Below are 42,186 nucleotides of genomic sequence, written 5' to 3' on the forward strand. Positions count from 1 at the left end.
TTTGGCGTAACCCCTATAGGTGTGTGGCTCTTCTCGTTCGGCCTTTGGGTCGCTGTCTCCCCCCCCCCCCCCACTCCCCAACCCCCCCCCCCCCCCCCAGCGCCGCCGGCGCCGCCACCCGGGCCGGCGGCTGGCGCAGCGACGCCGCCAGCCACGGCCAGCAGGCCGCCAGGGCGACGCAGGCCGCCGCCGCGGCGGCGCTGGCGCGGCGCCGCCGCGGGCGCACCGGCGCCTCGACGGCGGGCGCCGCCGCGGCGCCGGGCGCCGGTTGGTCGCGCCACAGCGCGGCGACCCAGTACAGCAGCAGCGAAACGACGCCGAAGAAGATCCAGCCGTAGACCAGGTGGTCGACCCCGGCCGCCAGGCGCATGTCGCTCCAGTGGCCGAGCATCACGATCAGGTAGGCGCGCACGCCGTTGGCCAGGATCGGCAGCAGCAGCGCGACGGCGATGAAGGCCAGGCGCCGGCCCGCGCCGCGGTAGTTCAGGTGGGCGTACAGCGTGCCCAGCACAACCGAGGCGATCACGTAGCGCAGCCCGCTGCACGCCTCGACCACCGACCAGTTGCCGCTGGGGATGCTGAAATTGTTGTTTTCGCGAAACACCGGCACGCCCGTCAGTTGCAGCGCGCCGACGGTGAAGCGGGCCGTGAAGTCGATCAGCGGCGGAATGAAGACTTCGCCGAACGGTACCGCCAGCAGCAGGTAGGCCAGCGGGAAGGCGATGCAGCCGCTGGCGCGGCGTCCGAGCACGGCCAGCACGGTGGCCGGCAGCATCGCCGTGGCCGCGTATTGGCAGACGACGCTGACGTTGGCGAGGTCGGCCAGCAGCCAGGCCGCGCCCAGCAGCGGCAGCAGGGCCAGGCCGGCGGCGCTGGGGCGCTGCGGCGCGGCGGCCAACGCGCCGCGTTGGCGCCAGACCAGCCAGGCGCTGATGGGCAGCACGGCGAAGCCGTGCGCGAAGGTTTGCGAGCGCGACCACAGCAGCAGCATCGACCAGAAGCTGTCGTGGTAGAGCGCGACGATGGCCGGCAGCGCCAGCGCCAGCGTCAACGCGGGCGGGGGCGCCGGCCGGGCCGGGCGGATCGGCGTGACGGCGCCGGCCGGCGCGGCGCGCAAGGCGGCCGGCCCGGCGCTCATGGCAGCGCCCCGGCCGGCGCGCGCGCCGCGGGTTCCAGGCCGAGCAGGGCGCCCAGCCGGCCCAGGCTGGCGTCCCAGTCGTAGTCGCGCAGGATGCGCCGGCGCGCCGCCATGCCGACCGGGTCGGGCGCCTGCGGCGGGCCGGCGCCGGGACGGCCCAGCAGGCGCGCCGCCTGGCTGATGAATTCGGCCTCGTCGCGCGCCAGCTCCAGTTCCTGGCCGGGGGTGGCGTCGATGCCCTCCAGCGCCTGCGGCGAGGCCAGCACGGTTTTTTCCATGGACATCGCCTCGAGCACCTTGTTTTGCACGCCGCGGGCGATGCGCAGCGGCGCCACCGCCAGGCGCGCGTGCGCCAGGTAGGGGCGGATATCGGGCACCGCGCCGGTGACGCTGACGCCGGGCGGGCGCCGACGATGTAGAAGCGCAGGTCGGGATATTGCTGCCGCAGCGAGGGCCAGACCCGCCAGACGAACCATTGCACCGCCTCGGCGTTGGGCCAGTAGTCCATCGCGCCGGTAAACACCAGCGCGGCGGCGCCGGCGGGGTAGGGGTTGGGGTAGGCCCGCAGCGGCGAGAAGTAGCCGGCGTCGACGCCGTTGCGGACCGCGCTGACGCGTTCGGCGGCCTGCGGCGCGCGGCGCCGGAACAGCGCCGCCTCGGCCTCGGAGACGAAGGTGGCGGCGTCGAAGCGCGCGGCGACGTCGCCCTCGTAGTCGAGCAGGCAGCGCGCCTCGCGCCGGTACAACTGCGACAGCGGCCAGTCCTTGGCGTCGGCGTACTGGCGCCATTTTTCCGAGTCGACGTCGACGAAATCGATCAGGCGCAGCAGCGCCGGCGCCGCCGCGTGCGGCGCCAGGTACTGCGCCATCGGCCCGGAGAAGGCCAGCGCGCGTCCGACCGCGCCGCCGCCGAGCAGGCGGTCGACCCAGTGCTGCAGGCGGGCGTTGCGGTAGTAGTGCAGGCTCATGGCCTGGCCGTACAGCAGGCCCTTGAGGCCGCGCAGGCGCGCCGCCAATGGATGGTGTTCGATGAAGCAGGTGCTGGCGCACAGCTCCCCGAGCGCGCCGGCGTGTTCGAGGTCGGCCGGGTCGTCGACGAAGCAGCCGAGGTGGACGCGGCAATGGCGCGCCAGGTATTCCAGCATGTGGAAGGAGCGGATCTTGTCGCCCTTGTTGGGCGGATACGGGATGCGGTGGGCCAGGAACAGCAGCTCGTCCATGGCCTAGCCCAGGTAGCGCACGATGTGCGGACCGATTCCGTTGGCCAGCGCCAGCGGCAGGCGGCGCCAGGCGCGGATGAAGCGCTGGTACTTGGGGTTCAGCGGATTGTTCTGCGGCAGCGCGCTGGCGCGCACCAGCTGGTATTCGTAGTGCAGCGGCTGGGCCGCGAAGCCCCAGTTCCTCTTGAAGTCGTAGGCGCCGGTGCCGACCTTGCTGCGGCCGAAGTCGAACAGCGTGTAGCCGCGCAGGCAGGCGCGGCGCATCACCTCCCAGTACATGAAGTCGTTGCCGGCGACGCTGCGGGCGGTTGCGGTGCCGCCGCCGTAGTAGGGCAGCACCTCGTCGCGGAAGTAGAACACCAGCACGCTGCTGATGGTTTCGGCGCGCCGGTAGACGCTGATGATCTCGCAGTCGCGTCCGAAGACCTGGCGCAGCAGCGCGAAGTAGCGTTTGGCGAACACCGGCGTGCCGAGCCGGTGCACGCTGCCCGCGTAGACGTCGAAGAAGTGGTGGACGTCGTAGTCGACGGCGCTGTGCAGGCCGGCGGCGATGCCTTTGCGCACCATCGCGCGCTGCTTGCGCGGGATGTCGAGCATGTTGTGCTCGGGCTGGGCGTGCAGGCGTTTGCGAAACGTCACGTACAGGTCCGACTGCAGCCAGTCGGGGTGGCGCGCCGGCCCCAGGTGGCGGTATTCGAGGTAGTCGACGCGCAGGCTGGCGGCCAGCGCGCGCGCGGCCTGGTCGAGCGCGGCGGCGGCGGCCTCGTCTTGCGCGGCGACGCCGCCGTAGACGCAAAACGGCAGCGCGCACAGCGAATTGCCGAACAGCATGCTGTTGATCTGCGCCAGCGGCAGCACGGCGCGGATTTCCCCGTCCGCTTCGGCGTAGAGGAACCAGGTGCGGTGGCCGAAGGCGCGTTCGATCACGGTTTGCCAGCCGGCGCGGTGGAAAAAGGTGGCGTCCGGGCAGCGCTGCACGAAGGCGTCCCAGCGCGCCGCGCCGGCCGGTTCGAGGGTGGCGACGGTGATGGCCGACGGCGCCGCCAGGTGGCACTCGAAGATCATGGCGTCCCCAGGAAAATGCGGTCGATGCGGTCCCAGCGGAAGTCGCGCGTCAGCGCGCCCACGCGCTGTTCCATGCGCCGCAGGTTGAGGTAGTGCCGAAAGCGCGTTTTGACGCCGAGTCCCGGCGGGCGCGGCTGGTCCGGGTCGAGCTCCCAGGGGTGGAAATAAAAGATGCCGGCCTGGCCGTCGCGGCCGTTGATGCGCCGCAGGCACCAGCGCGACAGCGCGTAGGGCAGCAGGCGGAAGTAGCCGCCGCCGCCGGCCGGCAGGTTGCGCCGCCACAGCCGCACGGTGCTGATGGGCAGCTCGAGCAGGCCGCCGGCGCCGTTCGGATAGCAGGCGAAGCGCGGCGCGTCCGGCATGCCGTAGTGGTCGTGGCGGATCGGGTAGATGCTCGAACTGTAGCGGTAGCCGGCGCGCTGCAGCGTGTCGAGCGCCCACAGGTTGGCGGCGCCGATGGAAAAACTGGGCGCGCGGTAGCCCAGCACGGCTTGCCCGCCGATTTGTTCCAGGATGCCCTTGCTGGCGCCGACGTCGGCGGCGAATTCGGCGCGGCTCTGGGCGCTGGCGCGCTGGTGCGCATAGCCGTGGCTGGCCAGTTCGTGGCCGTGCGCCAGGATGCGCCGCACCATTGCCGGGTAGCGCTCGGCGATCCAGCCCAGCGTGAAGAAGGTGGCGTGCACGCCGGCCGGTTCGAGCAGCGCCAGAATGCGCTCGACGTTGCCCTCGACCCGGCCGGGGATGCCGGGCCAGTCCTGCGGCCGGATGTGGGCGGCGAAGGCCGACACCTGGAAGTAGTCTTCGACGTCGATGGTCATGGCGTTGCGCAGCGCGGGGGTCGGCATCGCTCACTCCTGCTCGGCCAGGACCGGCTCGGCGCGCGGCGCCGGCGCCGCCAGCCACTGGCCGACGGTGGCGGCGATGCGTTCGGCGGCGTGGCCGTCCCAATAACGCGGCACGCGCCCGCGCTTGCCGCCGCCGGCCAGGATGGCCTCGCACAGCGCCAGGATCACCGCCGGCTCGTGGCCGGCGATGGTGTTGCTGCCTTCGCTGACGGTGATCGGGCGCTCGGTGTTGGCGCGCAGCGTCAGGCAGGGCACGCCCAGCGCCGTGGTCTCCTCCTGGATGCCGCCGGAGTCGGTCAGCACCAGACGGGCGTCGCGCATCAGGCCGAGCATTTCCAGGTAGCCCAGCGGCGGCAGCAGCACCACGCGGGCCGGGTCGAGCATGTCTTTCAGACCGAACTGGTCGAGCCGGGCGCGGGTGCGCGGGTGCAGCGGGAACAGCACCGGGACGCGGGCGCCGAGCGTCGAGGCGGTGTGCAGCAGGCCGCTCAGGCGGCTGCGCTGGTCGACGTTGGCGGGCCGGTGCAGCGTCAGCACCGCGTGGGCGCCGGCGTTGGGCTGGCAGCGGTAGCGCCGCAGCGTCTCCGCCAGCGGCACCGCGTGCGGCAACTGGCGCTGCAGCGTGTCGATCATGACGTTGCCGGCGAAGTGGATGCGCTCGGCGGCGATGCCTTCGCGCAGCAGGTTGTCGCGCGCCCCGGCCTCGCTGGTAAACAGCAGCTCGGAGAGTTGGTCGGTCAGCAGCCGGTTGATTTCCTCCGGCATGCTGCGGTCGAAACTGCGCAGCCCGGCCTCGACGTGCAGCACCGGCACGCCCCTTTTCGCCGCCACCAGCGCGCACGCCAGCGTCGAGTTGACGTCGCCGACCACCAGTACGGCACTGGGACGGTCGCGCTCGAGCACCGGCTCGAAACGGCGCATCACCTCGGCGGTCTGGGCCGCGTGGCTGCCCGAGCCGACGTCCAGGTTCAGGTCCGGCGCGGCCATGCCGAGCGCGGCGAAGTGCTGTTCGTTGAGGGCGTTGTCGTAGTGCTGGCCGGTATGAACCAGCGTCAGCCGCGGCGCCGGCTGCAACTCGCGCAGCGCGGCCAGGATGGGCGCCATCTTCATCAGGTTGGGACGGGCGGCGATGACGCAGACGATGTGCGGCGGGATCGGGGTACGGTGGCTCATGGCGGTTTCCTACAGCAAGAAGTTGAGGCTGGCGTTGATGGCGTTTTCACGGTAGTCGCCGCCGCGGTTGCTGGCGTGGCGCACCCGGCGCAGTTCGAGCGTGCCGCTGACCTTGCGCTGCAGCTGGCGGCTCAGGCCGACGCTCAGGGCAGCGTTGCTGTCCTTGCGCCCGACGTTGAGCGAGGTGACGGTGGCGTAGGCGGCGCTGACGTTGACGTTGCTGCGCGCCGACAGGCGCCAGTTCCAGCCGGCGTTGGCGGCGACCTGGCGGGTGCGCTCCTCGAGCGCGAAGTCGATCGCCGGCAGCAGCGCGCTGTCGATGCCGCCGCTGCTCTGGGCGCTGCGGCGGGTTGCCGTCAGGCCCAGCACCAGCGTGCTTTTCGCCGTCGCCGAGGCCATCGCCAGCGCGGCCCGGCGCTGCAGGAAGTAGCGCTGGCTAAAGTAGTTGACGGCGCCCGCGTCCGGGCCGAGCAATTGCGAGAAGCGCACGAAACTGTCGACGCGCTGCTGGCGCAGCTGCGGGTCGGGGATGGCGCCGCGCCACAACTGGTTGAGCATGCTCGCGGTGGCGCTGTCGGACAGGCGCAGCCATTCGCTCGGCGTGCTGCTGATGTCCTCGTGGTAGCCGAGCGACCAGCTGGTGTGGCGGCTGCGGTGGTTCAGGTCGAGCGCGTAGGTGTTGCCGAAAAAACGCTTGCCACCGCTGAGCGCGACGCTGCTGCGCGCCGACGGATACCAGCTGGCGCCGAGCAGCCAGAAGCCGCCGCTGGACGCGGCGCCGCCGGCCGGGCGGTAGCCGGCGTCCTCGTGGCCGGCGCTGGCGAACAGGCCGACGCGGCTGCTCAGATGGTAGCGCAGCGACAGCGTCGCCTTGTCCATGCGCACCGTCTCGCGCTGGCGCGCGCTCGTTTCGCGGCGGTCGAGGTGGGCTTCCCAGCCCAGGCCGCCGGCGCCGGTGTCGCCGACCAGGTCGAGCAGCAGTTCGTCGGTCGCGACGGTGAGCAGCTCGCTGCCGTTGCCGACCCGTTCGTGGGCGTAACGCAGCTCGGCGCTGCCGACGCCGCGCACCTGGTGGCGCAGATAGGGGCTGACGCGGCCGGCCCGCACCGTGCTCTGGTTGGTGTCGGCGGCGACGTTGTTGAGCGGCTGCGGGCCGAAGGCCGACAGCCTGTTTTGGCCGACGCTGGCGCGCAGGTCGAGAAATAGCCAGTCCTCCAGCAGCTCGGCGTTGGCGTCGCCCTGCAACTGGTGCTCGGTGCGGTCGCCGCGGCGCGTGTAGAACAATTGTTGCAGGCGGTAGGCCAGGTCCACGCGCAGGCGCTGGCTGCGGCCGCGCACCACCACGGACGGCGAAATTTCGGTGATGAAGTCGTCCTTGGCCTGGGGCGCCGGCGCCAGCAGGACGTTGTCGGTGTAGCCCTCGCTCAGGCGCAGCGCCGGCACCACGCTCCAGTCGGCGGCGCCGGCGCGCGGCGGCGCCGCCAGCGCGACGGCCAGCGCGACGGCCAGCGCGGTCGGGGCGGCGGCGCTCGGGCGCCGCGGTGGCGGCCGCCGCTGGCTAGTCGTAATAGCCATAGTAGTCGCCGCCGGGAAAGGCGCGGGTTTTGTTGTAGATCAGGTTGACGTGGGCGCAGCCCTCGATTTGCCGCAGCGCCTCCTTGACCGCGTGCTGGGTGGTGGTTTCGGCCTCGACCACCAGCACCACCTGGCCCATCTGCGCCGCCAGCACGTTGGCCTCGCTGGTGATGAGCAGCGGCGGCGAGTCGAAGATGACGATGCGGTCGGCGTAGCGGCTGGCGATGTCGGCCAGCAGCGCGCTCATGGTGCGGCTGGCCAGCAATTCGGTGGCGTGCTTGTTGCTGCGCCCGGCCGGCAGGATACTCAGCGTGGCGACGTTGGTTTTCATGATGACGTCGGACAGTTCCAGCTTGTCGCTCAGCAGGAGGTCCATCAGGCCGGGCTGCGCGCCCAGGCCCAGTACCTTGAGCACCGACGGGCGCGCCACGTCGGCGTCGACCAGCAGCACCGTGATGTCCATCTCCATGGCGATGCTCATGGCCAGGTTGACGGCGCAGTAGGTCTTGCCCTCGCCGGGCAGGGCGCTGGTGACGACGATCAGGTTGCCGTGCTTGATCGGGCCGACGCTGCCGCCGCCGCGCACGTTGCGCAGCAGCGGCCGCTTGATGATGCGGAAATCCTCGGCCACCGAGGTGCGCCCGCCATCGTGGGTGACCATGCCGAGTTGTTGCAGCCGCGCCAGGTTGATCTCGCAGTACTTGGCCGGCGCCGCCGCACCCGGCTCGGCGGCGCCGCGCAGGGCGGACTCCAGCGCCGGGTCCAAGGCCGCGCCAGCGGCCGGTCCGGCCATGGCGGCGGGCGTGTCCTGGCCGTACGCCGCGCGCGCCTCGGCCACCTGGGGCGCGGCCGCCGCCGCGTTGGCGACCGGGACACAGGTCGCCGGGACCGGCCCGGCGGCGGCGTCGAGCGTGTCGGCCGGCGCGTGCTCGGGCCGGGCGCCGGGGGCGGACTGTTCGTATTTGCTCACCATGTCACCTCATGCGATGGTTGCGCGCGCCGGCGGCGCCGCGGTGCTGCCAACGACGCCGCCGCGGCGGCCGGCGCCTAGAATTTGAGCAGCAGTGTCGACATGACCCCGCCGTACAGCACGAACAGCACGACCACGCAGGCGCCGAAGCCGTATTTGTCGCGCGTGCGCTTGACCTTTTCGGCATCGGTCCAGTTCATTGACACCGTGCCCAGCACCGGCAAGCCGGTGGCCTCGCGCAACTGGCCCGGGCTCAGGAAGGTCGGACGGATCTGGCTGACCAGCAGGGCGGCGGCGCCGCCGGCCACCAGCGCGCCGGCCAGCACCACGCTCAACAACAAGGGCCGGTTCGGGCCGATCGGCCGGAACGGCACCGTCGGCGGGTCGATGATTTTGAAGGTCATCATCTCGGTCGTCGAGCTGAGATCGCCCGACAGCTTGGCGACCTCGCGCCGGCCCAGCAGCTTGTCGTAGTTGTCCTTGTTGATCAGATAGTCGCGGTTCAACTGGGCCAGTTGCGATTCGACCTCCGGCACGGCGGTGCTTTGCGCCAACAGGCGCTCGTAGCGCGTCGTGTATTCGTGCACCCGCGCCTTGTAGGACGCGACGCGGGCGTCGGCCTCGGTCAGCGCCACCTTTAACTGTTGCAGCATTGGGCTGTAATTCTTGCCGGGATCGGCGCCGGCCGAGCGCGTCTTGGCCTCGTCGAGCTTGCGCGCCTGCAATTGGGCGATCAGGCGCTTGGTGGAGATGATGTCGGGATGCGCCTCGGTGTACTGCATGCGCAGCGCGTCGAGGTTTTTGTTGAGCGCCGCGATGCGCCCGTCGATTTCCGGATTGTCGATCACCGCCACGCTCGTTTCCAGGTCGAGCACCGGTTCGTCGCCGGAAATCTGGCTGTGGATGGCGTTGCGCCCCTGTTCGGCCTCGACCAATTCAAGCTTGGCGTTATTCAGGCTGTCCGACGCCATTAATAACTGGCTGCCGTAATCGATGCCCTGGCGCGGCAGCAGCAGGGTGTTTTTCAATTTGAAATCCTTGACCAGGTTCTCTGCGGCGACCAGCTTTTGTTCATAATTGCGGATTTGCTCGTCGAGGAATTTGACCGCCTTTTGCGAATCGCCCTGTTTGCCCTTGAAACTGCCTTCGACGAAGATCGTCAATAGCGACTGGACCACGTCGCGCACCAGTTTCGGGTTCTTGTTGTTATAGGTGATGGTGTAAATGTCGTAGGTATTGGTGCCGCCGATTTTGATACGGCTCATGAGCTCGTCGAGCTGCTGCTCGTGGTCGCGCGTGGTCTTGGCGTCGAGGTCGAGGTCGACCATGCGCATGACCCGCTCGACGTTCGGCCGGCTGAGCAGGGTGCGGCTCATGATCGACACCTGCTGCTCGACGTTGGGGACGCTGGTCATGCCCTGCAGCAGGGGCTTGAGGATGCTCTGGGTGTCGACGAAGACGCGCGCCGTGGTCTGGTAGTCGTCCGGCATGCTGGCCACCTTGATCCAGCCGAACACGGCGACCAGCCAGGCGGCGATGACGGCGTGCCAGCGGTATTTCCATATCCCTTTTAAGCTGGCTATTAACTGCTCGATCAATTCCTCCATGCTGCAGTCTCCCGAGGGTATTCAGTTTCCAAGGCCTGGTAAGCGCGCGCCTGGCCGATTCGGCGGCCAGCGCGGCCGGCGCCGGATTGCGCCTGGAACGTGAATGGTCAAATGGCAGAATAATCGGCTTGCGCGCACCGGCCGAATTGGCCGGTTGTGAACAAAGTATATGGCCGGCCCCGGGTGAATCCCGTCGAACCTGTGGCCTTGTTGATGCATGTCAAGAGCGGCGGGGAGCATCTTCTGAATCATATAAAAACCGGCGTTTGTGTCGTTCGTATCAAAACAAACCGCGCCGGCGCGGCATAAGGTGGCCGTTGGCGAGCGAATAAAAAAGGCAGCGCCGACGGGCCGGTGCTTATCGACGCGCCGAGGTTCGATCCATTATCGGAAAAGGGGCATCCATGAAACTGCAACGGCGTGAGTTCGCAAAAAACCTGGTCGGCGCGGCACTCGCGCTCGGGCTGCTCGATGGCTGCGCCACGCGCGCGCCCACGGCGGCGCCGGAGGAGCCGCCGCCGAGCGGCGACTATCTGATCGGGCCGGGCGACTCGGTGAATATCATCGTCTGGCGCAACCCCGAGGTGTCGCTGACGGTGGCGGTGCGCCCGGACGGCAAAATCACCACGCCGCTGGTGGAGGACTTGCAGGCCAGCGGCAGGACCTCGAGCGAATTGGCGCGCGACATCGAAAAGGCGCTGGGGAAATTCATCCAGCAGCCGGTGGTCACCGTCATCGTCACCGGTTTCGTCGGCCCTTACTCGGAGCAGATCCGCGTCATCGGCGAGGCCGCCAAGCCGCAGGCGCTGTCGTACCGCCTCGGGATGTCGCTGATGGACGTGCTGATCGCGGTCGGCGGCATCACCGAATTCGCCGCCGGCAACAAGGCCAGCATCATCCGCGTCAAGGACGGCAAGCAGCAAACGCTGCCGGTGCGCTTGGCCGACTTGCTCAAGAACGGCGATATTTCGGCGAACGTGTCGATGCGCCCGGGCGACGTGCTCTTGATCCCGGAAAGCTTCTTTTAGGCGGCGCGTGAGGGGCGTCCCACACGGCGTTTCAAGCGTACCCGGCTGTTTAACCTTGCCGTCGAGAAGGTTTTTCGCTGATATTCGGCGCCGGCGGCGCCGTGCCGGCGTTTGTGTGGGAAACACCTGGGCCGGCGCAACTTTGACGCTTTCCACTGCGACAATCCCCCCGTCCGCGCGGATAACTATTTTCAAAATCTGGGAACTTTCCACGCTTTTCCGATGTCACATGGCTTTGGGTTCAGCTCGCCTTTCCTTTCCGGGGCGGCTTGCCGCCACACCATGTGAGGAGAAAAGATGCGCCACCAGGACCAACCCATCATCTCTTTCGAGACTGCCGCCGCCCTGAGCGATCTGGTGGTCGGCGAAGGGAACGTCGATCCCGCTTTCGAGCACAACCTGGACCAGCAACGTTTCAATATTCGCATGGCCAATTCGCGTGGCAGGCGCGAGGCCGCCAGCCTGCTGATCAAGAAAATGTACGGCTGGCGCGGTTATGCGGTGGATCCGGGCGCCAGCCACGCGCTCAACAAGATCACCCTGTTTGCCGAGACCGAAGGCGCGACCGTGGGTACCATGACGCTGTGCCTGGACGATGACACCGGTTTGCCGGCCGACGAGAACTTCCGCGACAAGCTCGACGGGCTGCGCGAGCAGGGCCGGCGCCTGTGCGAGCCGTCGCGGTTGGCCATCGACAAGGGCGTCACCAAGCGCGTGTTCGCCGCCCTGATCCATATTTCCTACATCTACGCCCACAATATCCACGGCTACAGCGACTATGTGATCGAAGTCAATCCGCGCCACGTGGTGTTTTACAAACGCATGCTCGGCTTCCAGGACTTCGGCGGCGAACGCCAGTGCACGCGGGTGGGCGCGCCGGCCGTGCTGCTGCGGCTTGACTTGGCGTACATGGGCGAGCAGATCCGCAAGTATGGCGGCTTGATGGAGTTGCACGGCGGCGAGCGCTCGTTCTATCCGTATTTCTTTCCGACCTGGGACGAGCCGGGCATTACCGAGCGCCTCAAGGATGGCCGTAACTGAGCGGGCCCCACAGGGCCGCCGGCGCGCGCCTGGGGCTCACTTGGGGCGGGCCAGGTCGCGAATGAAATTGCCCGGGATCGCGTAGGTGATGCCGCTGGGCGCCGTAATGGCCGCCTCCTTGAGTCCCTTGACGTAGACCATGTTGATGACGCCGTACACCAGCCCGGTCTGTGGATCGTAGAGCGGGCTGCCGCTGCTGCCGGGATAGGCGGTGCCGTCGAGCTGGAACACCGAGTACAGCGGCCGTTGCAGCCGCTCCACTTGCTTGGCGTCGAGCTTGGCGGCGCTCAGGGACGGCATGATGACCGGCGTGATCGAAGACACGGTGGCGCGGTGCGTGACGTGGTGCAAGCCGAGGATCATGCCGAGTGGGAAACCGGTGAAGGCCATCGCGCGGCCTTCGCGCACCTCGCTGGAGTCGCCCAGTTGCAGCGCCGGCAGCGCGGCCCCGGTGAAGCGCAACTGCGCCAGGTCGTGGTCGCGGTCGACGATGTCGACGCTGGCGGCGCGGAACTGCGCCGTCTCGCCGCGGCCGACCAGGATGCCGAGCGCCTCCTTCTTTTCGCTGTCGAGCATTTTTTGGATGACATGGGCCGAGGTCAGTACCGTCAAGCCGTCGCCGACCACGAAGCCGGTGCCGATGAACACCAGCGCCGGGCTGCGGGTCTTTTGGAAGCTGCCGATGCCGACGATCGACGGCTTGATGCTTTCTATCACCCGCGTCAATGGTTCCGCCGCCGGTTGGGCGGCGGCGTTGGCCAGGGCCAGCGCCAGGCAGGACAAAGTGTGGACGAATTTCACGGTGCGGCTCCCTTTTTCAATGGCGCGCTGCCGGCCGGCAGCGCGATGGCGCAAAACAGCACCAGGAAAAACAGCAGACTCACGCGCGGCACGTCGAGCAGGCTGTCGAATACGCCGACCACCAGGAAACCGGCCAGCGCCGCCAGGTGGTAGGCCGCTTGCGCGCCGCCGCGCCAGGCCTGCGGCGCCAGCCGAGCCAGCGCGCAGGCCAGCAGCGACAGCATGGACAGCAAGCCCAGCCAACCGAGCTCGAAGTACAGGTTCAGCGCGAAGTTCTTGACGTGCCAGGGCAGGTGGTGGCGGTCGCTGCTGAAGAACCAGTAGTTGTTGGCGTCGGTAAACGAGCCGTTGTTGATCAGTTCGGCGTGGCCGGCCTCGTCGCGCAGGCTCAGGTTGTCGATATCGAGGGCGCCGTGCGGCCCGTCGGCGGCGATCTCGATTTGCAAGGGCGCACCGCGGGACCAGCCGGCGTGGCCCAGCGCGGCGGAGTCGAACGCCACCTGGTAGTGGTGCCAGTCGGCGTCGCCCGGACGCAGCCGCAGCGGCGCCGCGACGCAATTTTGCGGGTACAGCAACTGGCGTTCGCAGACGGCCACGCGCAGCTGCGGCATGGCCCCGGCGCGCCGTACGTCGAGCGCCAGCCGGTAGCGGGTGTGCGGTTGCAAGGCAACCCGCTGCAGCAGGCGCAGCACCTCGCCGTAGCCGAGTGGATACTGCGGCGCGGCCAGGCGGACGTAGCGGTTGCCGGTTTCGTCGACGTAGTTGGCGGTGGCCGGCAATTCGCGCTGGGGGTTGCGCCAGAAGTAGGTGAGCGGGAAGCGGCCCAGGCCCATGCCGAACAGTTGGGTTGGGATGCCGTCGTCCATCATCGCCAGCACCCCGTTCCAGTGGCGCAACCGGTGGCGCAGGTCGCCGGCGCTGGTGGCGAAGCGCTCGCCGGCGTAGTAGCTGGCGCCCACCGGTATCGCCAGCAATAGCAGCACGGCGGCGGCGATGCCGGCGGTGACGCCGGCGCGGTCGGCGCGCCACAGCGGCCGGCGCACGCTGGTGTTGACCACGATGAGCAGCAGCGCCAGCGCGGCCACCAGCGCGCCCGGCGCCAGCGCGGCGGCGCCGGCCCAGTGCCAGCCGACCCACAGCGCGCTGTAACCGAGGCAGGTGAAGCCGATCAGCGCGGCGCTGGCGGCGCCGGCCGGCGGCGCCAGCGCGACGCCGCGGCGCGGACGCAGGCGCAGGTAGGCGGCGCCGAAGACCAGCGCCGACAACAGGAACATCAGGTAGGGCGGACTGAACAGGCCGCCGGCGGGCAGGGCGGCTGCGCCCAGCAGGCCGGCCAGCAGCGGCGCGGCGGCGCTGGCGCAGACGAAGGCGGCCGGCAGCAGCCGGCGCGGCAGCGGCAGCGTGGCCAGTAGCATGGCCGCCGCCAGCACGGCGAAGGCGGCGGCCAGGCCGCGGTAGCCGGCGCCGGCGAACATGCGCGCCAGCGCAAGTGCGCACAGCAGGGCCAGCGCGGCGCCGAGCGCGCCGCGGCGCCAGTCGAGCACGCGGCGGCGCAACGGCCGCGCCAGAGGGAACAGCGCCAGCAGCAAGGCCGAGCAGGACAGTCCGGCGAACAGGCCGCGCGAAAAGGTGGTCAGGCCGGCGTAGGCGCCCAGTGCCAGCAGGGCCAGCGCGGCCGCGGTTTTCGGCCGCGGCTGGGGCGTCAGCAGCCAGCCGGCGACAAACGGCAGGCTCAGCGCAAGGTAGCCGTCGAGCGCGGCGCCACCGGTGTGCATGCCTGAGAAGGGCGCGCTGGTGCGGTAGTCGCTGGAAAAATTCAGCAGGCCGGGGAAGAGCGCGCGCTCCCACAGGGCGGCGCCGGCCACTGCGGCCAGGCCGGCCAGCATGCCGGGCAGGAGGTGGCTGCGCAGATGGGCCAGGTTGGGGCCGGCCGCGCGCAGCAGCAGCGGCAGCAGCAGCACGGCCCAGAACCAGGCCTTGCCGGCGCGCAAACCGTTGTACGGGCTCAGGTAACTGGTGAAGGCGTTGCCGTCCAGCGCGGGCAGCGGCAGCATGCCTTTGGCGGCGCCGATCAGGTGGGCCAGCGTGACGGCGCCGATACAGATGGCGGCGAAGCCGGGCAGGCGGGCTTGCGGCGGCGTGTCGGCGAGGCGCCAGTAACCGAAAGCGGCCGTCAGCAACAGCAGCAGGTCGATTTCCTCAAAGTAAATCCAACCGGTCCACGGCGCCAGGTCGAGCGCCGGCAACAGCGCCGGCAGCGCGCCCAACCACCAATGTTGGCGCCAGCACAGCAGCGCCAGGTAGAGTAGCAAAATCGGCGCCAGCCAGGTCCGTTCGAACGGATAGAAGCGGAGTGCGTAGCAAAAGGCCGCGGCGCACGCCAGCGCGAGCGATTTGCTGGCGATGGCGGCTGGACTGGTCACGGCGGCGCAGCGGTGGCTGGGGGCTTGAAGGGAGGGGGGCGGCGGCCCGCCTACAGCTGCGCCAGCAGCGCCTGGGCGTCGGCGCGGCCCGGGAAGTCTTTGTTTGCCGCCAATATTTGCTCGAGTTGGCTGCGCGCGGCCTTTTTGTCGCCGGATTTCATCAAGGCCACGCCGAGGTGGTAACCGATGTCGGGCGCCTTGGGCGCCAGGGCGCTGGCTTTTTGCAGCAGCGGCAGCGCGCGCGCGGCGCTGCCCTGTTCGATTAATATCCAGCCCAGCGTGTCGAGCACGGCCGGGTTGCTGGCTTGCTGCTGGTAAGCCAGTTCGGCGGTGGCCAGCGCGCGTTTGTCCTTGTCTTGCTGGTAGGCCCAGGCCAGGTCGTTCAGCGCGACGATGTTCTTCGGGTCCAGCCGCAGCATTTTTTCGTACTGAACGATGGCGCCTTTGTAGTCTTTGCGCGCCAGCCGGGCCCCGGCCAGGTAGAGCCGGGTCGACAGGTCGGCCGGGTTGTCGCGCAGCCAAGTGTCGATGCGGGCCTGGGCCTGCTCGGGCTTGTCGGCAAGCAGCAGCGCGCGGTGGATCTGGACCAGCAGCGGGCCGATCTTGTCCATGCCGTAGGCGCGCTCATACAGCTTCAGCGCGGCCTGGGGCTGCTGTTGCGCCATGAGCACGTCGCCTTCGAGCTTGAAGCCGGCCGCCAGCGTCGGGCGGCGCTGTTGCACGCCGCGCGCCAGCTGGAGCGCCTCGGCGTGGCTGCCCTTGTCCAGCAGCAGCGCCGCTTCGGTGACTTCGGCCTCGAGCATGCCGGGTTGCAGGCTGAGCGCGCGGCGCACCGACAGCAGTGCGGCGGGCTGGTCGTTGAGGGCCATCTGCAGCGTCGCGACGCGCAGTTGCAGCTCCGCCGAGCCAGGTTGCAAACGCGCCAGCCTGGCATAGCTATCCAGCGCCGCCGCCTGGTCGCCGCCGCTGTATTCGACCTGCGCGCGCAGCGCCAGGATGTCGGGGTTGTCGGGATGGCCGGTTTGCAACGCGCGCACCAGCGTCAGGGCTTTCTTGGTGTCGCCGTTGCGCAGGTAGAGATTACTCAGTTGCATGGCCGGTTGTAGCGCGTCGGGATTGTCCTTGTGCGAGCGCTCCAGCCAGCGCAGCGCCTCGGCCGGCTGCTGGCGCGCCAGCGCCAGCTTCGACAGCGCCGCCATCAGCGCCGGGCTGCCCGGGTCCTTGGCCAGCGCCGCCTCGAAACGCAGGCGCGCCGCGTCCGGCTTGTTATCGGCCAGGTCGAGCTGCGCCAGGTTTTCCATTGCCGGCGGATAGGCCGGATCGGCGCGCAGCGCTTGCTCGAAGGCGACCCGCGCCGCCGCCAGGTCGCGCTTGGCCAGGTAGACGCCGCCCTTCAGGTTGTGCACCAGCGGGTTGGCGCCCTGTTGCTGCACCATGGCCTCGGCCGCCGCCAGCGCCTTGTCGTACTCCTTGTCGCGCAACAAGGTCATCACCAGCATGACGCCGGCCTGCGATTGCTTGCCGTCGAGCGCGGCGGCGCGCTCCAGCTCGGCGATAGCGCGCCCGTTCTCGCCCAGCCCCAGCCGGCTGACGCCCAGCGCGCTGGCCTTCTCGAAATACACGGCGGCCTGGGCGAAGCGGCGCGCGCGCATGTGCGCCTCGCCGAGCAGGGCCAGCAGCTCGGTGTCGCTGCCATGGACCGGCAACAGCGGCTCGAGTATGTCGACGGCGCGGTCCTGCTTGCCGGTGCGCACGGCGATGGTGGCGAGCAATTTGGACGCGTACAAGTGGTTCGGGTTGGCCTCGAGGAAGCGCCGCAGATGCTGCTCGGCTTGCTGGGCCGAGCCCAGCGCCATTTGCACCGCGCCCATCAGCAGCACGCTGGGCATGTGCTCGGGCGCGGCGCGCAGCACCTGCTGCAACCCCTCGAGCGCGGCCTGGTTTTTGCCTTCGCGGAAATCGAGCAGGGTCTGCGCGTGCAACACGATCAAGCTGCCCGGCGCACTCTTGCGGGCAGCCTCGATTTCCTGCTTGGCCTCGACGAATTTGCCGGACTGGATATGCAGGTTGGCGATGTCGACATGGGCGAAGGTGTTGTCGGGCCGCAAGCTCAGAATGTGCCGGTAGGCCGCCAGCGCGGCCTCGGTCTTGCCTTGCAGGCGCAGCAAGTCGCCGTTCAGGCGCAGCGCGTCGAGGTCGGCGGCTTGCTTCGCCAGCGCCCGCCCGACCAGCGCGGCGGCCTTGTCGAGTTCGCCGGCGGCCTGGGCGATCCGGGCCAGTCCCAGCAACGCGTCCGGGCGCTCGGCATGCTGTCTTAGTAACAAACCGAACAACAGGCGAGCCTGTTCGACGTCGCCGCCGGCCAGGTAGGCGTTGGCGCGCAGCGCGATTACCTCGGGCTGCTCGGGCGCGCCGGCGTCGAGGCGGATCTCGGCCAGCACCTTCTCGTTCTGGCCCATCATCAGCATGGCCTTGCCCAGCGCCGGCATGATCTGCACGGGCGTCGCGCCCAGCGCCAGCGCGCGCCGCAATTCCTTTTCGGCCGAGAGCGGGTCGCCGGCCTCGATGTAGACCTCGCCGAGCAACTGGCGCGCCGCCGTGTCGTTCGGCCGCGCCTGCAGTGCGTTCTTGAGCTGGATGACGGCGGCCTTCAACTGGCCGTTCTGGCGGTACTGCCGGGCCTCGGCGATGAAGCCGTCGGCGCCAGGCGCGCGCTGGCAGGCGGTCAAGCCGGCGAGCATCAGCGCGGCGCACAGGGCGGCGCGGCGCGGCAGCGTCGCCAGGGCAGGGGTGGTACGGGCCATGATGCTCTCCAAGTCGGTGGGCCGCCGTGACGCGGTACTCGCAAGGGTAGGAACAATGCGCCCTGCGCTCGTTGATTGCGCTCAACGAGTGGCGCTTTGCGTGCGCATTCGTCGCCGCCTTGTTGTTTCTCAATAAAGCCTGTTGAGCGCCCCGTAAAATCGGCTCGGACGGACCCTGCCGTCCTTCCCGCCGCGCCGCGTCATCGGCGTCGGCGCCGTTCCGATTTAACGACCGTTGGGTGGATACTATGGATGTGCTTGCTGTGGTGGGACTCGGTTATGTCGGCTTGTCGCTCGCCGTTGCTTTCGGAACGCGCCAGCGCACCATCGGATTCGACTTGTCGGAACGCAAAGTGGCGAGTTATCGCCGCGGCGTCGACCCGACCGGCGAGTTGAGCGACGAGCAGATGCGCGCCGCCACCGGCCTTAGCGTCGGCTGCGACCCGGCCGCGCTGATGCAGGCCGATATTATCATCGTCGCCGTGCCGACGCCGGTCGACAGCGCCCACCAGCCCGACTTCTCGGCGCTGACGGGCGCCAGCGAAACGGTGGGGCGCCATATGAAGCGCGGCGTCATCGTGGTGTTCGAATCGACCGTGTACCCCGGCGCCACCGAGGAAATCTGCATTCCGATCATGGAGAAGTTTTCCGGCATGCGCTGGAAGGAGGATTTCCACGTCGGTTTTTCGCCCGAGCGCATCAACCCCGGCGACAAGGAGCACACGCTGGCGAGCATTCCCAAGGTGGTCTCGGGCGACGACGCCGCGACGCTGGAGAAGGTTGCCGCACTGTACGAGGGCGTGGTCGAAGCCGGCGTACACCGCGCCGCCAGCATCCGCGTCGCCGAGGCGGCGAAGGTGATTGAAAACACCCAGCGCGACCTGAACATCGCGCTGATGAACGAACTGGCGTTGATTTTCGACCGTATCGGCATCGACACGCTCGACGTGCTCGAGGCGGCCGGCACCAAATGGAACTTCATGCCGTTCCGGCCCGGCCTGGTCGGCGGCCACTGTATCGGCGTCGATCCGTATTACCTGACCCACAAGGCGGAAATGCTCGGCTACCACCCGCAGGTGATCCTGGCAGGGCGCCGCATCAACGACGGCATGGCCAAGTTCGTCGCCGAAAAAACCGTCAAGGAAATGGTGCGCGCCGGCTTCAAGCTGAAGGGCTCGTGCGTCAACGTGCTGGGCCTGACGTTCAAGGAAAACTGTCCGGACCTGCGCAACTCGAAGGTGGTCGACATGATCCATGAATTGCAATCGTACGGCTTGCACGTGCATGTGCACGATCCGGTGGCCGACCCGCGCGAAGCGCTGGAGGAGTACGGCATCACGCTTGAGAGCTGGGACCAGCTGCCGCGCGCCGAGTCGCTGATCAGCGCGGTGTCGCACCGCCAGTTGACGGCGCGCCCGCTCGGCGACTACCTTGCCAAGGTCAGCGCCAGCGGCTGCTTCATCGACGTCAAGTCGCACTTCGATTTTCAGGCGCTGCGCGGCTCCGGCCTGAACGTGTGGAGGCTGTAATGGGCGCCGAACTGAGCGCGGACGCGCGCACCCCCTACCAGGTCGTCCGCGCCCATTTGCAACAGCGCTCCTACCACTGGCTGATCACCGGCGTGGCGGGCTTCATCGGCTCGAACCTGCTCGAGCACCTGCTTGGGCTGGGGCAGCGGGTCACCGGCCTGGACAATTTCCTCACCGGCTACCGGCACAACCTGGAGCAGGTGCGCGAGGCGGTCGGCGAAGACGCCTGGAGCCAGTTCCGCTTCATCGAAGCCGACATCCGCAGCCAGGGCAGTTGCCTGCAGGCTTGCCAGGGCGTCGATTACGTGCTGCACCAGGCCGCGCTCGGCTCGGTGTCGCGCTCGATCGCCGAGCCGCTGCTGTGCCACGACATCAACGTCAGTGGCTTTGTGGCGATGCTGGCGGCGGCGCGCGACGCCGGCGTCAAGCGCTTCGTCTACGCCGCCTCGAGCGCCACCTACGGCGACCACGCCGGGCTGCCAAAGGTCGAAGGGCGCATCGGCAAGCCGTTGTCGCCGTACGCGCTGACCAAGTACGCCAACGAGCTGTACGCCGACGTGTTTGCGCGCTGCTACAATCTGGAGGCGATCGGTTTGCGCTACTTTAACGTGTTCGGACCGCGCCAGGACCCGCAGGGCGCCTACGCCGCCGTGATCCCGCAGTGGGCCGCCGCGCTGATCGGCGACGGCCGCGTCGTCATCAACGGCGACGGCGAAACCAGCCGGGACTTCTGCTACGTCGCCAACGCCGTGCAGGCGAACCTGCTGGCCGCGCTGAGCAGGGACCCGGCCGCCGTCAACCAGGTCTACAACGTCGCGCTGAACGCCCGCACCAGCCTCAACGACTTGTACCAGATGATGCGCGCGCTGTTGCTCGGGCGCTTTCCGCACCTGCAAGAACACGCCGCGGACCATGCCGAGTTTCGCGCCGGCGACGTGCGCCATTCCCAGGCGGACATTGCGAAAGCGGTGCGCCTGCTGGGGTTTTCGCCGACGCACGACCTCGAGCGCGGTTTGCACGAGGCGATGGACTGGTATGTCGGGCGCCTCGCGGCGGGACCCGGTTCGGTATCGCCGGTTCGCTCGTAGCGGCAATATCGGGGTTTGAGGTGCAATGGAACGGCTATGCATAGTTGTACACAACCGTTTTAATGGGAAAACCCGCTTATCCGAAGTGAGCTTGCAGCGGGGCGAAGGCGACGTCCGTTTGGCCTGGTCACTGCCTAGTTCACCGTTTTGTTTCACCTCACATAAGGCCGCCGACCCTTCGGGCTATCCTGCAAGGGGGGGCTCAAACGAAATTCTCGGGCCGGCCCTTGTGTGTGACGGTGCGCGACAGCCCGCGGAAGTCGACCGTGTGCAAGGTCACCGGGCGGCGCCATACCTTGCCGACGTATTCCATAACCCGCTCGGCCTGGCTTAATTCAAGCCCGCGGCCGTCGCGCTGGTGGTCGTGCCGCAGCACCAGGCTGCCGTCGTCCTGCAACTGGGTGGCGGCGATGCAGGGCGCGCCGTAGTTGTATTTCCCACCCAGTATCGCTTCGCGGATCGCATGGATGTCGCGGTTGACGATGCGCGTTTCGCCGTCCTTGCGGCTTTCGTAGACGAACAGGTCGAGTTGTTCGACCATTTCCTCGTCCAGGTAGTTGCGGATAAAGCCGAAGTCGTCCTCCTCGCGGCAGATTTTCCGCGCCGCCGCCACGCCGTCGCGCTCAATGATGCGTTCCCAAAGTGAAAATCCGAGGTGGTAGGGGTTGACCGACAGCGCCAATTGGCGCTCGCCGGCATACGGGCGCACCACGTCCGAATGCGACTTGATCGCCGACAGATAGAGATCGTGCGGCAAAAAATCCGCTTCGCGCAGCAGCCGCGCGTGCCAGTACGAGGCCCAGCCCTCGTTCATGATCTGGCAGGCGTAGACCGGATAGAAGTAGAAGGCTTCCTCGCGCACGGCCAGGAAGATATCGCGCTCCCAGTCGTCGAGTTCGGGCGCGTACTGTGAAATGAACCACAGCAAGTCGTATTCCGGCTGCGGCGGGATGGCCGGACGTTGCGTTAGCGCGGGCGGCGCGCCCGCCGTTTTTTCACCCGGCAGGTTTTGGTAGCGCTGGCGGAACGGTCCCGGCAGCACCTCCGGCTTGGCTTGCGCGACGCTCGGATAGGGCGTGCGGTGCAGCGCGGCGTTGACGTCGATGTGCGGTTCGAGCGCCAGCGCCGCGTCCAGCACCGCCTCGACGCGTTCCTGGCCGTGGCGCGACAGGGCCATTTCAATGCGGTGCGCCCTGGCCGCGCTCTGTTCCAGGATCTGGCCGCCGGCCATCGCCATGAAGCGGTTGAACAACTGGTTGTTCTTGGCAAAGTCGGCGTGGCCCAGCACGTGCGCGGTGACGAGGGTGTTCTCGGCCAGCGAGTTACTGTCGACCATGTAGGCGTGGCAGGGGTCGCCGGGGAACATGACCTCGAAGATGCGCGAGTTGCCCATCTGCTGGTGCACCAGTTGGTGGATGTAGCGCACGCCGAACGACCAGTGCCGCATCCTGACGGGCAGGCCGTAGACGGCGATCTCGGTCATGAAGCTGGTGGGCACCATTTCAAAGTCGACAGGATAGAAATCCAGGCCCAGTTCCAGGGCCAGCGCTTCGATGCGGGCGCCGTACTCGGCCAGTTTGCCAGGGTCGTGTGTCATGGCTTGCCGTCCTCCGGTTCAATTTGGTGCACGAAAAACTTGCGGATGGCGCGCCAGACGTCGTCGCTGTTGGCCAGCACGCTGCTATAGATTGGCAAGCCGCGGTGGCTCAGTTCGTTGCACAGGCGCCGCATTTCCGTTTCCAGCGAGCGCGGCATGCCCGGCACCGTTTCGACGTAGCCGGTGTAATTGAGCACCCCGGCCAGTTCGGCCAGCGCGGCGCCGGCGGCGGCGCGGTCCTCGGTGAAGTTTTCGCCGTCGGACGCGTAGAACATATAAGCGTTGTACTGGCCGCCGTCGTATTTTCCGCGCATTAACTCGCGGGTCAGGCGGAAGGCGCTTGAGGCGATGGTGCCGCCGATGCCCGTGACCTGGAAAAACTCGTTCTCGGAAAACTCCCACGCCCGCGTGGTGTGCGCGATGAAGCGGGTCTCGACCTTCGCGTAGCTGCGCCGGATGCCTTGCAAGGCAAAGAAAAAGAAGGACTTGGCGAGCTTGCGCTCGGCTTGCGTCATGCTGGCCGAGACGTCGACGACGAAGAACACCACCGCGTTCGAGCTAGGTTTGGGTCGCATCACCAATTGGCGGAAGCGCAGGTCCTCGTTGGTAAAGGCGACCGGATTGTCCTGCATCGCCCGCCGTTTGATGGCTTCCTTGACGGTGCGGCGCCGGTCCAGACGCGAGCGCGCGCCGCGCTTGTCCCAGCCCTCGCGCACCAGTTCGTGCTCGTCGATGACGGTGTTGTGCTTCGGCTTGAGCAGCGGCAGCTTGAGTTCGTCCCACAACCAGTCCATGATGTCGTCGATCGAAAACTCCAGCAGCAGCCGCACTTCGCCGTCCTGATTGCCGCCGCCGTCCTCGTCCTGGCCCGGTTCGCTGCCCGGGTGCGCCTGGGCCGGGCGCAGCACGTCGCCGGGCTGGCCCTCGCCCTGGCCGGCGCCGCTCGCGCTGCGCGTGTCGGCCAGGCGGAAACGGGCGTGCTCTAGCAGGCGCACCGGCACCTGCACGGTGCGGTCCTGCGGCCCCGTAATCAGGTCGGGGCCGGCGATCAGGTCCGGCAGGTGCGCCTGCACCGCCTCGCGCACCTTCTGGTTGTGCCGCAGCCAGTCGCGCGCGCCGCGGGAAAACAGGTCGTACCATGTGTGTTGCGTGCTACCTCCGGTCTGGCTCACTGTGCGCCTCTTCATCTGTTGGGAACGTCGAAAAAGCTACTGCGCTCGCCGCGTCTTTTTTCAAGGTCCCCGTGATCATTCCTGCGCCAACAAAGTGGTGACGTAGTTGAGCGCCTCGCGGGCGCTGTGGCTGTCGTAGCCGTATTCATCGACCAGCCGTTGCTCGACGGCCGAAATCTTGGCCTTGACCTCCTCGTCGGGGCGCTTGGCCGAACTGACCAGCCGCAGCACGTCGCGCCTTTGCTCGAACAAATACTGCTGCACCGCGTCGTTGAGCTGGATGTGGCTGCCCAGCCCGAATTTTTCGCCCCGTTTATAGGCCCCCATCGCCTTGCGCACCACCTCTTGCCGGAACGACTGCTTGCCGGAGTCGGAAATGTGTATTTTTTCCTCCACGGCGCGTAGAAAACGCTCGTCGGGCCGCCTTTCCTCGCTGGTGATCGGGTCCTTGATTTGGCGGTTGTCGAGCATGGCCTCCACCTCGTCCAGATACTTGTTCAGTAAATCTTGTGCTTCCTGCTCGAAGGACACGAACAAGGCCTTATGGACGTCTTCCTTGACCCAGCGGTTGTAGAAGTCCTTGCGCGTGAGCACCAGATAGTCGACCCATTTGCGCTTGCGTTTGGGTTCGATGCGGGCATCGCTTTCAATGCCGTCCTTCAACGCGAGCAACACGTCCATCGTGCTCAAGCTCCTCTGGTTCGATGCGATGATGGCGTTCGACAGCGCGTTGATGACGAAGCGCGGCGAAACGCCGGCCAAGCCCTCGTCGGGCGCCTTGTCCTTGTCCTTGACCCGCCGGGCCTCGGCCCGGTTGACACCATCGACCTCCTCATTAGCATAGATCCTGACTTTTTTAACGAGTTCCGCCTCTTTTTCCTCGCCTTCCTGCATGCGGCTGAGGATGGCGAACACGGCCGCCGCGTGCAGCACGTGCGGGTCGAGGTGGACGTCGCGGAAGGCCGGCGCCGCCGACAAGATCAGCTTGTGATAAATGCGCGCCTCTTCCCGGTAGTTGAGGGTGTACGGCACTTGCACGATGACCATGCGGTCCAGCAAGGCCTCGTTCTCGCTTTCCTGAAGGAACTTTCGGAACTCGGCCAGATTGGTGTGCGCCAGTATCGTTTCGTCCAGGAAAATCAACGGAAAGCGCGAGACCTTGACGTTCTTTTCCTGCGTCAGGGTCAGCAGCAGATACAGGAACTCGCGCTTGACCTTGAGGATCTCGATCATTTCCAGCATGCCGCGGCTGGCCGCGTATACCGCGCCGGACCAGGACCAGGCGCGCGGGTCGCCCTCGTCGCCGTATTCGGCGACCTTGGACAGGTCGACCGAGCCGACCAGGTCGGCGAGGTCGGCCGTGGTCGGGTCGTGCGGCGCGTAGGTGCCGATGCCGCTGCGGCCGGCCTCGGAAATGTAAATGCGTTCGACCGGCATTTGCAGGAAGTCGCCGCTGTACTGTTGTTCCAGGCGGGCGCGGCAGTGCGGACAGACCTCGCCGATGATTTCGACGCCGTAGGTGTCGCGAAAGCCGGCGCGCATCGTGTGCGGCACCAGGTGCAGCGGCGATTCATGCACCGGGCAGCCGGCGATGCCGTACAGCGCGCCGTCCTCGGTGTAACTGTATTCCTCCAGGCCGCGCTTGAGCAGGATCACCAGCGTCGACTTGCCGCCGGACGGCGGACCGAGCAGCAACAGCAGACGCCGTCCGACCTCGGAACCGGCCGCGGCCGCCTTGAAGTAGGCGGCGACGCGGTCGATCGCGTCCTCCACGCCGAACAGTTCGTCGGCGAACAGGCGGCAACGGAAATGCCCGTCATCATCCTCGTAGCCGCTCCAGCGGATCATGTCCCAGATGTATTGGTGCGAACTGCGCGCCAATTGGCACGGCGCAGCCGGCAGCACCTGCTCGATGAATTGCGAGAAGCTGCCGGACCAGTGGCCGACCCGGTGTTCCTGCGTGAATGCAACCAGGCGGTCCAGAAAGTGTACGCGCGGATCGACTTCGGCGCCTGGAATTTCATCTCGGTTAATCGTCACATTTGCTCCCGACATCAATTAGCGTATCAAGGTGGCCGGTCTCCCGGTGTGCTTAAAGTATATGGCGCTCGATGCCGCCTAGCGCATGATGTCCGTCAATGAGACGGGCGGAACCAGCCTTGCCAGGGGGCTCATTTTGTGCTGAGTCCGGCATTTTTTGCGGCCTCGACCGCAGCGCCGGGAACGTATTTTCCGCGCTGAAACGGTAGGTCCCGGCCAGCCCGAGCAGGCTGGTTCGATCCACGTCAATGCGACCGTCCAAGGAAGCTGCACAGTGGCCGGGTGGGCCGCCCTGTTCGGCTCAAGCGTGAAAAATGGGGTATATTCGGCTGTACCTGTTGTATGTCTACTATCGAGCGGATTGCATCATCGACCCGGCTGCCGACCTGGCAAGCCGGGCTTGCCTATACTAAAAGGGAAGCCATGAAGACAACTATATCCAGACCGCGCCGACTCGCCATGTGTTTGTACATCGCCTCCTTGCTGTCACCGCCGGCGGCGCGCGCCGACGAGACCTGCAATTCGCCCTATATGACGAATCTGATCAAGGGCCAGGAAGACTATATGCATGTCTGGACCCTGGGTGTGGCGGGCATGGGCGACGGCGCCGACAAACTGGTGACGATCGACGTCAATCCGCGTTCGAGGAAATACGGCAAGGTAATCGCCTCGGTGGCGGTCGGCGGCCGCGGCGAGGCGCATCACATGGGCTTTACCGACGACAGGAAATATTTATGGGCCGGGCGCCTGGAGGACAGCAAGATCTTCGTGTTTGACATCGGAACCGACCCGTCCAGGCCGCGGCTGGTCAACACCATCGCGGATGTGGCACAAAAAACCGGTTTCGTCGGGCCGCACACCTTTTATGCCTTGCCGGGGCGCATGCTATTGGGCTTCTTGTCCGGCAAGGATCATGGCGGCGTGACGGGCATGGCGGTCTACAACAACAAGGGCGATTACGTGGCGCGCTATCCGATGCCGGTGGGCAAGTCCGCGGCCGGCACCGGCGACGGCTACGGCTACGACTTGGCGGTCAATCCACAGAAGAACGCGCTGCTGAGTTCCAGTTTTACCGGGCTGACGAACTACATGGCCGATCTGGGGAAACTGATCAAGGATGCCGCCGCGATGAAGCAGTTCGGCAACACGATGGTGTTGTGGGATTTGAAGGCCATGACGCCGAGAAGAGTGCTGGAGGTTCCCGGCGCGCCGCTGGAAGTGCGCTGGTCGTTGCGCGAAGGGGAGAATTGGGCCATCACCGCCACCGCGCTGACTTCCAAGCTGTGGTTGGTGAACCAGGACGCCGCCGGGGCCTGGCAAGCCGCGGACGTGGGCAACATTGGCGATCCGGCGCAGATTCCGTTGCCGGTCGATATATCCATCGCCGCTGACGGCAAGCGTCTGTGGGTCAATACCTTTATGGACGGCAAAACCCGCTTGTTTGACTTGAGCAATCCGCGCGCGCCTGTGCAGATTTATGAAAAGATCACGGGCAAGCACGTCAACATGGTCAGCCAAAGCTGGGACGGCAAACGCGTCTACATTTCGACCAGCCTGCTCGCCAACTGGGATTTGGGCAACGACGACCAGTTTGTAAAGCTGTATAACTGGGACGGTAATGAACTCAAGGAACAGTGGAAAATTGACTTCTACAAAGAAAAACTTGGCCGGCCGCACCATATGAAGCTTAACGCGGAAGCCAACCGTGGCGGGGTGCCGAATATGGTTGCGGCGCGCTAAGGCCGTGCCGGTGCTGTGGAAACGCTGCGCCGGCCTGTTGTGCTGCTGGGTGGCCGCGGCGGCCGGGGCGGCGCCGGCAAGTTCGCCGCCGCAACTGTTCACCGCCCCGGCCGCCGGCAGTTATGCGCTGCAGTCGATACAGCCGGCACCCAACGGCCGGGTGCTCGACAGCGCCGGCGGCGCCGCCGATTTCGCGCGCTTCAGCAAGGGGCGCGTGACCTTACTCAGCTTTATCTACACGTATTGCAGCGACCCGCTCGGTTGCCCGCTCGCCTACGCCATCATGCACGATTTGCGCCAGCGCCTGCTGGCGCAACCGGCGTTGGCGCGGCGCGTGCGCTTCGTCAGTCTCTCTTTTGATCCTGTCAACGACACCCCCGAGGCCATGCGGCGTTACGCCGGGCGCCTGGCCGACGTCGGCAATACCTTGCAGTGGCACTTCCTGACGACGCAGTCGGTGCAGCATTTGAAACCACTGGTCGACGGCCTCGGCCAGAGCGTGCAAGTGCAGCTCGACAGCCGGGGCCGGCCGGGGCGCCTGTTCAGCCACATGCTGAAGGTGTTCTTGCTGGACGCCCGCGGCGAGGTGCGTGAAATCTACTCGACCGCGTTCTTGCAGCCCGATGTGATGTTCAACGACATCGAAACTCTACTCATGGAGCAGGATCGCGCCGGACGGAAGCGCTTGGCGGCGGCGCGCCGCTGGCAAACAAAACAGTAATGGTTACAGGCGGCACCTTCAACGTCAACGTCAACGTCAAGCGATCCGCGGTAGCCTAGCTCGACGCGGCCGCATCGGCGCCGCCATTGCCGGTCGCCTCCGGTTCGCCGCCGCCAGAGGCGCAGGGTGGCAAACCGTGCAACAGCCAGTAATGGCGGAAGGCCTCACGTATGTTTTCGCGCAAGTCCTTGTTGTCCCACGGCTTGGTGTAGAAGCGGTAGATGGCGCCGCAGTTGATGGCTTCCTTGATCGATTCGAGGTCGGCGTAGCCGGAAAGAATGATTCGGAAAGTGTCAGGATACATCTCCTTGACCCGGTCGAGGAACACCGTGCCGTTCATATTCGGCATGCGCTGGTCGCACAGGATCACTTGCACCGGGTGCAAGGCCAGCAGTTCGAAGCCCTCGGCGGCCGAGTTCGCCGCCAGGATCTCGTAGCCGTCCTGGCGCAGCAGCCGCCGCAGCGCGGTCAGCACGTGGCTCTCGTCGTCGACCAGCAGGATGGTGCGGCGCGGCCACAGTGGCTCGGTCCGCGCCGTGGCCAGCAGCGTATCTTTGGACAACAGCGCCTCGAGTTGCGCCACCGGCAGCGGCGGGCTGAAATAGTATCCCTGGATCTGGTCGCAGCGATGGCGCCGCAGGTAGGCCAGTTGCGCCTCCGTCTCGACGCCCTCGGCGATCACGCCCAGCTTCAGGCTGTGCGCCATGCCGATAATAGCCAGCGTAATGGCGGCGTCGTCGGGGTTGGTGGTAACGTCGCGGATGAAGGCGATATCGATCTTCAGCTTGTCGATGGGGAAGCGGCGCAGATACGCCAGACTGGAGTAACCGGTGCCGAAATCATCGATGGAGAGCTGCACCCCGCGCCGTTTCAGGTTTTGCAACGTGGCGATGGTGCGCTCGGTGTTCTCCATCATGGTGCTTTCCGTCAGCTCCAGCTCGAGCAGGTCGGCCGGCACGCCGTGGTCGGTCAAGGCGCGCAGCACGTCGTCCTCCAGGTCGCCTTCGCAGAACTGGCGCCCGGAGACGTTGACGGAAATTTGCATCGGTCCGACCGCCGAGCGCAGCCACAGGCCGATCTGCCGGCAGGCCTCGGCGATGACCCAGCTGCCGACCCGCGCGATCAGGCCGGTTTCTTCCAGCGCCGGAATGAAGGCCAGCGGCGACACCAGGCCGTGGCCGGGTCGTTGCCAGCGCAGCAGGGCTTCGACGCCGGAGGTGCGGCCGCTGTCGAGTTGCACCTTGGGCTGGTAGAACAGCACGAATTCCTGGTTGTCGATGGCTTTGCGCAGAGCCTGCTCCAGGTCGTTGCGCTCCAGCACCTCGCGGTTCATCTGGGTGGTGAAAAACCGGTAGGTGTCGCGCCCGGCCAGCTTCGCCCGCGCCATGGCGGTGTCGGCGTATTTCATCAGCGTTTCCGGCGAATTGCTGTCGTCCGGACTGAGGGCGATGCCGACGCTGGCGCTCAACGCCACCTCCTGCCCGTTGAGCATAAAGGGTTGCCGCAGCATGTCGCGGATCTCGCCGGCCAACTGGGAAGCGCCCTGGCGGTCTTCGCGCAAGGTCAGGATCACGCCGAACTCGTCGCCGCCCAGGCGCCCGACGCTGTCGCACAGCCGCACGCATTCGGCCAGGCGGGTGCTGAACTGGCCGAGCAACTCGTCGCCGGCGGCGTGGCCCAGCGTTTCGTTGACGTTCTTAAAATGGTCTAGGTCGATCAACAACACCGCCACCTCGGCGCCGCTGCCCGCCACCTGGCCCAGGGTGCGCTTGAGCGTCGCATAGAACAGCATGCGGTTGGGCAAGCCGGTCAGGATGTCGTAGTGGGCCAGGCGGTGCAGGCGCTGTTCCGCCTCTTTGCGCGCGCCAATGTCGCGCACCACGCAGACAATAATCCAGTCGTCGTCGACCAGTTGGGCGTGGTGGCGCACCTCGACCTGGACCAGCGTGCCGTTCTTGCGGCGCATAGACGTTTCCACCAGGTCGTTGACGCTGTCGCCGGCGATGACGGTGTCATACAGGCGGCTCATCTCCTGCGGCGCCACGCCGCGCAGTTGTGCCGGCCCCATCTGCAGCAATTCCGCGCGGGAATAGTCGAGCATATTGCAGGCGGTCGCGTTGACTTCAATAAACAGCATCGTGCCGCGCCGCACCAGCATGATGGCGTCGGTGGTGGCGTCCATGGCGGTGCGAAAGGTTTGCAGGTCGGCGGTGCGGGTGCGCACCTCGCGCTCGAGGATCGCGCTGTGGTTTTGCTGGAAGTCGCTCAAGGCCTTCAGGCGCAACAAGTTGCGCACCCGCAGGCACAGCTCCGTGCGGTCGATCGGCTTGCACAAGACCTCCTCGACGCCGGCGTCCAGCCCGGCAAGGCGCGAGCCGTGGTCGATCAGCGCGGTGACGATGATGATGGGAATGTGCCGCGTGGCCGGGTTGGCCTTGAGTGCGTTGGCGACCTGGTAACCGTCCATGCCCGGCATCATCACGTCGAGCAGGATCAGGTCCGGCGGGGCCAGTGCGACCGCCGCCAGCGCCGCCGCGCCGCTGGAGACGCAGCTGGTGCGATACGACTCGGCCTGTAGCTGCGCTTCGAGCAGCAGGCAATTGACCGCTTCGTCGTCGACGATGAGGATGCTGGCGGGCGCTGCGTCGGGGAAGGTCATATCGCCCTACCGACGAACGGCCAAAGGCCCGGCAAGCCGTGGGCATGTGGGTGCTGGTCGGGACAAGCGGCGCTCGGCATAAACTTTTCCCTTATTAAAACCAACTTCTACACGCCGCATGGCCGGGAACGTGCCGGATTCGCCAGCTTGCGCCAACTCGCACAAAAATAGTATCAGGGCGTGTAGGAATACTCAATAAGTTTGCGTCTCCGCAAAGCATTGTTGCAAAAAGTAATAACTGGATGGCCGCCGCCTGATCGACCGCCGGCCTAGCCAGCCGCTTGAACCGGGTTTGCGGCCAGCCAGGCATGGGCTTGCTCCATCGCAAGCGCGTATTCCCGCTCTACGCCGAGCAGCAACAGCGGCAACTGGTCGCCGCGTTGTTCCAGCATCGCCACCTCCAGCGCCAGCGCAGCGTTGACGAAGCGCTTGGTGCCCAAGGTGCCGATGGAGCCACGCAAGCCGTGGAAATAGCGCGCGGCCTGCTCGTAGCGGCCCTCGCGCACCGCCGCGGTGGCCAGCGCCATCGGCTCGGCGGCGCCGGCCACAGCGTCGCGGACGATCTTCGTCACCACCGCCAGCGCCTTCTGGTCGCCGCCCATGTACTTGACCAGGGTATCGACCGTAAAAATCGTCGCCTCTTCCTGACTGGCTTGCGTAACGGACATTGCAACTCCTTGTATACGTTAAATCTCCATTGACCGGCGCGGAAGCCGGACCCGCCGCGCCGGTCTACTCTCGCCGCCCATTGCGTGCGCACTATGCCGATAGCAAGGGAGCTGGGCGATACCGCGACAGGCGGGGCGCCACTAGAGATGGCCATGCGGCAAGCCATCATGCACATCATACCGCTTTATACGGCAACTCTTTAGCACACTCTCATTGGCTGTGCCGGGCGCCGAACATTCGGCAACGAGCTTACGCCGCAGGCCTGCATGTTTACCACGTTGAAATCCGGCAAATGCAAGCCATTTGCATTATAATTCAACAAATGCAACTATATTGCATTGGCATTCCGCCTCCGTTTTTTATGGGACTCCACCATGCTCCACACCAAATTGCCTGTCACCGTACTGTCCGGTTTTCTCGGCGCAGGGAAGACCACCTTGCTCAACCACGTCTTGCGCAACCGCGAGGGCAAGCGGGTTGCCGTCATCGTCAACGATATGAGCGAGGTGAATATCGACGCTGCGCTGGTGCGCGACAGCGCCCACGCCGCCGGCGCCGCGCTTTCGCGCACCGAGGAGCGGCTGGTGGAAATGTCGAATGGCTGCATTTGCTGCACCTTGCGCGACGATCTGCTGCTGGAGGTGCGGCGCCTGGCGGCCGAACAGCGTTTCGACTACCTGTTGATCGAGTCGACCGGCGTCGGCGAACCGATGCCGGTGGCGGCCACCTTCGACTTCGAGGACGAGCACGGCGACAGCCTGAACGACGTCGCCCGCATCGATACGATGGTAACCGTGGTCGACGCCGCCAATCTGCTGGCCGATTTCGGCAGCGAGGATACACTGGCCGAGCGCGGCGAGACCGCCGGCGAGGAGGACGAGCGCCAATTGGCCAATTTGCTCACCGATCAGATCGAGTTTGCCAACGTCATCGTGGTCAACAAGACCGACCTGGTCGACGCCGCCGAACTGCGCCGCGTGCTCGGCGTGGTCAAGGCGCTCAACCCGCTGGCGCGTATAGTCGAGACGCAAAACGCGAACGTGCCGCTGGACGCCATCTTGAATACCGGCCTGTTCGACCTGGAGCGGGCGGCGGCGATGCCGGGCTGGGCCCAGGAGCTGGCCGGCAACCATGTGCCGGAAACGGCGGCCTACGGCATCGACAGCTTTGTGTTTCGCGCCACCGAACCCTTCCACGCCCAGCGCCTGCACGACTTCCTGATGACGCCGATCCCCGGCCTGGTGCGCAGCAAGGGCTATTTCTGGCTGGCCAGCAGACCCGACTGGGTGGCCAGCCTGTCCGGCGCCGGCAAGCTGATGAATATCGAGCCGGTCGGCATGTGGTGGGCGGCCGTGCCGGAAAAGCGCTGGCCCAAGGACGCCGAATCGCTGGCGGAGTTGCGCGCCAGTTGGCGCGAGCCGTATGGCGACCGGTATCAGGAAATCGTGTTTATCGGCCGCGACCTGGACCGCGCGGCGATCGAGGATGGCTTGCGCGAATGCCAGTTGAGCATTGTCGAAACGCGCAAGGGCATCAAGGCCTGGCGCCGCTTGCCCGATCCATTCCCGCAATGGCAACGCAGCGACGAGCGCGAGCTTGTCAATTAACAATCGGAGCGCGCATGAGCGAACTGGTACCCGTCACTATCATCACCGGTTTTCTCGGCAGCGGGAAAACCACCTTATTGAAGCGGATTTTGCAGGGCGACCATGGTTACCGCATCGCCGTGATCGAGAACGAATTCGCCGCCGAGGGCGTCGACCAGGCCGTGCTGCTGGAGCAGGGCGCGGAGCAAATCGTTGAAATGAACAACGGTTGCATCTGCTGTAGCGTGCGCGGTGACCTGGCGCGCATCCTCGGCGAATTGGCGGCCAAGCGCGCAGCCGGCGCCGTGGTGTTCGACCATTTAATCATTGAAACCACCGGCCTGGCAGCGCCCGGACCGGTGGCGCAAACGTTTTTTGTCGACGAGTATGTGGCCCGGCATTATTTACTGGACGCGGTATTGACCGTGGTGGACGCCCGCCACGGGGGGCAACAATTGGACCGGCACACCGAGGCCCAGGAGCAGGTCGGGTTCGCCGACCGCATCTTGCTGTCGAAGACGGATCTGGTCGACAAGGTGGAACTGGCCGCGCTGCGCAGCCGTCTGGCGACGATCAATTGCCGCGCCAGGATACAGAAGGTAAGTTTCGGCAACGTGCCGATCAAGGAGATCATCGATATCCGCGGTTTCAACTTGAACCAAGTGCTCGAACTGGAACCCGAGTTCCTGGCCGACGCCGTGCCTCGCCACGGCGACGGCGTCGGCTCCTTCGTCTACCGCAACGCCGAGCCGATGGATCTGCGCCTGATCGAGGAATTTCTCGACGCGATCGTGCAAGTGTTCGGTGCGCAGATGATGCGCTACAAGGGTATCCTGCACATCGCCGGGGCGCCTTGCCGCGCGGTATTCCAGGGCGTCCACATGTTGATGGGCTGCGAACTGGGCGCCAACTGGGGCGAGCGCGAGTACCGCGAGACGCGTATGGTGTTTATCGGCAAGGATTTGCCGAGGACGATGCTGCAAAACGGCTTGGACCGTTGCGTGCACCGCGCCGGTTGACGCCAAGGCCACTAAGCCCCGGCTCTTTGCCTTGGCTTGGTTTTTAGCGCCCGCGGCTTATCGGTGTCCGCAGCGACTGCGTAATCCGGCAACGTTGGCCGGGGCGAATACGGGCTGGCTCCGAGCCAACGTTGTCGGCTTACGCCCGGTGGGTTCACCCGACCCACGACAATCGCCGGCGGTGGCTCACTTGCAGCGCGGGCACAGGCCTTTGATCAGGTAGTCCACTTCCTGGCTGTGGAAGCCTTCCGGTAGCGCCAACGCGGCCGGCAGTTTTACCTCGGTGAAACAGGTCAGGGTGGCGCATTTGGTGCACTGGAAATGCGCGTGCTCGTGCGACTGGTGGCCGGCGCCAGCGCTGAAGCGCCAGACTTGGTCGGCGCCGCCGATGCGGTGCACCAGCTGGTTTTCGGTCAGCCAGTCCAGCACGCGGTACAGGGTGACGGAGTCGATGCCGCTGTCCTCGGCCAGGCGTTGCTGGATATCGTGGTGGGTCAGCGATGCGGTTTGCCCCAGCAGGAAGTCGAGCACTTTCACCCGCGATGTGGTGACGCGGGCGCGGGTGTTGCGGATCAGTGTTTCGGCGGGCAGGGTAGGGGATGTCGACATAGAGTTTCGGCCAGAGTTAACGCAACTCATTTGCCGCATTTTATCACGGTGCAGCTTGCCCGGCAGGCTACTTCTTGAAGCTCCAGTAGCGCCCGGCGGCCACCTCCACTGGTTCGAGAAAGCGCTGGTCGGGCCGGGCGTCGTTTTTGATCAGATCGAAGATGTCGGACAGGGCCGAGCGCTTTTCGGCGAAATATGTGTGCTCCAGCATGCCGGTGTCGACGCCGGTGGCGTCGATGGTTTCGACCCGCTCGACGACGAGCAAGCCGGCGCCGCTGTCGCCGGCGCGCGGGTAGCCGTGCATCGCCTTCGACGCCGACAGCGCCATGTCCTCGGACGAGGCGTACAGCGTGACCGGGTTGCGCGCGCCCGCCAGCGCCGGCGCGATGTCGCGTTTGAACACCCCGGCGTCGATGTCGGGCGCGGTCAGGATGATTTCGGTGATGCGTTGCGCCATTACCGGCTGCTGGGCCAGGGCGGCGGCAACGGCGTGGGTCAGCGCGCGGTTGCCCATGTTGTGGCCGATCACGTAGACGTGCTGGGCGTCGCTCTTGTCGAGAAAGTCGAGCAGGAACAGCGTCAGGTTGCTTTGCGACCATTCGATGTTGGCCTCGTCGACGAGGTAGCCGGACGGCTCGCCCTGCGAGGGCCAGCTGTAGAAGACCGGCGCGCCGTCGAAGGCGAGGTCGTAACACATCTGTCCGGTGCGCCGCGCCGCGTCTTCGAAGGTGACGTTGTAGCCGTGCACGAACAGGAAGGCGCTTTTCTTGCCGGAGCGCTGGATCCGCGCCGACAGCGCGGCCAGGAAGAGGTCCTTGTCCTGCGCTTTGGCGTCGAGCAGCACGACATGCCGATCCGGGTTCTCGCGCCATTCCAGGCGCCATAGCGTGGGCGCCTCCAGTTCGCCCATGCGCTGGTCGCGCGGGAGGCCGATTTCGCAACTGCCATAGCTCAGCTCGGAGCGCAGCGCGCCGAATTTCTGCGCCGGCAGCACGCTGCTGGTTAGGTTGCGGTCGGTGGCAAAGAACACCTTGACGACCGCGTAGTTCGGCGCCGGCGCCGCGCCGTCGTCGCCGGCGGGCGCTTGCGTCAATGGCGGCGCAGGTGCCGGCGGCGGCGCGGCCGGCGTCACCGGCACCATCGGCGGCGGCTTGATCTGGTAGAGCAGGGTTTGCGCCGCCATCAGCACGTCGATGTCGTTGCTGACGTTGGCGCCGTTGAGCGTGTCGCGCAAGGCGAACTGGCGCGACACCGAGCTCGGATCGAGCTCGAGGCTGGCGATCGCTTCGAGGATCGGTTCCGGATCGGCGACTTTTCTGCTGATAACGGTTTTCAGACGAGTGTAGCTGAGCGCGACGACCTCGCGGACAAACGCGCGGCTGCCATTTTCAATGGCCGCAATGATGGCGGAGGTGACTAGATCCATCGCTACGCGCTTTCAACTCGCTTTCAACATTGTTGTGGCCGCGCTGTGCGGAACGGGAATGACCACGCCGCCGCTGACGTGCTCGGGGACGGCGACGCGAACCGGTTCGCTGGGCGGCTTACTTGACGATAGCACGTTACCGGTTTCGCCCGGCGCCGCGTTCCAGACCGGGTCGGTAATGCCTTCGAAACATGGCGGTTTTGTTGCAATTTTTTTGGATACAGGTCTGTTACCGGCGATGTGCGAAACCTGTCGTATCGAGATCCGACCCAGGGTTGTAGGAGTGACTTAGCGTTGGTTTGGCGTGTGCAGTAGGCGGGCGTCGCGGTCGAGCCAGCCCGCCAGCGCGAAGACGATGGCGCAGGCAAGCCACATCGACCACAGGGTATGGGTGAGGAAATGGGCGCCGCGCAGTTGCTGCAACCAGCCCACCGAGGCGCCGACGGCCAGCAGCAGTGCCAGCGCCAGCGCCGCCGTGCGCGGGCGTCGCGGCAGGAAGAACAGGGCCAGCGAGATGAGCCAGAGCGCGCTTGAGGCGTGCCCGCCGGGCATACAGTGGCCGGCGGGGACGCCGTGCGGCACCGTTTCCAGCAGTCGGATATACGCTTGCGTGCCGCCGTAGCGCTGCAAATCCCACGGGCAGTGCGAGCTGCTGAGTTGCTTCAGCGTGGCGATGATGCCGGGCACCAGCAGCGCCGACAGGGCGACCAGGCGCTGTTGCAGCCGGCGCAGCGGGCTCCAGGGCCGCGGCCGGACCAGGTCCCACGCGGCCGCGCCGACGGCCGCCAACCCCAGCGCGACCATCAGGCGCTTCAGGATGACGTGGCTGAAGGCGTCCGCCAGCCACGCGTCGCGCCACGGAAAGCCGCCCAGGCGGGCGTCGAAGGCGGCGTCGGCCAGCGCCAGGTCGATGTCGGTGCCGGCGCCGATCCAGGCGATTAACAACGCCGCCGCCAGCATGGCGGGCCAGACGCGCAGCTGGAGTCGGCGCCACGGTTTAGATGGCATGGCTGCAGGCATGGAACAGGTCCAGTTTCGGGTTGTAGGCGGAGGTGCTGATGTTTAACATGCCCAGTGTCGAGTGGAAGATGTTGTCGTGGGAAAATTCCTGGTCGGCGCGCGCCGCCAGGCAGCGCTGGTCCAGCCCGAAGCGCTGGCGGAAGCCGTCGGACAGCCACAGCATGAACGGCACGCGGCGCTGTTCAGGCGGTGAAATAACGTAGGGCGCGCCGTGCAGGTAGAGATTGTTTTCGCCCAGCGACTCGCCGTGGTCGGAAAAATAGACCAGCGCGGTGTCGACGTTGTCCTCGCGGCCGCTACGCTCGAGCAGCGCGATCGCCTTGCTGAGCACGTAGTCGGTGTAGCGGATGCTGTTGTCGTAGGCCGCCACGATCGCTTCGGTCGAGCATTTCGCCAGTTCATTGGTCTCGCATTGCGGCCCGAAGTGCTTGAACGCGGCGGGGTAGCGTTTCCAGTACGACGGCCCGTGGCTGCCCTTCTGGTGCAGCACGATGACCATGTCGCCGCTGGCGTTGCGGATGATCTCGGGCAGGCCGCGCAGCAGCCGTTCGTCGTAGCAGTCCTCGTCGTTGCACAACGGGTCGCCCGGCGCCGGCTGCGACAGGTCTTCGTATTTGACCCGGGCGCATACCCCTTTGCAGCCGGAATTGTTGTCGCGCCAGAGCACGTCGAGGCCGGCGTGGCTGAGCACGTCGAGCAAGCCTTCCTGGCTCCTCGCCCTTTCGTCCGAATAGCGCTGCCGGCCCAGCGCCGAAAACACGCACGGCACCGACACGGCGGTGGCGGTGCCGCAGGACTGCATGTGGTGGAAATTGAGCAGCCCCGCTTGCCGCGACAGTAGCGGGTTGGTGTCGCGCGCGTAGTGGTTCAGGGAAAAATTCATCGCCCGCGCGGTTTCGCCGACGACGATTACGGTCACGGTCTTGCGTTTGGCGCCGGCCCAGGCCACGCCCTTGACGGCGTCGGTGCCCAGCGGCGCCACCACCAGCGGCAGGCTCCACTTGCGCTTGAGATAGCCGTTGACCGCCTGGATGTAGTTGGACGGGGTCAGCAGAAAGCGCAATTCGCGGTGCTCGCGCATGGCCGGCGCAAGGCTCTTGAACAGCAGCAGCAACAGCACCGCGGCGACGGCCAGCGAGGCGGCGACCGCGCCGATGCTGTTGGCGGCATGGCGCCGCCGGCGTGGAAAACGCACGTCCGCATATAGCAGCGCCAGCGACGGCAGCACGCCCAGCAGCAACATGCTCGGCAGCATTTTCCAGCTCAGCAGCTCGGCTCCCTCGCGGGCGTCGGTTTCGACGACGTTCTGGACCATCGACCAGTCGATCGGGGTGCCGTACTGGTCCATGAAATAGCTGGCGCCGGCGGTGGCGAGGAACAGGGCCACCAGCAGCGGTTTGATGATGAAGCGAAAGTTGAACAGGGTCAGGCTGGCGTTGAACAGCAGTACCAGCAACAGAAACATGCCGATGTGCAAAGGGATATTCGCCAGATGGATGCCGCCGGTGTCGGCAAAGAAATTCTTCCAAAACGTGACATTGTAGAAGGAAACAAACAGCACGGAGGCCGCCAAGGGCAATACGGACGCGTCTATACGCGAAGGCATATGTATTTTCACTGCGGATTCCAAAGTAATGTCGGGCGCGCTCCGGGGGAGGGGGGGCGCAGCGACGGCAGATTACGTTGGACGCTGTGAATTCGCCGTTACGGCGACGTTAAGATTTCGTTAAAGCATCTTCCGCGGGGGCGAAGCGGATGCCGATTGCCGTGCCGGGCGCCGACGGCGAGGCTATTTCCAGCGTGGCGCCGAGGTATTCGCAGATGCGCCCGACCAGCGCCAGCCCCAGGCCGATGCCGGCCGAACCGGCGCCGAGGTCGACCGGGGCCGCCGCGCCCTGGTCGCCGCTGAGCATGGCGCGCAGCGCGTCGGGCAGGCCGCGGCCGGTGTCGGCGACCAGCACGCAGTGGTGTTCCAGCGCGACCGTGACCGTGCCATGGTCGGTGTATTGGCAGGCGTTGCGGATCAGGTTGCCTATCGCGGCGGCGACCAGTTTGCGCGGCGCCCGGATCGAAAAATCGGCGCCGCCGGCGTAGCGCAAGGACACCGGCTTGTTGCCGACCAGGTTTTGGTGCAGCGCGACCTCCTCCTTGACGACGTCGGCGAGCGACACGTCGGCCGCCTCGATCAGCGTTGGCGAGCGCGCCAGCAACAACAGGATGGCCACGCTGTCGCTGGCGTCGCTGGCGGCGCGGTGGATGCGCTCGGCGGGGCGGTACAGCAGCGGCTGGCCGGCCGTTTCCAGCATTAATATCTCGGCGGCGCCGGAAATGACGGTCAGCGGCGTGCGCAGCTCGTGGCTGACGTCGCCGGTGAAAAAACGCTCGCGGTCGAGGAATTGCTGCATTTCGCCGGTGTGCTCGGCGAAGGCGCGGGCCAGCACGCCCAGTTCGTCGTTGTTGTCGATCAACGGCAGCTCGGCGCGGCGCTCGGCCACCGCCGCCGACAGCGTGATGATCGGCGTGACGAAGCGGCGCGCGACGAAGGCGCCCAGCAGCAAGGACATGCCGATAAAGCCCAGCAAGCTCACGCCCAGCAGGGAGTAGACGGCCAGCTCGACCTCGACGTAGTCGCTTTCGTGGTCGACCACGACGTAGGGGGCGGCGGCGTCGCGGCCGGACAACACGTGCAAGCCGACGCCGTCGACGTCGATATCGTGCACGCCCGGCGGCAGGTTGCGCAGCGACAGCGGAATCGACTCGCCGTGGTGGAAACTCATTCCGGCCGGCATTTCAACCGGCAAGTTGCCGGCGTGGCGAGGCGAGGCCCATAGCGCCACCTCTTTTAGTCGCTCGTCAACCAGGCGCACTTCGATACCCTCGACGATGACGGCGGCGACCATGGCGAAAAACAGCGAGCAGCCAAGGGCGAACAGCAGGTAGGCGGTGACGATGCGCCGGCGCAGCGAGTTAGAGGGCTTCATCGGCGGCCACCAGTTTGAAGCCGATGCCCGGCACGGTGCGCAACATGGCAAACGGCTCCGGCTTGTCCAGGGCCTGGCGCAGCGCGTGAATGTGGGTGCGCAGCGCGTCGCTGTCGGGCCGGTCCTCGCCCCACACCTCGGACTCCAGCGTTTCGCGCGAGACCACGCGCGGCGCCGCCTTCATCAGGCACTTCAGCAGCGTATAGCCGGTTTTGGTCAGCGTCAGGGGGCGGCCGGCGCGGGCGGCCTGATAAGTCTCGGTGTCGAAGCTCAGGTTGCCGATGCTCAGCAGGGCGGCGCCGCCGTGCGCGCCGTGCGCGCGCCGCACCAGCGCCTTCAGGCGCACCTCCAGTTCGACCAGCGAGAACGGCTTGACCAGGTAATCGTCGGCGCCGCTGTCGAAACCGGCGACTTTGTCCTGCAGCGTGTCGCGCGCCGTCAGCATCAGCACCGGGGTGAGGTCGCGCAACTCGTTGCGCAGCTTGTGGCACAGCTCGATGCCGTTCAAGCCGGGCAGGGTGATGTCCAGCACCACCACGTCGTAGCTGTTGTCGTTGGCCAGGGCCAGGCCGGCGTAGCCGTTGGCGGCCGAATCGAGCACATGGCCCTTGGGTTCGAGGAATCCGTACAGGTTGGCGACGATATCGGGATTATCTTCAATGACAAGGATGCGCATGGAGTGGAATGGTGACGGCGGCGGAAAGCGCCAGTCTACACGGGGAGACGAGGGAAAACGGAAAAAATAGCACGCTAAGCAGATGATCCCGGCTTTCAGATCTGTTCTCAATACACGAACGATAAGCCGTATTCAGCTGCGAGCGGGGGTGACCACGGAATCGCAAAGTGAGAGAACTTCAAACTTCTTTTGGTCACCTTCCAGCAAACCGTCAACGAACAACAGGGTGCTGTCCCAGGCTTGTCAAAATGTAAGGGACACCTGTAAGCAATCCGCTAGTGGCGAAAGGCTGCCAGCAATGCACCCAGCCCTCTACGTTTGGGCGCCTAGCGGTGCCTGTAAATTTCCCGCACGTGCTTAACTACCAAAACTGGCAGGTAATCCCAAACGGAAGCGATCGCGGTAAGACGCGCCAGCTCCCACTGATAGAGCGCCGCCAATTCCTCGAACGGGCGATCGATCTCATTGCAAAGGGCATGAATGCTTTCCATGTGACGAGTCGTGCTGGCCGATTCACTCCGCGCATTGGAACGAGGAGAAGCTTCGCGCGCGTTACTCTCCTGGGAAACGATTGGGATCATAGTTCACCTCAACTTAAAGTTACGTTACGTCATGAAAAAAACGTACCTTGGAAAAAACATTGGAACCATATTTTTTGCGCACTAACCTCGATACATCATTTGTAACTGGCCATCCTTAAACGGCCCGTCGTACGAAACAGCGAGGCCAAGCCTTTAGTGTTTTGCTGCAGTTTTAAACCTATATAGCCGATAGCCAACGCTCCATCTTGAGTCGACGACGGTTCGGTTATGCCCGACAGTAGAGTTTTGGCAACTTCCAGGTCGTTTAGGCTACCAAGCCGATCTTGTAGTTGGGAGAGGGCAGAAATGTAGTGCTTGACGGCCTTGTTAGGCAAAAGATCGGAAAAAAACTCTGCGGCGTAGCGCGCTTTTTTTGCAGCGATACGAACTCGGTGTCGTGCTGACGCATCGTGTTGATTGGCAGAATTGACGCGACTGATGAGGCGCTTCTCTGCCTTTTTGAGTAATGGCGTCATCCCATCAACGGCACGTTTTGCTAGCGCTGACTTCTTCGAGAGATGCTCTTCTTTTCGCCAAGCTCGTCCATGAAACCAACCATTTAATTGCAATAAGAGTTCGGTGTAACGAGGCTCATGCAAGGAAAGTACGAGAGTTTGATGCAGCGACCTTGCTTGTGTTGTGGCCAGGGCTACGAGGCGCCCCTGGTTTGGCGTATTAATTTCATCCAGTGTCGAGGTAGCCAGCACGTCCCAATCCCGCGTGGCTCCGAGTTCTCCAGCTAACCAATCCAAGCTGACGCGGACTTCAGGTGGGAGCTTTGCCAATGGCTCAAACATATCTAACAGCGCTCGCAACCGCCGCAGACCCACTCTCATCTGGTGGAGACTTTCGACGCTCTGATTCAAAACGCCAGGCATGTTGGCTTCCATTTGTTGTAAACAGTTAAACCCCATGCAACGGAACGCATTCTCTAGACTCATTTTAGGGAGAAGTTTCACACGTCCCGCCTTGACCGGTTCGGGTGGCCGATTTTCCAGCATTGCGTATCCTCGTGCTGCCTTACTATCGTTCGAAAGTTCCAACGGTATGTCTCTGTGCAACGCGAGCGCGAGGTCGAACAGTTGCGTCGGATTACCTTTTTTCAGTTCAAATTCCAGCTCTTCGATTGGTAAATTCTGACCTCTACAATCAATATTGCCGGAGTCCAGCGAACACTCGACTTGTTGGCCATCCGGTAGGTCCAAATTCCAAATCGTACGATGGGTGGTGTTTGTGAAGATGGGGTACAGATGCTCGGCAACATTCGGAGATCGCAAGAGTTTGGCGATCCCCCTGTGCCAATATAACTTGAGACACCTACCCGATTAATTTAAAGTACAGCGGTAGGTTCCAACATGCACAACCGAAAGCATCAAATTAGCAG

General features: G+C 65.8%; 32 protein-coding genes and 1 pseudogene. 8 read left to right on the forward strand and 25 right to left on the reverse strand.

The features are described 5' to 3' along the window. Positions 1 to 13 precede the first annotated feature (13 nt). From xrtA to ACFDR9_RS11570, 9 genes and pseudogenes are all read right to left on the reverse strand, one after another. Positions 14 to 1,138 carry an exosortase A gene (xrtA, locus tag ACFDR9_RS11530; RefSeq protein ID WP_409031082.1) on the reverse strand — a complete coding sequence of 375 codons (1,125 nt, stop codon included), beginning with the start codon at positions 1,136 to 1,138 and terminating at the stop codon, positions 14 to 16. Further along, entirely contained in the window at positions 1,135 to 1,515 is a 381-nt protein-coding gene (locus ACFDR9_RS11535) for a glycosyltransferase (RefSeq protein WP_409031083.1), read from the reverse strand. The genes xrtA and ACFDR9_RS11535 overlap by 4 nt, the downstream gene beginning before the upstream one ends. A 71-nt stretch (positions 1,516 to 1,586) precedes the next feature. Next, a pseudogene (locus tag ACFDR9_RS11540) lies at positions 1,587 to 2,357 on the reverse strand (TIGR03087 family PEP-CTERM/XrtA system glycosyltransferase); the annotation flags it as partial. Between the two features lie 3 nt (positions 2,358 to 2,360). Next, on the reverse strand, positions 2,361 to 3,422 hold the full coding sequence (locus ACFDR9_RS11545) for a FemAB family XrtA/PEP-CTERM system-associated protein (RefSeq protein ID WP_017875489.1): 1,062 nt from the start codon (positions 3,420 to 3,422) through the stop codon (positions 2,361 to 2,363). Beyond that, positions 3,419 to 4,267, reverse strand: a complete 849-nt coding sequence (locus ACFDR9_RS11550; RefSeq protein WP_017875490.1) for an XrtA system polysaccharide deacetylase — start codon at positions 4,265 to 4,267, stop codon at positions 3,419 to 3,421. The genes ACFDR9_RS11545 and ACFDR9_RS11550 overlap by 4 nt, the downstream gene beginning before the upstream one ends. A 3-nt stretch (positions 4,268 to 4,270) precedes the next feature. Beyond that, on the reverse strand, positions 4,271 to 5,440 hold the full coding sequence (wecB, locus tag ACFDR9_RS11555; RefSeq protein WP_409031084.1) for a non-hydrolyzing UDP-N-acetylglucosamine 2-epimerase: 1,170 nt from the start codon (positions 5,438 to 5,440) through the stop codon (positions 4,271 to 4,273). A gap of 9 nt (positions 5,441 to 5,449) precedes the next feature. Continuing rightward, on the reverse strand, positions 5,450 to 7,015 hold the full coding sequence (locus ACFDR9_RS11560; protein WP_409031085.1) for a TIGR03016 family PEP-CTERM system-associated outer membrane protein: 1,566 nt from the start codon (positions 7,013 to 7,015) through the stop codon (positions 5,450 to 5,452). Next, the gene (locus tag ACFDR9_RS11565) at positions 6,999 to 7,988 is read right to left on the reverse strand and encodes an XrtA-associated tyrosine autokinase (RefSeq protein ID WP_409031086.1); all 990 of its coding nucleotides are present in this window, start codon (positions 7,986 to 7,988) and stop codon (positions 6,999 to 7,001) included. Before ACFDR9_RS11565 ends, ACFDR9_RS11560 begins: the two co-directional genes overlap by 17 nt. Positions 7,989 to 8,062: 74 nt before the next feature. Beyond that, a complete protein-coding gene (locus tag ACFDR9_RS11570; RefSeq protein ID WP_409031087.1) occupies positions 8,063 to 9,592 on the reverse strand; it encodes an XrtA system polysaccharide chain length determinant in 1,530 nt (509 codons plus the stop codon). Between the two features lie 404 nt (positions 9,593 to 9,996). Between ACFDR9_RS11570 and ACFDR9_RS11575 the strand changes: the two genes are divergently transcribed. Beyond that, positions 9,997 to 10,620, forward strand: coding sequence for an XrtA/PEP-CTERM system exopolysaccharide export protein (locus ACFDR9_RS11575; protein WP_409031088.1), 624 nt, complete (start codon positions 9,997 to 9,999; stop codon positions 10,618 to 10,620). 297 nt (positions 10,621 to 10,917) lie between these two features. Beyond that, positions 10,918 to 11,661 (forward strand): N-acyl amino acid synthase FeeM domain-containing protein, encoded by a 744-nt coding sequence (locus ACFDR9_RS11580; RefSeq protein WP_017875496.1) that lies wholly within the window; start codon positions 10,918 to 10,920, stop codon positions 11,659 to 11,661. 36 nt (positions 11,662 to 11,697) lie between these two features. On the opposite strand, the gene ACFDR9_RS11585 is transcribed toward ACFDR9_RS11580, so the two are convergent. Genes ACFDR9_RS11585 through prsT form a run of 3 tightly spaced genes read right to left on the reverse strand, consistent with a single transcriptional unit; the run spans position 11,698 to position 17,689 of the window. Beyond that, positions 11,698 to 12,462: a serine protease gene (locus tag ACFDR9_RS11585; protein WP_409031089.1), complete on the reverse strand. Its 765-nt coding sequence runs from the start codon at positions 12,460 to 12,462 to the stop codon at positions 11,698 to 11,700. Further along, the gene (locus ACFDR9_RS11590) at positions 12,459 to 14,885 is read right to left on the reverse strand and encodes a hypothetical protein (RefSeq protein ID WP_409031090.1); all 2,427 of its coding nucleotides are present in this window, start codon (positions 14,883 to 14,885) and stop codon (positions 12,459 to 12,461) included. Before ACFDR9_RS11590 ends, ACFDR9_RS11585 begins: the two co-directional genes overlap by 4 nt. Before the next feature lie 50 nt (positions 14,886 to 14,935). Next, positions 14,936 to 17,689 (reverse strand): XrtA/PEP-CTERM system TPR-repeat protein PrsT, encoded by a 2,754-nt coding sequence (gene prsT / locus ACFDR9_RS11595; protein ID WP_409031091.1) that lies wholly within the window; start codon positions 17,687 to 17,689, stop codon positions 14,936 to 14,938. A 248-nt stretch (positions 17,690 to 17,937) separates the two neighbouring features. Here prsT and ACFDR9_RS11600 point away from each other — a divergent pair, with 248 nt between their 5' ends. Both ACFDR9_RS11600 and ACFDR9_RS11605 read left to right on the forward strand, forming a co-directional pair. After that, positions 17,938 to 19,218, forward strand: a complete 1,281-nt coding sequence (locus tag ACFDR9_RS11600) for a nucleotide sugar dehydrogenase (RefSeq protein ID WP_409031092.1) — start codon at positions 17,938 to 17,940, stop codon at positions 19,216 to 19,218. After that, on the forward strand, positions 19,218 to 20,306 hold the full coding sequence (locus ACFDR9_RS11605; protein WP_409031093.1) for an SDR family oxidoreductase: 1,089 nt from the start codon (positions 19,218 to 19,220) through the stop codon (positions 20,304 to 20,306). Before ACFDR9_RS11600 ends, ACFDR9_RS11605 begins: the two co-directional genes overlap by 1 nt. 202 nt (positions 20,307 to 20,508) lie before the next feature. On the opposite strand, the gene ACFDR9_RS11610 is transcribed toward ACFDR9_RS11605, so the two are convergent. From ACFDR9_RS11610 to ACFDR9_RS11620, 3 genes are all read right to left on the reverse strand, one after another. Continuing rightward, complete coding sequence (locus ACFDR9_RS11610) at positions 20,509 to 21,903, reverse strand: SpoVR family protein (protein ID WP_409031094.1); 1,395 nt, start codon at positions 21,901 to 21,903, stop codon at positions 20,509 to 20,511. Then, the gene (locus ACFDR9_RS11615; protein ID WP_017875503.1) at positions 21,900 to 23,075 is read right to left on the reverse strand and encodes a DUF444 family protein; all 1,176 of its coding nucleotides are present in this window, start codon (positions 23,073 to 23,075) and stop codon (positions 21,900 to 21,902) included. Before ACFDR9_RS11615 ends, ACFDR9_RS11610 begins: the two co-directional genes overlap by 4 nt. Positions 23,076 to 23,150: 75 nt before the next feature. After that, positions 23,151 to 25,115 (reverse strand): serine protein kinase, encoded by a 1,965-nt coding sequence (locus tag ACFDR9_RS11620; RefSeq protein WP_017875504.1) that lies wholly within the window; start codon positions 25,113 to 25,115, stop codon positions 23,151 to 23,153. A 423-nt stretch (positions 25,116 to 25,538) separates the two neighbouring features. Between ACFDR9_RS11620 and ACFDR9_RS11625 the strand changes: the two genes are divergently transcribed. Both ACFDR9_RS11625 and ACFDR9_RS11630 read left to right on the forward strand, forming a co-directional pair. Next, a complete protein-coding gene (locus ACFDR9_RS11625) occupies positions 25,539 to 26,855 on the forward strand; it encodes a selenium-binding protein SBP56-related protein (protein WP_026132598.1) in 1,317 nt (438 codons plus the stop codon). After that, the gene (locus tag ACFDR9_RS11630) at positions 26,842 to 27,576 is read left to right on the forward strand and encodes an SCO family protein (RefSeq protein WP_157406472.1); all 735 of its coding nucleotides are present in this window, start codon (positions 26,842 to 26,844) and stop codon (positions 27,574 to 27,576) included. Before ACFDR9_RS11625 ends, ACFDR9_RS11630 begins: the two co-directional genes overlap by 14 nt. A 55-nt stretch (positions 27,577 to 27,631) precedes the next feature. On the opposite strand, the gene ACFDR9_RS11635 is transcribed toward ACFDR9_RS11630, so the two are convergent. Together ACFDR9_RS11635 and ACFDR9_RS11640 are read right to left on the reverse strand one after the other, a co-directional pair. Continuing rightward, positions 27,632 to 30,235 carry an EAL domain-containing protein gene (locus ACFDR9_RS11635; RefSeq protein ID WP_409031095.1) on the reverse strand — a complete coding sequence of 868 codons (2,604 nt, stop codon included), beginning with the start codon at positions 30,233 to 30,235 and terminating at the stop codon, positions 27,632 to 27,634. A 269-nt stretch (positions 30,236 to 30,504) separates the two neighbouring features. Further along, positions 30,505 to 30,903, reverse strand: a complete 399-nt coding sequence (locus tag ACFDR9_RS11640) for an Hpt domain-containing protein (protein WP_409031096.1) — start codon at positions 30,901 to 30,903, stop codon at positions 30,505 to 30,507. Between the two features lie 375 nt (positions 30,904 to 31,278). Here ACFDR9_RS11640 and zigA point away from each other — a divergent pair, with 375 nt between their 5' ends. Next, positions 31,279 to 32,511, forward strand: a complete 1,233-nt coding sequence (zigA, locus tag ACFDR9_RS11645) for a zinc metallochaperone GTPase ZigA (RefSeq protein ID WP_409031097.1) — start codon at positions 31,279 to 31,281, stop codon at positions 32,509 to 32,511. A gap of 14 nt (positions 32,512 to 32,525) precedes the next feature. Beyond that, the gene (locus tag ACFDR9_RS11650; protein ID WP_409031098.1) at positions 32,526 to 33,509 is read left to right on the forward strand and encodes a CobW family GTP-binding protein; all 984 of its coding nucleotides are present in this window, start codon (positions 32,526 to 32,528) and stop codon (positions 33,507 to 33,509) included. A 186-nt stretch (positions 33,510 to 33,695) separates the two neighbouring features. Here the strand turns inward: ACFDR9_RS11650 and ACFDR9_RS11655 are convergent, their stop codons facing one another. The 8 genes from ACFDR9_RS11655 to ACFDR9_RS11690 all read right to left on the reverse strand — a co-directional run bounded on the left by ACFDR9_RS11655 (position 33,696) and on the right by ACFDR9_RS11690 (position 42,079). Beyond that, entirely contained in the window at positions 33,696 to 34,118 is a 423-nt protein-coding gene (locus tag ACFDR9_RS11655; RefSeq protein WP_026132599.1) for a Fur family transcriptional regulator, read from the reverse strand. 67 nt (positions 34,119 to 34,185) lie between these two features. Continuing rightward, positions 34,186 to 35,544, reverse strand: coding sequence for an alpha/beta hydrolase (locus ACFDR9_RS11660; protein ID WP_409031099.1), 1,359 nt, complete (start codon positions 35,542 to 35,544; stop codon positions 34,186 to 34,188). Between the two features lie 288 nt (positions 35,545 to 35,832). After that, complete coding sequence (locus tag ACFDR9_RS11665; protein WP_157406475.1) at positions 35,833 to 36,552, reverse strand: phosphatase PAP2 family protein; 720 nt, start codon at positions 36,550 to 36,552, stop codon at positions 35,833 to 35,835. Beyond that, complete coding sequence (locus ACFDR9_RS11670; RefSeq protein ID WP_409031100.1) at positions 36,542 to 38,170, reverse strand: phosphoethanolamine transferase; 1,629 nt, start codon at positions 38,168 to 38,170, stop codon at positions 36,542 to 36,544. The genes ACFDR9_RS11665 and ACFDR9_RS11670 overlap by 11 nt, the downstream gene beginning before the upstream one ends. A 109-nt stretch (positions 38,171 to 38,279) precedes the next feature. Further along, a complete protein-coding gene (locus ACFDR9_RS11675; RefSeq protein ID WP_409031101.1) occupies positions 38,280 to 39,545 on the reverse strand; it encodes a sensor histidine kinase in 1,266 nt (421 codons plus the stop codon). Continuing rightward, positions 39,532 to 40,221, reverse strand: coding sequence for a response regulator transcription factor (locus tag ACFDR9_RS11680; RefSeq protein WP_017875517.1), 690 nt, complete (start codon positions 40,219 to 40,221; stop codon positions 39,532 to 39,534). Before ACFDR9_RS11680 ends, ACFDR9_RS11675 begins: the two co-directional genes overlap by 14 nt. 326 nt (positions 40,222 to 40,547) lie before the next feature. Further along, positions 40,548 to 40,802 (reverse strand): DUF3562 domain-containing protein, encoded by a 255-nt coding sequence (locus tag ACFDR9_RS11685; protein WP_017875518.1) that lies wholly within the window; start codon positions 40,800 to 40,802, stop codon positions 40,548 to 40,550. A 95-nt stretch (positions 40,803 to 40,897) separates the two neighbouring features. Then, positions 40,898 to 42,079, reverse strand: coding sequence for a CHAD domain-containing protein (locus tag ACFDR9_RS11690; protein WP_409031102.1), 1,182 nt, complete (start codon positions 42,077 to 42,079; stop codon positions 40,898 to 40,900). Positions 42,080 to 42,186 lie beyond the last annotated feature (107 nt).

The organism is Janthinobacterium sp. CG_23.3 (genome assembly GCF_046115965.1).
Classification (GTDB): domain Bacteria; phylum Pseudomonadota; class Gammaproteobacteria; order Burkholderiales; family Burkholderiaceae_D; genus Janthinobacterium.

What these genes read in the sequence shown, in the direction of transcription:
- ACFDR9_RS11605 (WP_409031093.1), top strand. Translation starts at nt 19,218, where the DNA reads ATGGGCGCCGAACTGAGCGCGGACGCGCGCACCCCCTACCAGGTCGTC.
- ACFDR9_RS11685 (WP_017875518.1), bottom strand. Translation starts at nt 40,802, where the DNA reads ATGATCCCAATCGTTTCCCAGGAGAGTAACGCGCGCGAAGCTTCTCCT.
- zigA (WP_409031097.1), top strand. Translation starts at nt 31,279, where the DNA reads ATGCTCCACACCAAATTGCCTGTCACCGTACTGTCCGGTTTTCTCGGC.
- ACFDR9_RS11610 (WP_409031094.1), bottom strand. Translation starts at nt 21,903, where the DNA reads ATGACACACGACCCTGGCAAACTGGCCGAGTACGGCGCCCGCATCGAA.
- ACFDR9_RS11640 (WP_409031096.1), bottom strand. Translation starts at nt 30,903, where the DNA reads ATGTCCGTTACGCAAGCCAGTCAGGAAGAGGCGACGATTTTTACGGTC.
- ACFDR9_RS11550 (WP_017875490.1), bottom strand. Translation starts at nt 4,267, where the DNA reads ATGCCGACCCCCGCGCTGCGCAACGCCATGACCATCGACGTCGAAGAC.
- ACFDR9_RS11635 (WP_409031095.1), bottom strand. Translation starts at nt 30,235, where the DNA reads ATGACCTTCCCCGACGCAGCGCCCGCCAGCATCCTCATCGTCGACGAC.
- ACFDR9_RS11580 (WP_017875496.1), top strand. Translation starts at nt 10,918, where the DNA reads ATGCGCCACCAGGACCAACCCATCATCTCTTTCGAGACTGCCGCCGCC.
- ACFDR9_RS11650 (WP_409031098.1), top strand. Translation starts at nt 32,526, where the DNA reads ATGAGCGAACTGGTACCCGTCACTATCATCACCGGTTTTCTCGGCAGC.
- ACFDR9_RS11655 (WP_026132599.1), bottom strand. Translation starts at nt 34,118, where the DNA reads ATGTCGACATCCCCTACCCTGCCCGCCGAAACACTGATCCGCAACACC.
- ACFDR9_RS11670 (WP_409031100.1), bottom strand. Translation starts at nt 38,170, where the DNA reads ATGCCTTCGCGTATAGACGCGTCCGTATTGCCCTTGGCGGCCTCCGTG.
- ACFDR9_RS11680 (WP_017875517.1), bottom strand. Translation starts at nt 40,221, where the DNA reads ATGCGCATCCTTGTCATTGAAGATAATCCCGATATCGTCGCCAACCTG.
- ACFDR9_RS11625 (WP_026132598.1), top strand. Translation starts at nt 25,539, where the DNA reads ATGAAGACAACTATATCCAGACCGCGCCGACTCGCCATGTGTTTGTAC.
- ACFDR9_RS11665 (WP_157406475.1), bottom strand. Translation starts at nt 36,552, where the DNA reads ATGCCATCTAAACCGTGGCGCCGACTCCAGCTGCGCGTCTGGCCCGCC.
- ACFDR9_RS11560 (WP_409031085.1), bottom strand. Translation starts at nt 7,015, where the DNA reads ATGGCTATTACGACTAGCCAGCGGCGGCCGCCACCGCGGCGCCCGAGC.
- ACFDR9_RS11565 (WP_409031086.1), bottom strand. Translation starts at nt 7,988, where the DNA reads ATGGTGAGCAAATACGAACAGTCCGCCCCCGGCGCCCGGCCCGAGCAC.
- ACFDR9_RS11600 (WP_409031092.1), top strand. Translation starts at nt 17,938, where the DNA reads ATGGATGTGCTTGCTGTGGTGGGACTCGGTTATGTCGGCTTGTCGCTC.
- prsT (WP_409031091.1), bottom strand. Translation starts at nt 17,689, where the DNA reads ATGGCCCGTACCACCCCTGCCCTGGCGACGCTGCCGCGCCGCGCCGCC.
- ACFDR9_RS11570 (WP_409031087.1), bottom strand. Translation starts at nt 9,592, where the DNA reads ATGGAGGAATTGATCGAGCAGTTAATAGCCAGCTTAAAAGGGATATGG.
- ACFDR9_RS11545 (WP_017875489.1), bottom strand. Translation starts at nt 3,422, where the DNA reads ATGATCTTCGAGTGCCACCTGGCGGCGCCGTCGGCCATCACCGTCGCC.
- wecB (WP_409031084.1), bottom strand. Translation starts at nt 5,440, where the DNA reads ATGAGCCACCGTACCCCGATCCCGCCGCACATCGTCTGCGTCATCGCC.
- xrtA (WP_409031082.1), bottom strand. Translation starts at nt 1,138, where the DNA reads ATGAGCGCCGGGCCGGCCGCCTTGCGCGCCGCGCCGGCCGGCGCCGTC.
- ACFDR9_RS11675 (WP_409031101.1), bottom strand. Translation starts at nt 39,545, where the DNA reads ATGAAGCCCTCTAACTCGCTGCGCCGGCGCATCGTCACCGCCTACCTG.
- ACFDR9_RS11660 (WP_409031099.1), bottom strand. Translation starts at nt 35,544, where the DNA reads ATGGATCTAGTCACCTCCGCCATCATTGCGGCCATTGAAAATGGCAGC.
- ACFDR9_RS11575 (WP_409031088.1), top strand. Translation starts at nt 9,997, where the DNA reads ATGAAACTGCAACGGCGTGAGTTCGCAAAAAACCTGGTCGGCGCGGCA.